Below are 57,671 nucleotides of genomic sequence, written 5' to 3'. Positions count from 1 at the left end.
GAACAGCGTTAATGGTCTGTTCTCTGCTTTTTGCTTTTCTGGTTGCTCGGATGTAACCGGGTGGGGTAGAAACCGTGAACCGAAGCTGGATATCTTCGTTGCAGGAAGTTGACGCGATTCGAGTGGATTCAGAACGGAAATTTTTTTCTGCTACTCACGAGGAGATCCTGAAGGGATATACCACCGATATCTATTTTGTGAGCGCTCAGGAAGTTTTGCGTCATCTCAAATTAGAGGATACGGTGGTGGTGGCAGAAATATTTCCTCGGCAAGCTGGTATTCTCTGTGGAGTGGAGGAGGTACTGCATCTACTTTCCGAAAACGCAGTGGAGGTGTGGAGCTTAGAAGAAGGGGAAAAATTTGAGCCAAAGGAGGTGGTCATGAGGATTAAAGGTCCGTATTCCCAGTTTGGGATTTTTGAAACCCCCCTGCTGGGGATTCTTGCTCACAGTTCAGGATGGGCAACTGCAGCGTGGGAGTGTAAACAAGCTGCTCAAAACAAAACGGTGATTTCTTTTGGGGCGCGACACGTTCATCCTGCGGTGGCTCCGGTGATGGAAAGAGCCGCCATGGTTGGAGGTGCCGATGGTGCAGCCTGCATCCTTGGGGCCAAACTCGCCGGCAAAGAGCCCGGAGGGACCATGCCCCATGCGGTGATTCTGATTGTCGGAGACACCGTAGTGACGGGTAAAGCCTTTGTGGAGGTAATTCCCAAGAAATTTTCCCGTGTCGTACTGGTCGATACCTTCAAGGACGAAGCCGAGGAAGCTCTTCGGGTAGCACAGTTTTTGAAAAACGACCTCGACGGCGTGCGGTTGGATACACCTGACGAACGTGGAGGCGTGACGCCTGCTCTGGTTGAGGAAGTGAGGGAACGATTGAGACAAGCCGGTTTTGAAGGAGTAAAAATTGTGGTTTCAGGAGGGCTCAATCCCGAAAGAATAGCCCTCATGCATGATAAGGTGGATATTTTTGGGGTGGGAAGCTATATTAGCGGTCATCCTCCTATTGACATGACCATGGATATCAAAGAAGTAGCAGGCCAGAAGGTAGCCAAAAGAGGGAGGATTCCGGGAATAATTTCCAACCCCAGGCTTAAAAGAATGAAATAGGGGTGGGAGGTGGAAATGATGAAAAGATTTGCTTTGTGGTTCATTGTGGTTTTTCTGTGCTTTATTATTGGAGGGGTTGCTTTTGCGGAAGTGAAAAATCCAGATACATATATCTATTTGAGTATCAGCGAGCCCGATACACTTGATCCTCATTTTGCCTATGACACCGCCAGTGGGGAAATCATTAACTTTGTCTACGAGAACCTCATTGCATATAAAGGGGAAAGCGTTTCAGAATTTGTGCCGCGTCTTGCTATGGAAGTACCTTCGGCTGAAAATGATCTCATCAAGGATGATGGCAAAACTTACGTGTTCCCCATTCGGAAGGGTATTAAGTTCCATAATGGTAACGATCTCACCCCCGAAGATGTGGAGTACAGTTTCGAAAGAGGAATCCTTTTTGACCCCTCTGCGGGGCCGATGTGGATGCTCATTGAAGCATTATTTAATTATGGAACCTTGGAAGATTTTGTGGCTGATAAACTGGGGATGAACTGGGAAGATATGTTTAACGAGGATGGAAGTTTGAAAAGCGAAGAATACGCGCAAAAACTGGTTGATTTCTATAACCAGTATGTGGATCCAGCCATCGAGGTCGAGGGAGATAGTGTAGTCTTTCGCCTTGTGCGCCCCTTTGCGCCGTTCCTGAGTATTCTTGCCCAGAACGCAAACTGGAGTGCTATCCTCGATAAAGAGACTTCAATCTCTATGGGACTCTGGGATGGGAAGGCGGAGGACTGGTGGAAGTATCACAATTTAAAGAAAGAAGAAAGCCCACTGTACCAGCAGGCGATTGGAACCGGTCCGTTCAGGTTTGTTGAGTGGGACAGGACACAACAAAAAATAACTCTGGTGCGAAATGAAGAGTATTGGGGTGAAAAATCAAAATTGGCCAAGGTGATTATCTGGGGAATCGATGAATGGAGTACCCGTCGAGCCATGCTTGAAGCTGGTGATGCAGACCAGATTTATGCACCCCTTCAGTACTATGACCAGATAAAGGAAATGCCTGGAGTTAAGGTCGAAAAAGGGTCTCGGCTTACGGTTACCACCATGCATTTTAACTGGACCGTGAGTAAAGACAGTAAATATCTGGGTAGTGGACAACTTGACGGTGAAGGGATTCCTCCTGATTTCTTCAGCGACATTCACATGAGAAAGGCATTTTGCTATGCTTTTGATTATGATACCTTCATCCAGGAGGTGTTGAAAGGTTTTGGTCGGCGGATTCCCTCGGTTATCCCGAAGGGGCTCCTGGGGTACAACGAAAGTCTCCCCATGTATTTCTTTGACCTGGAAAAGGCTAAGGAGGAGTTCCAGCAGGCCTGGGGAGGGCAGGTCTGGGAAAAGGGATTTAAGCTGACTTTACTCTATAATACCGGTAACGAAGCCCGACAAACTGCCTGTGAGATGCTTAAAGAGAACATCGAGTCGTTGAACCCCAAGTTTAAGATTGAGGTTCAGGGTGTGCAGTGGCCCACCTACCTCGATGCTTACAAGCAGGGGCAGCTTCCCGCTTTTGTCATCGGATGGTTAGCTGATTACCCTGACCCTCACAATTTCATCTTTACCTATTATCACAGTGGGGGTGTGTATGGTGGTTCTCAGGGACAGGCCTTTATTGATTTTGCTCAGGCCAACCTCAACAAGCTCATTGAAGAAGCTATTGCGGAAACCAATCCAGAAGAAAGAGCCAAAAAATATGAAGAAATTCAGAAGATCGCTTATGAAAATGCTCTGGGGATCCCCTTTTATCAGCCCGAGGAAATTTTTGTTATGCGTACCTGGGTAAAGGGATGGTTTTTGAATCCCATGAGACCGGGAGAGGTTAATTACGATACCATCTGGAAGGAAGAATAAACTATTGAAAGCGGGAGGAAGGTTTTTCCTCCCGCTTTGGAGGTTCAAGGCGTTGTGATTTTTTACATCCTGAGGCGTCTTTTATTTTTGCCCCTGGCTTTGTTTGGTGTCTCGCTCCTTGTTTTTATCATGATCGGGTTTTTGAGTCCCTATCAGCGTCTGGCAACGTTTATCAACAATCCTGAGCGACTGAAAGGTGAAAACGTTGATAAGTTAATCAGCCAGTATGGCTTAGATGACCCTATCTTTGTCCAGTATTTAAGATGGCTAAAAAACGTTTTTCAAGGGAACCTGGGCTGGTCCTACGTCGGTAAGGGGCCAGTTTTTGAGGTTATTCTGGAACGTTTTCCGTACACTTTGGAGCTAACCATTTTTTCTGTGATCCCTATAATTTTTTTAGGAATTTCCTTAGGTGTAATCTCTGCACTGCACCATAATAAAGTTCTTGACCATGCTTTACGGATTTTTGCCGTGGTGGGGTGGTCATTTCCTGATTTTGTCTTTGGATTGATGGTTCTCATGGTTTTTTACGGTACCTTGGGGTGGTTTCCCCCTGGTAACCTGAGTATATGGGCAGAGACGGTGGTCAAATCTTCGGCTTTTCGACACCTTACCGGGATGCTCACCTTCGATGCACTTTTGAATGGGCGGTTGGATGTTTTGTGGGATGCCTTACGCCATCTCCTGGGGCCAATTCTCACACTAACCTATGTGGAACTTGCGTTTATTCTCCGGATTACTCGTTCCTCGATGTTGGAAGTGCTTCAGAGAGATTATGTTCGCACCGCGAGAGCTAAGGGCTTGAGCGAAGGGGTTGTGATTCGTAAACACGCGCGGAGGAATGCTTTGATTCCCGTGGCCACAGTGAGTGGTCAAACTGTGGTGGGTCTTCTGGCTGGTACCGTGATTGTGGAGACGATTTTCAATCGGACTGGTCTTGGAAGTTTTATGGCCCTGGCCGCGCAGCAACTGGATTATGCTTCCATCATGGGAGGGACGTTATTCTTTGGGCTCGTTTTGATTTTGGGGAATCTCTGTGTTGACCTCTCTTACGCTTTCATCGATCCCAGGGTGAGGTTGGAGTAGGTGAAAAAAGAAACAAAGCGCCTGCTCAAAAAGTTTTTTTCCAACTTTTCTGCCTGTTTGGGTTTTGTGTTGCTGATTTTTTTCTTTATTGTGGCGATGGGAGCACCGTATATTGCTCCGCCAAAATCGACTCGAGATCCCTATATGATGCCCATAGTTACCTGGAGTTCTAATCCTCTTCCTCCTTCCCCGGAGCATCCTTTTGGGGTAGCAGGGAAAAGAGACATTTTTTATGGGGTGGTGTGGGGAACCCGAACTGCCTTTCGCATTGGAATTGTGGTGACGGTGATTTCGACGTTGATTGGCCTTGCAGTGGGTTCGGTAGCAGGGTACTTTGGGAAGATGGTTGATGAAATATTAATGCGTATTACTGATATCTTTATGGCCATTCCTTTTCTGGTTGCGGCTATTGTCCTGGCCACGATCCTGGGAGCTGGCCTTGATAAGGTAATCATTGCCCTCGTTGTGTTTAGCTGGATGTACCCAGCACGTTTGGTGCGAGGAAACATCCTTCAGGTAAAAGAAGAACAGTTTGTCATGGCAGCAAAAGCCTTGGGTGTGAGTGATTTCATGATTATTCTTCGTCATGTTCTTCCTAATAGCATTTTTCCGGTTCTCATCCAGGCATCCATGCGCATGGGGTCTCTGGTGATCACCGCTGCAGCGTTGAGCTTTCTGGGTATCGGGGCGCCACAGGGATATGCTGATTGGGGAGCACTGTTGAATTATGCTCGTAACTGGATGATGGGGAGTCAAGGGGAGGCGTTGCGTTACTGGTATATGACGGTTTTCCCGGGGCTGGCGATGGTTTTGTTTGTTTTGGCCTGGAACCTGGTGGGAGACGCCTTGCGTGATGTTTTTGACCCCCGGCTTAGAATGTAGTGGAGGAGAAAAGGTGTTCCAGGAAAAATTGCTTGAGGTCAGAGATTTACGGGTTTATTTCTACGATGACGAGAAAAGAGAATTAAAAGCGGTTGATGGAGTGAGTTTCAGTGTGGGAAAAGGCGAGACGCTTGCTCTGGTCGGTGAGTCTGGCTGTGGGAAAAGTGTGACTTCTTTAGCTATTTTGCGACTAGTCGATCCCAAGGGAAAGATTAGCGGAGGAGAGATTATTTTCAAAGGTCAAAATCTCTTGCTTTTGCCTGAACCAAAGATGAGGGAAATTCGGGGGAAAGACATCGCCATGATTTTTCAGGAACCCGCATCGGCTTTGAATCCTGTTTACACCGTAGGAGACCAAATTCTGGAAGCCATTATGCTGCACCAGAAACTTTCTCCTGCAAAAGCGAGGGAGGTGGCTTTGGAGATGCTTCGTCTGGTGGGAATCCCAGAACCGGAGAAGAGGCTGGACGAATACCCCCATGAACTGTCTGGGGGTATGAAGCAGAGAGCCATGATTGCCATGGCTCTTTCCTGCCACCCACAGCTTTTGATTGCTGATGAACCCACCACTTCGCTTGATGTCACAATTCAGGCTCAGATTCTGGAATTGATGCGAGAATTACAGAAAAGGCTGGGTATGGCGTTGATTTTGATTACCCATGACCTTGGTATTGTGGCTGACATGGCTGAAAGAGTAGTTGTGATGTATGCAGGAAAGGTGGTTGAAGAAGGAAATCGTTTTGAAATTTTTAAGAATCCGCTTCATCCTTATACGGTGGGTCTCTTGAAATCGATCCCCCGTCTGGATGTGGAACAAAAAAAGCTTGACACCATTCCTGGAGTGGTTCCGGAACCGTCTTCGTTTCCCCTAGGTTGTCGTTTTCGGGGGCGATGTACCTTTGAAACCGGAGCGTGTATCCAGGAACCTCCAAAAGCATCACTCAGTAACACGCATGCCGTCTATTGCCACCACTGGGAAAAGGTTCGAAATGCGATGCCTGAGGTTTTGAAGGAATGTCAGACTCGGTGATTCTTAAGATTGAGAACCTTAAAAAATATTTTCCTATCCGTGCAGGTGTATTTAGGAAGATAATAGCCTGGGTCAAAGCTGTGGATGGGGTAAGTTTTGAAGTCTTAGGTGGTGAGAGCTTGGGGATTGTAGGAGAATCTGGGTGTGGCAAAAGTACCCTAGGTATGACTATCATACGCCTTTATGAGCCGACTGAGGGAAAGATTTTCTTTAATGGGCAGGAGATCTCGTGTCTTCCATCTTCTCGTCTCCGCCCTATCCGAAAAGAGATACAGATGATCTTTCAGGACCCTTTTAGTTCACTGAACCCCCGGATGACTATTGGTGCCATCATCGAAGAAGGAATGGCGGTACACGGGATCAGTTCATCCCAGGAAAGGGCATTGAGGGTGCGGGACATTCTGGAAAGGGTAGGCCTTTCGGGAAATTACCTTCGAAGATACCCTCACGAGTTTTCTGGAGGACAGAGACAACGCATTGGTATCGCTCGGGCTATTATTCTTCATCCTCGCCTTATTATTGCTGATGAGGCCGTTTCTTCGCTGGATGTTTCGATTCGTTCGCAAATTCTTAACCTGATGAGTGAGTTGAAAGAAGAGTATCACCTGACGTATCTTTTCATCTCTCATGATCTGGCGGTGGTTAAGCAAATCTGTGACCGGGTACTGGTCATGTATCTGGGAAAGGTGGTGGAAATTGCTGGAAAAAACGACCTCTTTTCCCGACCGTTACATCCTTACACGGTGGCGCTGGTTTCCGCGGTCCCTGTTCCTGACCCGGATTATAAAGTGGATCGGGTCATCCTGAAGGGAGATGTTCCGAGCCCCATTAAGCCTCCTTCGGGATGTCGTTTTCACCCTCGCTGTCCGGTCGTTCAGGACATTTGCCATGTGGTGGAACCACCCCTGCGAGAGGTTGAGGCAGGGTGCTGGGTTGCCTGTCACTTTCCTGGAAGTCTTCAATTAAAAAGAGTACAATCAGCCAGGGTGAAGTGTTGACGAAAAGCGAGAGAATGTGGTATTTTTTTCTACCGTCTACGGTAAGATAAGGGGGCGATACAGATCGAGGTAAAATACCGCGTTAACCACGAGATCGGAGCGCGGGAGGTGCGGTTGATTTCTCCTGAGGGAAGCCAGATTGGAATTGTTCCATTGAAAAAGGCCTTGCAGATGGCTGAGGAGCTGGGTCTTGATTTAGTTGAGGTTGGTCCAGATGCGAATCCTCCGGTTTGCAAGATTATGGATTATGGGAAGTTCCGTTATGAGAAGGAGAAAAAGGCAAAACTTTCCCGCAAAAAGCAAAAAATTTCGGAGTTAAAAGAATTGAATATTCGACCAAAGATCGATGAACACGATTACCAGGTTAAAATCAAGAATGCACTCCGTTTTTTGAACGACGGTGATCGGGTCAAGATTATCGTCAGGTTCCGGGGACGCGAAGAAGCGTTCAAAGAGAGAGGAAGGGACCTTTTGGGCCGTATCATCGAAGATCTCAAAGAAATCAGTAAGGTGGAGCAAGATATAAAGAGCGAGGGGTCCAGCTTGACAATTACCCTAGCACCCAAAAAATGAGGAGGAATTACCGATGCCAAAAATGAAGACCCATCGGGGAGCTGCGAAGCGCTTTAAAGTTACTGGTTCAGGAAAAGTAAAAAGAGCGCAGGCAGGAAAGAGCCATCTCCTTTCTTCGAAGAAAAGGGATCGGAAAAGGAGATTGCGTCACACAGTCATTGTGCATTCTGCAGAAGAGAAGAGAATCTCAACTCTTCTTCCTTATGCGTAGGGGAAGGTGAATGAGCCATGACCAGAGTAAAAATGAATGTGGCTTCCAGAGAGAGAAGGAAAAAGATTATGAAAATGGCCAAGGGTTATCGTGGTGCCCGTTCTCGCTCTTACAAGAGAGCCAAAGAACAGGTTATGAAATCCCTGGCCTATGCGTACCGGGATCGGAGAAACCGGAAAAGAGATTTTCGCCGGTTGTGGATCGTCAGGATTAACGCGTTCGTGCGGAGTCAAGGAATGACATATAGCCAGTTCATGGGAGCTCTGAAGAAAGCAGGTATTCAGTTAAACCGGAAAGTTTTGGCAAATTTATCCGTTGAGCATCCTGAAGCCCTTTCTGAGCTCCTGAAGGTGGCTGCGGAACAGCGTTAGGATTTTCTGCTTTGGGAAGCGATGCCTCCGGGCATCGCTTTTTTGTTGGGAAAGGTGGTTTGCACGTTGAGTGACAACAAAATGGAGATGCTGGAAAAGTATTTTTCTGATTTTCAGGAAAACTTGGCGAGAGCGGAAACGCTTGATGCGTTGAATCGGATCAAGGGTCAATATCTAGGACGGAAAAGTATGATGGGGGATTTTTTGGCGCAACTCCGAGGTCTTTCGCCGGAAGAAAAAAGAGTATGGGGACAAAAGCTGAACGAGATCAAAAACCGGATGGAAGAAGATTGGAAGAAAAAATACGAGTGGCTGGCCTTTGCAAAAGGGAAATCGTCATCATGTATTGATATTACATTACCTGGAAAAAGGCAATGGGTGGGTTCTTTTCATCCTGTTCTTATTGTCCGAGATCAGATTTTATCGATTTTTCAAAGTCTGGGTTTTCGAATTGAAAGTGGACCGGAGGTTGAGAGTGATTTCTATAATTTTGAAGCACTGAACATTCCTCCAGATCACCCTACCCGTGATGATCAGGATTCTTTTTATCTCTCTCCCGGTTGGCTTTTACGCACTCATACCTCTCCTGGGCAGATACGAGCCATGAAAAAACTGATTCCTCCTTTTAAAGTGGTGGTTCCGGGAAGGTGTTATCGTCGAGATGCTTTTGATGCTACTCATAGTCCCATGTTTCATCAGATCGAAGGGCTGGTGGTGGCTCCTTCTGTGAGCATGGGGGATCTCAAGGGTACGGTGGAAATATTCGTGCGACGCTTTTTTGGTCTTCAGCGGAAAGTTCGTTTTCGGCCCAGTTATTTCCCTTTTACGGAGCCCAGCGCTGAGGTGGATGTCTCATGTGGAGTCTGTCAGGGGAAAGGATGTCGGTCCTGTGGATACAGCGGGTGGTTGGAAATCATGGGGGCAGGTTTGGTGCATCCCCAGGTTTTTGAAAAAGTGGGCTATGACCCTGAAAGGGTTAGGGGTTTTGCTTTTGGTATGGGAGTGGAAAGAATCACCATGTTGAGTTTTGGTATAACTGACATCCGTTGGTTTCTGGAGAACGATGTCAATTTTTTGGAACAATTTAAAGCGTTGCGATAGGAGACAACCATGCGAATTGCCTACTCCATTTTGAAACGGTTTCTCAAAGGGCTTGATCTCCCTCCCCAGGAACTTGCCGCACTCCTCATTGAACAGGGACTGGTGGTGGAAAAAATTCTTCGTGCCGAGGACGTTTTCATCTTTCCCCTCTATGTAGGGACCCTGGAAGAAGCGAGAAAGGGTATGCTCCATTCAGAATGCCTGATAAAGGTGAAGGAAAAGATCGTTCCTGTGAAGGTCAAAAACTGGGGAGTACCTCAAATTGGAAAGAAGGTTCTGGTCTCTGTCCGGGAAGGAACTCCTTCTTTTTCTTTGGTAGCGGGGGAAGAGAAAGAAATCCTTGAATTTCTCATTGTACTTCCTGATGCGTTTCCGGAAGGAGTAGATATTTCCCGTTTTCTCTTTGAGCACGAGGTGATAATGGACCTCGAAATTACACCCAATCGCGGTGATTGCCTCTCGATAGCGGGAATCGCTCGGGATCTCTCGGCAAAACTCGATCTCGACTGGGAGGTACCAGAGATAGAATATCGAGAGACCGAAATTTCCTCTCCGTTGACCTTGCGGGACGAGGATTTTGACCTTTGTCCCTATTATACTGGAAAGTTTATTGCGAACGTTACGGTAAAACCTTCTTCCTGGGATATTGTAAGAGACCTTTACCTTTTGGGGCTTCGGCCTATCAACAATGTGGTTGACATTACCAATCTCGTTATGATGGAAACCGGTCAGCCTCTTCACGCTTTTGATGCTTCTTGTATTACCGATAACTTGGTAGTGGTCCGCCGGGCAAAAGCGGGAGAAAAAATTGTTACCATCGATGGTATCCAGAGATTGCTTTCTGATGGGATGCTGGTTATTGCTGATGGTCGTTCTCCGATAGGCATTGCGGGAATCATGGGGGGACGAAGTACCGAGGTTTCTCCTGCGACAAACGAGGTGTTCTTGGAATCAGCGCTTTTTAATCGGATTTCCGTTCGAAGGACTTCCAGGGCACTCGGCCTACGAACGGAGGCTTCAGCCCGTTTTGAACGCGGGGTTGATCCTCGAGGGGTGCAGTATGCTTCAAAAAGGGTTCTTTCGCTTCTTTCGAAAGAACGAGACGTCCAGATTGCCAGAGAATGGGCCATAGCTGGAGAACCACCCTGTTTTGAAAAAACGGTCCAGGTTTTTCCGGAAAAAATCAACCAGATTTTAAGCTGTCAGGTAGAGACTGAGAGAATGATTCGGATTCTGGAGCGGTTGGGTTTTGTGGTGATAGAACGTACCGACGAGGAATTTACGGTGAGGGTTCCCAGTTTCCGGGCCGATGTGGCCACTATGGTTGACATTGCCGAGGAAATCGGGAGAATCAATGGATATGAGCAGATTCAACTTTCTTCTCCAAGTTTTCCTTTTGACCCTGGAGATCCAGAAAGAAATTATGCGCTCGAACAGAAATTGAGAACCTTTCTGGTTTCTCGAGGTTTAAAGGAGGCTGTGACCCTCTCTTTGGTAGACCCCAAGACGGTGCAGACTTTGGGAATCGTGATTGAACAGCTTGTGGCGGTTAAAAATCCTCTTTCTCAGGACCAGTCTTTTCTCCGTTCACAGATTTTACTTTCTCTTCTGGAAGTTCTTCGCTTAAATTTTGGGAGAGGGCGCAATCACTTCGGTCTTTTCGAAGTGGGAAAAGTTTTTTACCCTTCGGGAAAAGCAGAAAATCCCTGGGGAGAGGAACTCAGGTTAGGAGTAGCGCTCTGCGGAAATCTTTTGCCTCTTCTTTGGTGGAAAGGTGCTCAGGTCGACTTTTTTGTCCTCAAAGGCCTTACGGAAGAGATCCTTGAGGTAATGGGAGTGGACTTGGGAATAGTTCGATTTCTTCCCTGGAATGACATCGTACCTGGCTTTGAAGAAAACGAGGCTTTTGTTCTTAAGTCTTCCCAGGGGAATCTCCTGGGGTGGGGTGGGAAACTGTCTGAAAGAATGCTCTGGGAATTCGATGTCCGGGGAATGTTGTATTATCTGGAACTCAGGTTAGAGGAGGTTTTCGGCCTGGTTGAGGGTGCGATTTCAGCTGTAAGAGGGGCGATCCTCTTTCCTGCCATTGTCAGGGATATTTCGGTTGTAGTGGACAAAGATCTTTCCTGGAATGCGATTGAAGAAAAAGTTCGTGAAGTGATGGCAAAGGAAGCGATGGCGATAGAGGGTGTGGAAATCTTTGATATTTTTGAAGGGAAACCTCTTCCTCAGGATAAAAAGGGATTGTCCTTCCGCTGTGTCTTTCGTTCCTGGGAAAAGACGCTGAATGATGAGGCAGTGGAAGTCTGGATTCAAAAAATCAAAGAGGAGATCAAGAAAATGAGGGGTGTTCATCTCCGGGAGGAATTTGTGCGCTCTTGACCGCGGATTGGTACACCGTTTTTTGTGTGTTTCTGGTTCTCGTGAATGTGGTGCGCAGTGCTATCCGTGGATTCAGCAAAGAATTTTTAAGCTTTGCTGGACTTTTGGTCGGCTTTATCTTGGGATTGAGCTATTATCTTTTGGTGGGCGATTTTATTGGGCGGTTTTTGGGTTGGAATACCTCCTGGATTCTGCATCTGGTTGGTTTTTTAATCATTTTTATTCCCGTCATGGTGCTTTTTTCCTGGGTGGGAATTTTATTCCGTAGGGTTTTCGAGAAACTTGATATTGTATGGGTTGATGCCGTGCTGGGCTTCTTGATGGGAATTGTGAAGGGAATGTTCTGGATTTTAGTCATTACTCTTCTTCTCCTTAATTTTTCTTATCTTCAGTTTCTCAATGGTTATGTGTACCAATCCCGTTTTTATCAGGACCTGACTCTTCCAGTGATTGCCTATTTGCATGACTGGACCATCAGGTTCCCTCAGGCCGGTTTTCTGCGTGCCATTCTGGAAAAGGGTATGGTCAGAGATGATGTTGGCTTGGGAAACCTTGAAGAGTTTTGAGTTTGATAAAGTTCAAGAACGTTTGTCTTCTCTTTTTTCCTGCTTGGCGACCAAAGAGGAACTTTCAGTGTACCCTTCGTTTATTCCTTCGGAAATTACTCGCCTTTTGCGTCATGCTGCAGAATTTCAAGAAATGACCAAATTCGATGGAGACCTCGATTTACGAGGATTACCAGATCTCCGTTCCATTCTGAGAATTCTAAGGATTCCTGGCTCTACGCTCAACGCAGAAAACCTTGTCCAGTTGTGGAGATTTTTTGTGCTCTGTGGAGAGGCTGTGTGTTTTTTTAGGGAAAGGAAAATTGCTGAAAAATACGTTTCTCTGTGGAACGATTATCTGGAAAAGATCAACGATTTTAGTTCTCTTCGTAGGAAAGTAGAAAAAATCATTTCCCCTGAGGGATATATTCTGGATACCGCCAGTGATACGCTCTATCAGTTGCGTCGTAAGATAAAAACTATTGACGAGCGTATTGAAGAAACGTTGAGTGCATTTCTGCAGAGTTCTAAAGTGGGTGCGTTGCTTCAGGAAAAGATGTACACCGTCCGGAAAGATCGTTACGTGGTTCCAGTGAAGATTCAACACCGGCATGCTGTGGACGGCATCGTGGTTGACTACTCTTCCAGTGGTTCTACGGTTTTCATCGAACCGAAAGTGGTTTCTCGCCTTAATAATGAATTGGAGTTGTTGAGGCATCTTGAGCAAGAAGAGATTGCCAAAATTCTCTATCGGATTACTTCGGAACTTAGACCTTTTATTCCCGACATGGATCGTACTTTTTCAAGTTTCATTCATCTTGACCTTTTGCGAGCAAAGGTGAAACTGGGGGAAACCTGGGAGGGGATTGTTCCCCAGGTGGGAGGAGAGGAGCTCATCATTCAGGGAGGGAGGCATCCTCTCTTAGGGGAAAAGGCGGTTCCATTTGATTTGAACCTTTCTCCCACCAAAAAGATTCTCGTGGTCAGTGGTCCCAATGCTGGTGGGAAAACAGTCCTTCTGAAAAGTCTGGCTCTAATTGTTTCGCTCACTTTCTGTGGTATTCCGGCTCCCCTCCAGACTGGTTCTATCATTCCCTTTTATGACGATTTATTTGTGGATATTGGTGACCACCAGGATATCGAGAATGAGCTCAGCACGTTTACGTCCCGGACCCGGAATCTTGCCAAAGCACTTCAGGGAAACTGTTCCAGCGTTCTTTTTCTCATTGATGAACTGGGTGCAGGCACTGATCCGAACGAAGGTACGGCTCTGGCCATCGCCACCTTGAAGTACTTGCAAAAAAAGGGAGCGATGGGTGTGGTCACCACCCATTTGCCGGTCTTGAAGTATCGAGCTTCTCAAGAAGAAGGTATGTCTGTCGCTTCTCTGGCTATCAATCCCGATACCTTTGAACCAACCTACCGACTGGTATTGGGAGAAATAGGGGCGAGTTACGGTATTAAAATTGCCGAGCGGGTGGGTCTTCCGAAAGAAATCATCGATGGCGCGATGCAACTTTTGAGTGCTGAGGAAGTTCGATTAAATGACTTAATTGTTGCTTTGACCCGGGACAAAAGTGTTCTCGCTAAAATGATGGAAGAAAACGTTTTCAAAGCGAAGGAGCTGGAGCAAAGGGAACGAAAAATAAAGGAAAAAATGGAAGACCTTCAGAAAAGAGAAAGGGCGCTCCTCAAAGAGTTTAAGAAGGAACTCGAAGGGTATTTAAACAAAACGAAAGATGAAGTATCTCAAATTGTAGGAAGGTTGAAAAGAGAAAAGCAACTGGACCAGGAAGAATATGAACGGTGGAAGAAGCGAATAGAAGAAGAAAAAGAAAAAGTTCGGGCGATAGAAGAAGCCGTGGCAGAGATACCTTCAAATGTGATGGTGCGTTTTCAAAAAGGAGATGCGGTGCTCGTTGATTTCCTGAATCAAACCGGAACCGTTATTTCGCTGGATGAGCGAAGAAAGAGTGCCTGGGTTAATGTGGCGGGAAGAAAAATAAAAGTCCCTTGGGAATCACTGCATAAAGGAGAAGTTGAGGATGCTGTTTCTCGATCCCCCAATTTTCCTCGCTTTACGACCCCTTCAATCAGGAATGAAATTGAGATACGAGCCCTCACCCGAGACGAAGCCTTGCGAAAGCTTGATCAGTACTTTGACCAGGTGATCCTGGCTGGTTTTACTACTGTGTATGTGATTCACGGTAAAGGAGAAGGGGTTTTGCGGGAACTGACCCACGATTTTTTGAAGAAGCACCCGTGTGTCGAGAGTTTTCGCCTGGGTTATCCCGAAGAAGGGGGACTGGGGGTCACAGTGGTCACCATGAAATCGTGAAAGTATTCCTACTGACAAAGAGTACACGTTTCTTGAGGGGTTCTGCCCTGCTTGAAGGGAAGCTTAACGGTTTTGCAGGCTTTCCCAGGGAGTAAACCGCTTTTGAGACAGACCTCGAGTTCGACGATACCGTTGGGTTTAACGAAATCATGTATCGGAAGATCCCGGTGGGCCTCTTTCATCACCTTGGCAAACATAGGAGCAGCGATAATACCTCCGGTCTTCTGGGGTCCTAAAGGAGTACGATCATCATTTCCAAGGTAAATCCCGCACGTCAGATCCGGAGTAAACCCCACGAACCAGGCATCGATGAAATCTTCTGTGGTTCCCGTTTTTCCTCCGGCTGGTCTTTCGATATTGGCCCTTCGACCGGTACCTCGTTTGATCACTCCTTCAAGGAGTCTGGCCATAATGTAGGCAGTATCTTCTGATAGGGCTTGGTGGAGGACGGGCTTATTTTCGTAGAGGATCTGCCCCTTGGCGTTTTCCACTCTGAGGATGGCGATCGGTTCTGGTACCATGCCTTTATTGGCAAAAGCACAATACGCGGTGACAAGTTCTATCAGGGTTACTTCGGAAGTACCCAAAGCAAGAGAAAGGTCTCTTCGTAGTTGACTCTTTATTCCCATTTTTCGAGCGTAACTAATGACCTTGTCGATTCCAGTTTCTTGAAGGAGTTTGATCCCTATAATGTTTATCGAACCTTCTAAGGCTTCTCGAAGGGTTATAGCTCCCCGAAACTTCTTTTCGTAATTTTGGGGTTTCCAGCCATTGGGGAAAGTAAGTGGTTCATCCACTAAAACGCTACTTGGAGTGAATCCACTATCCATACTGACTGCATAAATGAAAGGCTTGAAAGTAGAACCTGGTTGACGGTAAGCCTGTGTGGCGCGGTTGAATTTACTCTCCTGGTAATTTCTTCCCCCAACCATCGCTTTAATATATCCATTCTGGGGATCCATGCAAAGAATAGCGCCTTCATATTCACTTTCCTGCAGGACTTGATTGGCTACTTTTTGCAAATCGATGTCTAGCGTGGTATACACTTTCAAGCCACCGCTAAAAATAGTTCTTTCGTCAAAGGTTTTTCCCAGTTCTTTAAGGATATGGTCAACGAAATGAGGTGCGAGAGAACGGTTGGGTTCCAGGCCTGAGAGTACAATAGGAGCAGAGAGGGCAGTTTGGAAATCTTCTTCGGTGATAAATCTAAGGGATCGCATTCGTTGCAGCACTCTTCTCTGTTGCTTCTGTGCGGTTTTGAAATTCACGTAAGGAGAAAAATTACCCGGTGAGCGCGCTATGCCTGCAAGCATGGCCACTTCGGCCAGGTTTAAATCCTGGAGTTCCTTACCGAAGTAGGTTTTCGCTGCGGCTTTGATGCCGTATACGCCGTGTCCGAGGTAGATCTGGTTCAGATAGGCTTCAAAAATCTGGTCCTTGGTGTACTTTTTTTCGATCATCAGAGCGAGAAATACTTCTTTAATTTTTCGATCGAGTACCTGTTTCTGGGTTAAAAATCGGCTCCGGGAAAGTTGTTGGGTGATGGTGCTTCCTCCTTCCACGATGTTGAGGTTCACTAGATCCTGCCAGAGAGCCCGCACGATACCCTGGAGGTCAATGCCTGGATGGGAATAAAAGCGCTGGTCCTCGCTAGCTAAAAAGGCTTTCTTAATGATTTCGGGGATTTCGTTGAGCTCGACATAATCTCGCTTTTCGGTAAATAACTCTCCGATCAGTTTCCCTTTCGTATCGTAGATTCGAGTGGTTAAAGAAGGAGTGAGGTCTTCCAGTTTACTGGAAGTTTCTTTGAGGTCTTGGAGGAAGAAGATGAACAGGAGAGTAAAGAAAAGGATGCCTGACAGGATGCCTGCCATGAATGCATGGGGATAAAATTTTTTTTCAGTATTTTTGGTTTTCTGCCGATTGGTTCTTTTCATCTTTTCAATATTCTTTATAATGATTTCGATATGGAATATTATCATAAAACTCGAACGAATAAAACTCAAGAGCTCACTCGAACGGCACTGGTAGGAGGATGTTATTTCCTTTTTACCGTTCTCCCCCCTTTTTCCTCTATTGCTTATGGACCCATCCAGGTGAGGGTTTCAGAGGCGTTGACCGTTCTTCCCTTTTTCTTTCCCGAAACTATGTGGGGACTTACCGTAGGATGTTTCCTGGCTAATATTTTTGGTGGTGTGGGCGTGGTTGACTTTCTTCTGGGTCCACTTTTCACCCTCTTTGCTGGGTATCTTACTTCTCGTGTTCCTCGTCCGTTCTGGGCTCCTCTCCCGCCAGTTCTGATCAATGGGTTTGGGGTACCGATTTATCTATCGGTGCTCTTTCGGGTTCCTTACTTTTACGCGGTATTTTATGTTATTGTAGGGGAAATTATTGCCTGTTACGGATTAGGTTGGCTCCTTATACTGTTTTTGCGGAGAGGGAATTTTCAGAAAGGAGTGAAGAAGCTTGGTTTACGAAAATGAAGTAGAAAGAGATATAGCCATAATCCAGCGAGGTGCTGAAGAACTTATTGGTATCGAAGATTTACGGAAAAAGCTCGAGCGTTTTTATCGCCGAGGAAAAAGACTGGTGGTTAAAGAAGGTTTCGACCCCAGTGCTCCTGATATCCATTTAGGTCATACGGTAACGCTAAGAAAGTTGCGTCAGTTTCAGGACCTGGGGCATGAAGTGGTTTTTCTCATCGGAGATTTCACCGGGAGGATCGGTGACCCCACGGGAAAGAAAGAAACTCGTCCTCAGCTTACTGAGGAAGAAGTCAAAAAAAATGCTGAAACCTACACTGAACAGGTCTTTAAAATTCTGGATCCTCAGAAAACCAGAGTGGAATTTAATAGCAAGTGGTTAGGGAAACTTACCTTAAGTGATCTGGTTTTCATTACTGCTCGGCTCACGGTGGCTCGGATGTTGGAAAGGGAAGATTTTGCGAAACGCTTGAAAGCAGGAAAACCCGTGGGTTTGCATGAGTTCCTTTACCCGGTCATGCAGGGATATGACTCAGTAGCGCTCGAAGCGGATGTGGAGTTAGGGGGAAATGATCAGCTCTTTAATCTCCTGGTGGGACGGGATCTTCAGAGAGAGTTTGGTCAGGAGCCACAGGTGGTGCTCACCATGCCACTTTTGGAGGGTATCGATGGAGTCGAAAAGATGAGTAAAAGCTTGGGAAATTACATCGGTATCCAGGAATCAGCTTTTTCCATGTTTGGAAAGATCATGTCTATCCCGGACTTTTTGATTGAAAAATATTTTGTTCTTCTCACCAATATTCCTCTGGAGGAAATTACCAGGATGAAAGAGGAGTACGAAAAAGGGATATTGCATCCTAAAAAGTGGAAGGAGCAACTCGCTCTGGAAATTGTCAGCGCCTATCATGGTTGGGCGAAGGCTCAGGAAGCCCTGGCAGATTTTGAGCGAGCTTTTTCTCAAAAAAGCATCCCCGAAAATGCCCAGGAAATTCTTCTCTCGACTTTGGAGCTGAAAGAGGGGAAAATATGGGTCATGAAGCTTTTGCAAAAAACTGGGGTACCGAAATCAAATAGTGAAGCAAGGAGATTAATTGAACAGGGTAGTGTGTATCTAAATGGAGAACGAGTTGAGGATACCAATATGGATGTAACGGTGCAGGATGGAAGTTTCCTAAAAGTGGGGAAAAAGGCGTTCTTTAAGGTCAGGGTTGTATCGTAACGATCCGTTTGTATTTGCAATCCTTTGATATTTGGGTTAAAATAATGAGGTGTCGAGTTTTCTTGCCAACAAAGAGTGGGTTTTGCCCACTCTTTGTTGTTTATGGGTTTTTACCAGGGGGTATTTATGAGCAAAGAAATCTTTGCTGCGATTGAGCAGATAGAAAGAGCAAAGGGAATTCCAAAAGATGCTTTGCAAAGAGCTATTGAGGCAGCTTTGCTCTCTGCCTACCGCAAGAATTTTAAAAGTTCTCATAAAGGGATATCAGTAGTTCTGGATGCCGAAAGTGGGGCTATTAAGGTTCTGGCGAGAAAGGTCGTGGTTGAGAAGTTAAAGGACTCTACGGTGGAGATTTTAAAGGAGGAGGCCCAGCGATTGGGATTCAGTGCAGAGGTTGGTCAGTGCGTTGACATTGAGGTCACTCCCAAGGATTTCGGTCGTATTGCGGCGCAAACCGCCAAACAGGTTATCCTTCAGCGAATTCGGGAGGCAGAACGGGATAGAATTTATGAGGAATTTGTGGAAAGGGCCGGAGAGATCATCACTGGTATCGTCAACCGGAGGGAAGGGCGGACCGTAATGGTTGAACTTGGTAAGACTGAAGGAGTGCTTCCACCCTCAGAACAGGTTGCTCATGAGGAGTATAAGACTGGCGACCGGATGAAGTTTTTTATCGTGGAAGTTAAAAAGACCACCAAAGGTCCAAGGATCACCCTTTCCCGTACGCACCCAGGCTTGGTGAAGAGACTTTTTGAGCTGGAAGTTCCGGAGGTGCACGAGGGTTGGGTGGATGTGGTGATGATTGCTCGGGAACCTGGGGTACGAAGTAAAGTGGCGGTGGAAAGTAGAAACGAGCGGATTGACCCGGTGGGGTCGTGTATAGGGAATCGTGGTTCCAGGGTTAAGAGTATCATTGATGAGCTGAGGGGAGAAAAAATAGATATAATAAGGTGGAGTAATGATCCAGAGGTTTTGATCACTGAAGCATTGAAACCGGCAGAGGTGATCAGCGTGAAGCTTGACGAAGAAACCAAGACGGCACAGGTGCTCGTGCCCTTAGATCAACTTTCTCTGGCTATTGGTAAAGATGGTCAGAATGCCCGTCTTACTGCGCGAATCAGCGGGTGGCGTATCGACATCAAGGGCGTCAATCGTGAGGAGGAGAGATGAAGTCTAAAAAGATTCCCATTCGTATGTGTATAGGGTGTCGTCAGAGAAAGGAGAAAAAAGGGTTGATTCGGATTGTGAGAACCCTTCAGGGAAACGTAGAGGTGGATCCGACCGGCAAAAAGTCGGGGAGAGGGGCTTATGTGTGTCCTCAGGTGGAGTGTGTGACAGCTTTTTCCCGCAAGGACCTTTCTTCGGCTTTTCGATTTGAGCTTGAGGAGGAGGAGTTTCTCGCCCTAAAGGATATGTTGCTCGGGTATTTGAAAAACCCGCGGGAAGGAGGCTCGTAATGACCAAGGTAAGGATATATAAGATTGCCGAAGTACTCGGGATACATGCTCACGAGGTTATAGAGATGCTTCGAGAGTTGGGCGTCGAAGCCAAGAATCACATGAGCAGTATCGATGAGGATCTGGTTGATCTTCTCAAAGAGGAGATCATCTACCGCCGGCAGAAAGAAGAAGAAATACGGAAAAAAAGAGAAAAAACGCTTCTTTTTGAAAACCTTCCCACTCTCAAGGAGATTGCCAAGCTCCTCGATGAAGGGCCTGAAGATATTATCTTGCGCCTGGCTGATTTGAATATCGTCCCTGATTTTCGGAGACCTTTGCCACCTCTTGTGGTGGAGAAATTGGCTCGAGAAAAGGGATGGGAAGTGGAGTGGAAAGAAGGCCTAAAAAAAGAGACCGTTGAAGCTTTGGGAGGAGAACAATTTTTAAGACCTCCAGTGGTGACGATTCTTGGACATGTCGATCACGGAAAAACCACCTTGCTTGATGCAATCCGGCATTCCCAGGTTGCTGAGTCAGAGTTCGGAGGAATCACGCAGCGTATCGGCGCGTATCAGGTGGAAGTGAATGGAAGGAAAATCACCTTCATCGATACTCCAGGGCATGAAGCCTTTACCGCAATGCGAGCTCGTGGGGCTCAGGTTACGGATATAGCGGTGCTTGTGGTTGCCGCAGATGATGGGGTGATGCCTCAGACTATAGAGGCGATTCAACATGCCAGAGCGGCTGACGTACCCATCATTGTTGCTGTGAATAAAGTGGATAAGCCTGCAGCGAATCCTGAGCGAGTAAAACAGCAGCTTTCGGATTACGGGTTGATTCCTGAGGAGTGGGGGGGAGAAACCATTTTCGTTAATGTTTCGGCGTTGCAGCGGAAGGGCGTTAACGAACTTCTGGAGATGATTATCTTACAGGCTGATCTTCTAGAGCTCAAGGCCAGACATAGTGGTTACGCTACTGGTCTTGTCATTGAGTCGCGCCTGGATCGGGGGAAGGGTCCTGTGGCAACGGTGATCGTCCAGGAGGGAATATTGAGGGTAGGAGATTATTTTGTGGCCGGGACGAGCTGGGGCAAAGTGCGAACTTTATCTGACGACCTTGGTCGATCGTTGAGGGAAGCATACCCTGCTATGCCTGTTGAGGTGGTCGGATTTTCTGAGCTTCCACCAGCTGGAACAAAGTTTATGGTGGTGGGAGAGGAGCGGATTGCATACCTCATCGCCGAGCGAAGAAAAGAACGGGAGAAAGAAGTTGCCCTTAAAGGGGGATCTAAGCGTGCTCTTTCTCTGGAAGAACTCCTTTCACCCGAAGCTGGGAAAGTCAGGGAGCTTAATCTCCTTTTAAAGGCTGATTTCCAAGGTTCCCTGGAAGCGATTGAGAAAGCGATTTCCCAGCTGGAGAATGAGAACGTCAAAATTAATTTTCTCTTCAGGGGAGTGGGAAATATCAGTGAAGCTGATGTGATGTTGGCTTCGGCGTCTTCGGGAGTTGTAGTAGGGTTTAATGTAAAGTTGCCCAACGAGATTGCAAAAATTGCCAAAAGGGAAGGTGTTGATGTTCGACTGTACCGGGTTATTTATGACCTGATTGACGATATGGATAAGGCTATTAAGGGTATGTTAGAGCCCAGGAAAATTGAGGAAACCCTGGGTAAACTCGAAGTACGGGCCCTTTTTAAAGTAGCTCGAGCCGGTGTAATCGCGGGGTGTTATGTAACCCAGGGTAAGATCGAAAGAGGAGCGCTGGTGAGAGTATGGCGAGGACGGGAGATGCTTGGAGAAGGAATCCGAATAGCCTCCCTAAAGCATTTTAAAGAGGATGTGCGAGAGGTGACTCAGGGATACGAGTGTGGAGTTAGTTTAGAAGGATTCGATGACTTTCGTGAGGGTGATATCTTAGAGGTTTACGTCATCCGAGAGGAACGATGAGAGTCGGAGTTTGTCAGGTTGAACTTTTTATCAATGGTAGCCTTTCCCTTAAAGATAAAAGAAGAGTCATGAATTCTATGAAGCAGAAGCTCCGGAACCGTTTCAATATATCCATTGTGGAAATTCCGGTTGATACGCAGTGGAAAAGAGGAGGTTTGGGAATTTCTTGCATCGGACTCGATGAGAGAAGCGTACGGTCCATAATTGACCAGATTGTACGGTTTATTGAAGATGATGATCGTGTTGAGGTGAGTAACCTCACTGTAGATATCTTGTGAAAGTGTGGTGAAAGAGCGTGAAAGAACAAAGACCCAAAAGGGTTGCTGAGTTGATAAAAAGGGAAGTTTCTCAAATACTCCTTTCGCGGGTTGAGGATCCTCGTATCAAGCGATTCACCATCACGAGGGTTGAGGTCTCACCAGATATCCGACAGGCAAAAATTTTTGTCAGTTTCGAAGAGGGAGAGGAAAGAGAAGAAAAAATAAAAATTCTCCAGAAAGCTACTGGTTTTGTGAAAGCAGAGCTGGCCCAGCGAATCCGGATAAGGTTTATGCCCGAAATCCTTTTTGTAGCTGACAATATTTTTGAAAAAGCTTTTCAGGTTGTAGCACTTCTTAATCGGATGGAACAAGAAGAAAGAAATGAATAAATCCATTATCGAGGTTATCGAAGCCATTCAATCGCACCACCATTTTGTGGTGGTCTCACACCAGAATGTCGATGGTGATGGAATTGGAGCACTCCTGTCTTTCTATGCGTTGCTTTCCTCTTTGGGTAAACATGTTATCATGGTGAATAATGGGAGTGTGCCTTACTTTTGCAGGTTTCTCCCTGAGACAGAGAAAATCCTTTCCTATAATGATTTCTGTCAAGCGTACCTTGGAAAAGAGCATGTCTTTGAAGCGTTAATTGTCGTGGACTGTTCCAATCTATCCCGCTTAGGGGAGATGAGCGAGATGGTCAAAAAATTTTCCTTCGTTATTAACGTTGACCATCATCCTGATAATTCTTTCTTCGGCAACGTGAACTGGGTAGCCCCGGAAGCATCCTCAACCATGTTGGTATATGCGTTGTTCAAGGAGATGAACATTTCACTCAATAAATTCGTTGCTTCAAGTATTCTGAACGGACTTATTTCTGATACCGGTGGTTTTAGCTTTGTGGAAATTGATTCTAGAATGCTTACTATTCTCGAAGACCTTATTGTGCATGGAGCTTCGGTTTCCGAAGTCATGCGTTACAACTTCCGTTTTCGGCGTTCCGAGGCCTTGAAACTTTTGGGGCGTGCTCTGGAACGCCTGGTTTATGATGGTGATTCTGGTATTTCCTACACGTATCTTGTAAGGCGGGATTTCGCCGAGTTCCATGCCGGGGTAGAAGATACGGAAGGAATTGTGGATTATGGTCTGTACATTCCCGGGGTGGAGATTTCCATTCTTTTCAGAGAAACTGAGGAGAAGGTTTTCAAAGTTAGTCTAAGGGCGCAGGGAGAACGTGAGGTCCTTTCAATTGCCCACCATTTCGGAGGAGGGGGACATTTAAAAGCGGCTGGTTTTAAGATTACCGGAGAACTGGAAACGGTCATCCAGAAAGTGCTGAAATTTGTGCAAAGTGTCCCCTATGGGTCGAAAACCGCCATACGATGAAATGGGATTTGGAGCGGAGATTTCGGGAGGAATTCTGAACGTCTATAAACCGGTAGGTTTTACCTCCAGACAGGTTGTGGAAAGAGTTGGTGCCGTTCTTGGGAGTAAAGCCGGACACGCGGGAACTTTGGATCCGTTTGCAAGAGGAGTCCTCGTAGTTTGCTGGGGGAAAGCTACTCGTTTTTCCTCTCTTTTTCAGAGTCTTTCTAAAGTGTACCGGGCGTGGATTCGCTTTGGCATAAGTACCGATACCTATGATGTTCATGGCCGGATTACGGAATGGAGTCAGGGTGAGTTGCAGATGGAACAACTGGTTCAGGTTCTCGAGGAATATCAAGGAACGATTGTACAGAGGGTCCCGGCATTTTCTGCTTCCAAGTATAAAGGGAAATCACTCCACAAATATGCCCGAAAGGGTCTTACTGTTCCAGAGTTGAGAAAAACGGTTCAAATCTATTCCCTAACCCTGGTGAGGTGTCAGGAAGGGCGGTTTGGAGAGGCAGAGATTCTGGTAGAGTGTTCCAGTGGAACCTATGTGCGGAGCCTATCTTTCGAATTGGGAAAGAGATTAGGATTGGGAGCATACCTCTTTGCGTTGCGACGGGAAAGCGTAGGGAAATTCAATTTTGAGGGGAGTATTGATGTTTTTGATGGTTGTATGACCAGGAGTGTTCTTTGGGAAAAGTCATTTTCCATTGATGAAGGGTTGTACTGGATACCTTCGATTACGGTAAACGAAGAGACAGCAAGACACTTCAGGAATGGGAATATGGTGAGAGGTGTCCCTGTGGAAGAAGGGAACTGGTTCAAAGTGTACCGAGATGGTCAATTTTTAGGGTTGGGCAAAAAAACGGGACCCTGGCAATTGCAGCCCAAAATCGTTCTTCCGGAGTAAAAGCAATGCACGTAATTCGGGGATGGAAAAGCCTCTTGGGAAAGCGGGTTGTGGCTTTGGGTTTTTTTGATGGTCTGCATCGAGGACACCAGGAAGTACTGAAAACAGCGTACCGTTTCAAAGTCCATGGTGAAGATAATGTGGAAGTTATTACATTTTACCCTCATCCTCAGAATTTCCTGGCTGGGCGAGGAAGGTATGTGTTACAGTACCTTACGACATATGGAGAGAAGTGTCGTCTTATTCAGCAGTTTTTTCCGGGAATGCTGGTGCGTTTTCTTCGGTTTGATGCAGCCATGCGCTTTACTTCCCCTCAAGAGTTTTTACATGGCATTTACTCTCGGCTTTCTCCAGAAAAGGTTTTTGTGGGAGAAAATTTCCGTTTTGGGTATCAGGCGGCTGGGGACGTACCGTTAATTCGACGATACTTCGGGGCAAAGGGAGTGGAAGTGGTATGTATTCCCTCTCTTGAGGATAACGGAGTATGCATATCGAGTTCTGGCATTCGAACATTGCTCACTCGAGGTGAACTGAACGAGGTGAATCGCCTTTTGGGTTACAATTTCACCATTATTGGAACGGTACGAAAAGGGAGAAAGCTGGGGAGCAAGCTGGGTTTTCCAACGGCGAATCTCTATCCCCCAGCGGTTAAAATTCTTCCTCCTCATGGAGTGTACGTTTCGTATGTGTTCTGGAAAGGTCTAAAGGATTGGATGCCTGCTCTCACCCATGTGGGATATCGGCCTACCTTGAAGGATTACCACCGTAGAGTCGTTGAAACTTTTATTCCTTCCTTTCAGTCTCCTGGTCTTTATGGAAAAAGGATGGTTGTCCAGTTAGTTGCTTTTATCCGCGGGGAGAGAGCCTTTTCTTCTATCCAGAAGCTGAAGAACCAGATGGACCTCGATTTGGAAGCGTTTTACCGATATTTACAGGGGCGAAGCAGTGTGATAAACTACCCTTTGAATGCTATAGTGGAGGTGTAGAAAAAGTTGACGCTCACAAAAGAAAGGAAAAAGGAAATTATAGAACAGTTTAAAATTCACGGTGAAGATACTGGTTCTCCTGAGGTGCAAATCGCACTTTTGACGGTGAGAATCAAAGAATTAACGGACCATTTAAAGCAGCATCCAAAGGATTTTCATTCTCGGAGAGGTCTCTTTATGATGGTTGGCCAAAGAAGGAGGCTTTTGAATTATTTGAAAAAATACCACCTGGATCGATACTACGCAATCTTGGAAAAATTAGGTTTGAGGAAGTAAGAGGAGGTTGTTTACAATAGAAAAGAAATGGGAAATTGGTTTTGGAAATGAGTCGCTGATTATCGAGACAGGGAAACTGGCACAACAGGCAGGAGGAGCGGTTACCGTTCGGTATGGCGATACAGTAGTTCTGGTTACCGCTACGACGAACGAAGAAAGTAAGGAGGATGTCGATTTTACGCCTCTTTCGGTGGAGTTTGAAGAACGTTTTTATGCTGCGGGAAAGATTCCAGGGGGATTTATCAAAAGAGAAGGAAAGCCCCGGGTAGCAGCGATTCTGAGTGCTCGGCTTATTGACCGTTCCATCAGGCCCTTGTTTTCTGAATTCTGCCGCAACGAAATTCAGGTTGTGGTAACCGTTCTTTCTGTGGATGAGATCCATCCCCCTGATGTTATTTCGATTATTGGTGCTTCCTTGGCTCTGGGTATTTCGGAAATCCCCTTTGAGGGGCCAGTAGGAGCCTGTCGAGTGGGGTTAATTGGCAATGAAATTCTGATTAATCCGACTCTGGATAAATTGACCTCAAGCGGGATGGATATGGTGATTGCCGGAACCAGGGAAGGAATCACCATGATTGAAGCAGGTGCCAGGGAAGTCGATGAAGAAAGGGTAAAAGAGGCTTTACGGATCGGGTATCAGGAAATCCAAAGAAGTATTGACCAGCAAGAGGAGATCATCCGTCAGATTGGGAAGCCGAAATTAGAATTGAAGATACCTGAATTTTGGGAAAGTTTATGGGACTGGTTGCTCGAAAATTATCAGGATGAGGTGCGTAAAAGAATCACCATTCCTGATAAAAAAGTACGGGAGGGGGAAATGCGGGTCCTTTTCCGAAAGTTCGTCGAAGAAGGAGAAACTCGATTCGGGACGCCAAATTTCTTCACCGTAGCCTGGGAAAGATTAATGAAAGAAGAAGTTCGGAGGCTCATTTTTACCACTGGATACCGCCAGGACGGAAGAACTCCACAGGACATAAGGCCGATAAGTTGTGAAGTGGGTTTCCTGCCACGTACCCATGGTTCTTCCCTTTTCACCAGGGGTCAGACCCAGGCTCTGGTTATTACCACTTTGGGGGCAAAAAGTGAGGAGCAAAAAGTAGACGGTTTGCAAGAGGAAGAAGCAAAGCGGTTCATGCTCCATTATAATTTTCCTCCTTATAGCACTGGAGAAGTGCGACCCCTCAGAGGGCCTGGACGACGGGAGATTGGTCATGGGGCTCTGGCAGAAAGGGCGCTTGAATGCTTTATTCCCCCGGAGGAGGAGTTTCCATACACCATCAGAGTGGTTTCTGAAATTCTGGAATCAAATGGATCTTCTTCCATGGCCACGGTATGCGGAGGCAGTCTTTCCCTCATGGATGCCGGTGTTCCCATCAAGGCGGCTTGTGCTGGATTATCAATTGGTCTTATTCGTTCTCAGGACCGATGGATGTTGCTGAGAGATATCCTTGGCTCTGAGGACCATTATGGAGAAATGGACTTTAAAGTGGCCGGAAGCCGCAGTGGTATTACGGCAATTCAGCTTGATGTAAAAAACAGGGGCTTGAGCCATGAACTTTTGGGGCAAGCACTCCTGGAAGCAAAAGAGGGAAGATGGCGTATTCTTGACATTATGGATGCAGTGCTCAGTCGTCCTCGAGAGTATATTTCACCATATGCCCCAAGAATTGGTATCGTAGAAGTCAACCCGGATCGGATTGGAGCCTTGATTGGTCCTGGGGGAAAAATTATCAAACGAATTGTCGAGGAAACGGGTGTCACGATTGATATTAAAGATGATGGAAAGGTGATGGTGTTTTCGCGGAACGAAGAGGGGAAAGCCAGGGCCATTGAAATGATTCGGAATGTAACCCAGGACGTCGAGGTGGGTAAAATCTACCTTGGTAAGGTGACTCGTGTTGCCGATTTTGGAGCATTTGTGGAAATATTTCCTGGTCGGGAAGGATTGTGCCACATTTCACAATTGTCTAGTGAACGGGTGCGCCGGGTGGAGGATGTGGCCAAAGTAGGAGATGATTTGCTGGTCAAGGTCACAGGAATTGATTCTCTGGGGAGAATTACCCTTAGCCACAAAGAAGCAGCATCAACTGTATCCCCTATCAAAGAGACGAAAACTTACCCCCGTCGAAAGTGATGACGGCAGGGGTAAGGAGAGCGATTGACAAACGATGCCAGAGCAGGGAAGGAAAATTGTAATTGTCTCCTTTCTGGGTGTTTTTGCCCTTTATATTTTGTTGTCTTTTTTCTCCACTAGCGTTGGTGTAATCGGGGAAAAGATCAAAGTGAGTTTTCTTTTTACCCTGGGGATAGGGGCTTATGCGCTACCATTTTTTTTGGCGTACCTTGCCTACGAAATTGCCATCTTGAACCTGGTGAGACGATATAGATTTATCGGTCGAATCATTGGTCTCTTGCTCTGGTTGTTTATCTTTCTGACATTGGTGGAAAGAAGGGCAGTGAAAAGCCAGGTTATTCTTGTAGACTACAATCTTGGTGGTAGGGTTGGAAGTGCTCTGTATTCCCTACTGAATCGTTATCTGGGGGAGAGTGGGACCCTTCTTTTCCTGTTCCTCTTTGCATTTCTGGGTACGTACCTTCTTGGTGAAGGAAAGCTGATTCGACAACTTGTGCACTTTGCAAAATCCTTGGGTAAGAAGCCTGGTTCTATAAAGCCTGAAAAGATTCCTTCCGACTCCACTTCTTCTGAGGCTTGGAAATCTCCTGTTTCTTCTCCTGTTTTTCCTGCTTCTTCAATTGAGGAAGTCTTTGAAGTTACTTCTCTGGTTTCCAAGACATCGAGCCCCAAGAGAATAAAAAAATCTGTTCCTCCCCAGGAAGTGGAGGAATGGATTTTGCCTTCCTCAAGAATTCTTTCCTCTCATTCTGCTAAAGGAGAGGAAAAAACCCGAAAAGAGATTGCCGAAGAAATAGCCAAACTGGAAAAAACCCTGGCAGAGTTTAATGTGGCTGGAAGAGTGACTAATTTTCAGGTTGGTCCCACCGTGACCAGGTACGAATTCCAGCCTGCCCCGGGAGTTAAGGTGAACAAAATAGTCAATTTGTCTAACGACATTGCTTTAGCCTTTGCGGTGGCGGCGGTGAGGATCGAAGCTCCTATTCCTGGTCGTTCTGCAGTCGGTATTGAGATTCCAAACCGGCGTAAAGAAATTGTTTCTCTGCGGGAATTGGTGGAAGAGGAAGGGTTTTACCAGGACCCATCTCCTCTTAAGATTGCGCTGGGGAAAGATGTTGCTGGAAAGCCACTGATCTGGGACCTGCGTGAAGCCCCACATTTGCTCATCGCTGGGGCAACGGGTTCAGGGAAGAGTGTCTGTATTAACACAATTCTGGCGAGCCTACTGTTTCGATCTGACCCAAATGTTCTGCGTATTGCCCTTATCGATCCCAAAAAGGTTGAGCTTTCTCTCTATGCTGGACTTCCTCATCTTTGTGGCCCGGTCATTTCTGAGGTCCGTCTGGTCATCAAATTCTTAAAATGGTTGTGCCGGGAGATGGATTCGAGATATGAACTCCTTTCGGAACTTTCCTGTCGGAACGTTGACGAATACAACCGTTTGGTGGAAAAGAAAGAGCAGTTACCGTATGTGGTGGTCGTTATTGATGAACTTGCCGATTTGATGATGACGGCTGCTTCGGATGTGGAGGGATATATCTGCCGACTGGCTCAAATGGCCAGGGCTGTAGGCATTCACCTTGTCGTTGCTACCCAGAGACCTTCGGTGGATGTGATTACCGGCCTCATTAAGGCTAATTTTCCTTCCCGGTTGGCTTTTGCAGTCTATTCTCAGGTTGATTCTCGGACCATCCTGGATATGCCGGGAGCCGAGAAGCTCCTGGGGAACGGTGATTTGTTGTTTGCCCCCATCGGGGTCGGTAAACCCATTCGAGGGCAGGGGGCTTTTATTAGCACTGAGGAAACGAAAAAAGTGGTGGAACACTGGTCGAGGCAGAAAGGGAGCATCCATTATTCCATGGAGTTCGTATTTCGGGACGAAGAAGTAGAAATTTCTGAAGACGAGGACGACGTGTACGGAGAGGCGGTAAAAATCGTTATGGAGAGTGGCCGGGCCTCCACTTCGCTTCTGCAAAGGAGGTTGCGTATTGGGTTTAACCGTGCTGCCCGGCTTATTGAAAGAATGGAAAGAGAGGGAATCGTTGGCCCATATGAGGGGAGTAAGCCGAGAAAAGTTATCATGAGGAGAGGGGAACAGTAATGGTCAATTTTAATATTGAAGTTGCTGTTCAACTGGGGGAGTTTCTAAGAAAGAAACGGGAAGAACGGAAGGTGGATCTAGCAAAAGCGAGCGAAGCTACCTTGATTTCTCCACTTTATTTAGAAGCATTGGAAAATGGCGAATGGCATAGGCTTCCAGGAAGGACATATGCTTCTGGATATCTGAAAATCTATAGCCGTTTCTTAGGGGTTGATTCCCAAGAAGTGCTTGCTTTGTTCAAGCAAGCGTATGGGGGGATAGAGGAAAAAGTATCGCTTGTGCCAGAGAAAATATCTGGGAGACGAAAGAAAAACAAGAATATCCTGCGTTTCCTCATGGTAACCTTTACCATACTACTGGTGGCATTCGTTTTCATTCTGATTTCTTACCGTTTGCCCATTTTCTCAAAGCTCAACCAGGAAGATCGTACTGTGCCTGCTGCCGAAGAAGCGGTATCTCCGGAAGTGGTGCTTCCTACTCCTCAGCCTATTCCTGAATTCTCAGTTGTGGTGGTGCTTGAGCCGGAGCGATTGTCTTGGAGCGAAGTTCGTTCTGGGGACCGGATCGTGTTTTCAGGGATACTGGTTCCCGGGAAGCGTTACATTTTTAAAAGTAATGAGCCAATTGAGATTTCAGGAAAAGACGGTGATAGGATTAAGGTAAACCATAACGGGAACGACCTGGGTTATCTCGCTTCAGAGGGTGGCGATTTCGAACAAACCTTTGGACCGTGAAACGTATTGCCTTTGTAAGTTTGGGTTGCGATAAAAACCTGGTTGATTCAGAAATCGCTTTAGGTAAGCTGGTTTCTGCAGGGTATAATTTTTTTTCCTCTTTGGAAGAAGCGCAGGTTCTTGTTTTAAACACCTGTGCTTTTATCGATGATGCTCGCCGTGAAACAGAGGAATGGATCAGAAAATTTGTATCGCTCAAAAAGAAAGACCCTCGTAAGGTTCTGGTAGTCATGGGCTGTTATGTGGAAAGAATCAAAGAAAAGGCGCTCTCTCTGTATCCCGAAGTCGATTACTGGATTGGAGTGAACGATTTTCCACACATTGTAGAAATTCTAAAAAACGGTGAACACAGTGCTGCATCTCGGCTTTTTATCGATGGACCTCCTTTTCTCTACGACCACGGGACCGAGAGATTGCTTGCCACTCCCTCTCATTATGCCTATATTAAAATTGCCGAGGGTTGCAATAACCACTGTAGTTTTTGCGTCATTCCGCTTATACGTGGTCCGTTGCGGAGCCGACCTTGGGAGGATATTATCCAGGAAGCTTTGAACTTAGTGGAGATGGGTGTTCGGGAAATCATTCTTGTGGCACAGGATTTATCTTCCTACGGCTTAGACTTGTATCATCGGAGGAGCTTACCTTTTCTCCTGAAAAAGTTGGGAGAAAACCTGCCGTCTTCGGTGTGGCTACGACTCTTGTATGTATCACCTTACGGGATTGATGACCAGCTTCTGGAGGTGGTGGCTTCCACAAGGCAGGTTGTGAAATATCTTGATGTTCCCCTGCAGCACATTAATGCTCGTATTTTACAAGGTATGAATCGTCCCTTTTCGCGAGCCCAGCTTGAGGAACAACTTCTTCGAATCAGGACGTTCATTCCTGGGGTTTTCCTGAGGACCACCCTTATGGTTGGTTTTCCTGGTGAAGATGAAGAAATTTTCGAAGAACTCCTGAATTTTGTGTACCACGTTCGCTTTGAAAGAATGGGGGTATTTTGCTATTCGTCGGAACCAGGGACTCCTGCTTTCACTCTGAACCAGATGGTGGAAGAAACGGTCAAAAGAGAACGCTATCAAATACTCATGCATCTTCAGGAAGGGGTTATGGAAGAGATTCATCGGGGTCTTGTAGGTCAAACGGTGGAGGTGATTCTGGAGGAAGGTCCTCAAAGTGGAGGAAAACGCTACCTTTGGGGTCGAACGTATGGGGATGCGCCTCAGGTTGATTGTCGAATCAAGGTGTGGGTAACCGGGAAAAAGCGGTTTGTTCCAGGAACGATATTGCAGGTAAGGGTTAAAAAAGGTTCTGCATATGAGCTAGAGGGGGAGATAGTTTGAAAGCTGGTATTCTCTGTGTGGGGACAGAACTGGTGACCGGGCTGATTCGTGATACTAATGCGTACTTCTTTTCCCAGAAGTTGGCAGAGAACGGAGTATTTCCAAAGTTTGTGATGTTTGTTCCAGATGAGAAGAACGATATTACCAATGGTCTCAGTTTTTTTCTTCATGACCCCGAGATTGAAGTGATCATTGTGTCGGGGGGATTGGGACCAACGGAAGACGATTTTACAAAAGAGGTTATTGCTGAACTATTGGGGTTAGAGCTGGTCTTCGATGAGTCCGTATGGAAAAAAATTTGTCAGTTTTACTGGAATTTGAGAAAAACTGAACCACCTGAAAACAATAAAAAACAGGCTTTGGTACCAAGAGGCGCTACAGTGCTTTCCAACCAGCTGGGAACCGCTCCGGGATTTAAGATAAAAACGCTGGGGAAGACGATTTTCGTAGTTCCTGGAGTCCCCAGAGAGGCTGAGTTTCTCTGGGGTACGATTGCCAAGGAAATCCATGCCACTGGTTTCTCTTTTTATCGTACGAAGATATTGAAGTTCTGTGGAATTGGGGAGTCACAGCTGGCTACTTTGATGAAACCCTTTTTGGCTTCTCTCCCTGAGGGAATCCATTTCGCTTTTCTCCCCAATTATGGGGAGGTCTGGTTCTATCTTTACGTTCGTGAAGCTGGAAGCGAAAGACGAGAGGAATTAGACAAAATCGCTGCGGAATTAGCGAGCACTTATGGGGACTTTCTTTTTTCCTCCTATGGTGATACTCTGGAAGAAGCGATCGGGAAAATGCTGCGGGAGAAAAAATTCAAGATAGCCATAGCGGAATCCTGCACGGGAGGATTGCTCGGTGACCGAATCACAAATATTCCTGGAAGTTCGGAGTACTTCGAAAGGGGGTATATTGTCTATAGTAATAGAGCTAAGATGGAAGAACTTGGGGTGCCAGAAGAGGTGCTCGAGACGAAGGGTGCAGTCAGTGAAGAGGTAGCCTGTTTGATGGCTCAGAGGGTAAAGGAAAAGGCGTCCGCTGATATTGGTATAGGAATAACCGGCATTGCTGGGCCAACGGGGGCAACAGAGGCAAAGCCGGTGGGGTTGACGTATATGGCATTGGCCGATCGAAAGGGCGTAGAAGTCAAGAAATACCAATTTGGTGGAGACCGATTGATGAACAAAAGATTTGCTTCACAGTTCGCACTCAGCATGCTTTTTTTATTTTTGCGGAGGAGAGGATGATAAGTGGAAGAAGAACGTATAAGGAGTTTTATCGCTCTTGATTTGGATGCGGCGACCAAGGATTTTCTGGAAGAGATGATAATGAGATGGAAAGAGTGTTATCCCCAGGCCAAATGGGTGCGGAAGGACCAGCTTCATGTTACCCTTGCTTTTTTCCCGGCTCTTCCAGTAAGGTGCACAAAGGATATAAAAAGTATTTTGGAAGATTTGGGTGCTCATTTTTCTTCTTTTTATTCTGATTTGAGAAGAATAGGAGTTTTTCCTTCCTGGAATAGAGTTCGAGTGCTCTGGGTGGGCTTTGATGAGGATGGAGAAGAGAGAACGAAACGAATTGGTGCAGTGCTCCTCCAGAACTTGAAGGCAGCAAAGATGGCAACTGAAGACAAAAAAGAGCTAATACCACATGTTACCCTGGCGAGATTGCACCATCCAGTATGTTTTTCTCCCTCAGATTGGAAAATCGAAAACCCTCTGGTTGCTGCGATTCAAAGGATCGTCTTGTTCCAAAGCACGCTCACTCCGCAGGGGCCAATTTATCGGGAACTTTTTGCTTTTGATTTAAAGGGGTGAATGGGATGGGTGAAGAAAAAAACGTTCGAACGGAGCGAGAGGCCACTTTACAACAGGCAATTGGCCTTATAGAGAGGAAGTACGGCCGAGGAGCAATCATGTTTCTTTCCCAGAACGTGTTGGTGACGGATGTGGAAGTAATCAAGACTGGATCCATTCTCCTGAATATTGCCTTAGGGGTGGGAGGGCTTCCCCGGGGTCGGATTGTGGAAATCTTCGGTCCTGAAGCATCGGGGAAGACAACCATTGCTCTGCACGTCATCGCGGAAGCGCAGAAAAAAGGAGGAGTTGCCGTCTTTATTGACGCTGAACATGCCCTTGATCCAACCTATGCTGGCAAAATTGGAGTCCAGATCGACAAACTCCTTATCTCCCAGCCTGGTACCGCTGAGGAAGCTCTGGACATCATTGATGCCCTGGTGCGCAGTGGTAGTATTGATGTGGTGGTACTCGATTCGGTTGCTGCACTGGTTCCGAGCGCTGAACTTGATGGAAACATTGGTGAGCCATCGGTTGGTTTGCAGGCCCGCTTGATGTCTCAGGCTTTGAGAAGATTGACCGGGTATATCAGTAAGACCAAAACTGTGGTGATCTTTGTGAACCAGTTACGAGAGAAAATTGGTAACATGTACGGGCCTTCAGAGACCACTCCCGGAGGCAGGGCGCTTAAGTTTTACGCTACAGTGCGGCTGGACGTAAGAAAAAAGGATTTTATCAAGATAGGAAGCAGTGATGAAATCATCGGAGCGAAAACCAAGGTACGAGTGGTAAAGAATAAATTGGCTTCACCCTTTAAGGAGGCGGAACTGGAAGTAATTTATGGTGAAGGTGTATCGAGGGAGGGAGAAATCCTGACTCTTGGAGAAATGGCTGGGATATTGAAGAAGTCGGGAAGCTGGTTTTCCTTCGGAGAGTACCGCTTAGGTCAGGGAAGGGATGCGGTGCGGCAATTTTTGAAAGAAAACCCTGAAGTGAGTGAAAAAATGGTATTTGCGGCTCTGGAAAAGCTGAATATTGACCCCAAGGTTGCTCTGGGTTGAGATGGACAAAATACTCCAAAAATGCTGGCGATATCTCAATAGAAAGATGTATACGGTGCAGGAACTTTCCACAAAGTTACGTCAGGATGGTTTTGAGGAGAGGGAGATAGAAGAGGCGATTGCATTTCTTCAAGAGAAGGGTTATCTCAACGACGCAGAATACGTGAAGGTGTATCTGGAAGGTCGAAGGAGCCGGCCCAAAGGATATTTAGCCATCGCTGATGAGTTGCAACGGAAGGGTGTGGGGTGGCCGTATTTGCACTCCCTGCGGGAAGATTTTTATCCTCTTGAGGCGGAAATCGAGGATGCTCTGCGATTACTCCAGGCGGGTAAAGAGCGTGGAGAGGACGAGGTGAAAATCAAGAGAAAGTTATTGCGAAAAGGCTTTACCTGGGAGGCCATTGAAAGGGCTTGGAGCCGGTTAGAAGGCTCTTCGTATTCTTGACTTGGGTTGGGGGTACGATTAGAATATTCTTTAGCTTTGTAGTAAGAGTGAACATTGAAAAGTGAATAAGGGGTGAATCCAGACATGGAGTTTATATATATCCTGTTAGGAGTTGCGGTAGGGTTTGGGGTAGGTGTAGTATGGATCACGCTACAGAATCGGCAAAAAAAAGAGGATGCGCAAGATAAGGCGCGGGAGATTGTTGAAGAAGCATGTCGACAGGCAGAGAATCTAAAAAAAGAAGCGCTCCTGGTAGCAAAAGAAGAGATTCTGAGAGAGAAACAAAACCTTGAAGAAGAAATTCAGCATAAACGAAAAGAGTTGCAAAATCTTGAGTCTCGCTTATTGCGCAGAGAAGAAATGCTGGAACGGAGATTGGATCAGCTGGAACGTTCCGAAAACGCTCTACGTCGTACTCAGGAGGAAGTAGAAAGAGTCCGTAAGGAAGTTGAAACCATGAAAGCTCGAGAAATACAGGAGCTGTCAAGGATTGCTGGTCTTTCTCTGGAAGAAGCTCGGGAAGAGCTCTTGCAAAGGATTGAGAAAACTCTGGAGTACGAAGTGGGCTTGAAGATTAAAGAAGCCGAAGAACGAGCCAAAAAAGAATCGGAAAAAGTGGCACGGGAGATTGTGGTGCAGAGTATTCAGCGTTATGCTGCGGATTTTACAGTAGAAAATACTGTTTCGGTGATTGGTTTGCCAAATGACGAAATGAAAGGAAGAATCATCGGAAGAGAAGGACGGAACATTAGAACCTTCGAAATGATTACTGGAGTAGATTTGATCATTGATGATACTCCTGAGGCGGTCATCATCTCATGTTTTGACCCGATCCGGCGAGAAATTGCACGCATTGCTCTGGAGAAGCTTATTGTTGATGGTCGTATTCATCCGGCTCGGATTGAGGAATTGATTGAGAAAGCCAAAGCCCAGGTGGAAGAGAAAATCCTTCAAGAGGGAGAGCAAGCCCTCTTTGATACTGGAATTAAGGGGATTAACTCTGAACTGGTACATTTACTGGGAAAGCTGTACTTCCGTACCAGTTATGGACAAAACGTATTGCAACATTCGAAGGAGGTAGCCCATTTTGCTGGATTAATGGCCTGGGAGTTGGGGCTAAATGCGACTGTTGCCAAAAGAGCGGGGTTACTGCACGATATTGGTAAAGCTTTGGATCACGAGGTTGAAGGACCTCATGCGGAAATTGGAGCGAAGCTGGTTGGCAAGTACGGCGAAAAATGGGAAATTGTCCATGCCATTGAGGCGCATCATGGTGATGTAGAACCAGCGACCATTGAAGCCGTCCTGGTCCAAGCTGCTGATGCCATCTCCGCTTCTCGACCGGGAGCCAGGAGAGAAAGTCTTGAGGCATACATCAAGAGGTTGGAAAGGTTGGAAAAAATTGCTGACTCTTTCGATGGAGTAGAGAAATCCTACGCCATTCAGGCTGGAAGAGAAGTTCGAATTATTGTTAAGCCTGACAAAATTGATGACGCCGGCGCCGCGAAGCTGGCCCGAGAGATTTCCAAGAGAATCGAGGATGAGTTGGAATATCCTGGCCAAATTAAAGTTACAGTAGTCCGAGAAACCAGAGCTGTGGGATATGCGAAATAAGGGTAGGAGGAGAGTTGCTTGAAATTTTTGCTCGTCGGTGACGTGGTTGGTAAACCTGGAAGAAGGGTTCTACGTGCGCAACTATCGAAGGTAAAACAGATGTTTAACGTGGATGCTATTGTGGTCAACGGAGAGAATGCAGCCGGAGGTCTGGGGATTACTCCGGAGGTCTGTAACGAGATCCTTGCTTTGGGTGTCGATGTGGTGACTACTGGAAACCACGTCTGGGATAAAAAAGAAATTCTGGGGTATATTGGTGAACAACCTCGCCTGTTGCGACCGCTTAACTACCCTGAGGGGGTTCCAGGAAGAGGGTCGGCAATTTTTGAATCAAAGGGCCAAAAATGGGCAGTGATTAACCTCAGCGGCAGAGTTTTTATGTCACCCTTAGATTGTCCTTTTCAGAGAGCGTGCAAGGAAGTTGAACACCTGAAGCAATTTACCACGATCATTCTCGTTGATTTTCATGCCGAGGCTTCTTCAGAGAAGGTGGCTATGGGATGGTTTCTGGATGGGAAAGTTTCTTGCGTTTTTGGTACTCATACTCATGTAGTTACGGCTGACGAAAGAGTTCTTCCTCAGGGAACCGCTTATATTACCGATATTGGAATGACCGGGGCGCAGGACTCGGTGATTGGGATAGAAACAGGTGAGATCATAGGCAGGTTCCTCACTCAAATGCCTTTCCGGTATAAGGTGGCGAAACACAATCTGAGACTCAATGGCGTTGTGGTGGATGTTGACGATGATACAGGGAAAGCTCGGGATATATTCCGTATTTCTATTCCATTCGAAGATGAGATTTGAGTACAAGGAGGAATAAAGCATGGATATTTTAAAAGTATCTTCGAAATCGAATCCGAACGCTGTCGCTGGTGCTCTGGCAGGAGCAATTAGGGAAAAGGGTGTAGCAGAAATACAGGCAGTAGGGGCAGGAGCAGTGAATCAGGCGATCAAAGCAATAGCCATTGCCAGAGGATATGTGGCGCCAAGTGGCATTGACCTCGTATGTATTCCTGCCTTTACTGACATCACCATTGATGGGGAAGAGAGAACTGCCATAAAATTGATTGTTAAGCCTCGTAACGATTAGAGTTTTGGCCTATTGAGAAAGCCTGCTTTGAAAGCAGGCTTTTTTGCTTTTTGAGTGAACTGGAATAAAGGTAAAAGTGCGTCGTTTTTGAAATATGATGGATAGAAATGTTTCTTTTCGGGTTATTACTTTTGGTTGTCAGATGAATAAGAGTCGTTCTGAGCATCTCTCTTATCTCTTTTCCCAGAGTGGTTTTGTTGCTGCTTCCCGTCCCGAGGAAGCAGACATCCTTATTTTTAACACTTGCGCTGTTCGGGAACACGCCGTAGAACGAGCGGTAAATGCCATGAATCAGATGGTTACAAACATTGTCTCTCGAAAAGGGAAAGCACCGGTAGTGGTAGTCTGTGGATGCATGAGTGAACTCCTTCGGGAAAAGCTTATGCAGAAAATACCTCTGGCAAAGCTTTTGGCTGGAACTCAGAGATGGGATGTGATTCCTTCCTTGCTTCGAGAAAACCTTGATAAGGAGGGACAGATTTGCTTTTTTGATAGCGAAGAACCTGCTCCGTTTTTGGAGAGTGGATATATCCGGGAATCTCGGACGTTTGCTTATCTTCCCATTACCTATGGATGTGATAACTTTTGTAGTTACTGTGTCGTACCCTATGTAACGGGGAGGCAAAGAAGTAAGCCTGGAAATCTGGTATTGGAAGAATTGGGGAATATTCTTCAAGAAGGTTTCCCAGAGGTCATTCTTCTGGGCCAAAACGTGAATAGTTACGGGAAAGACTTAAGGGTGCCACATACCTTCGAGCATCTGCTGGATGATATTGAACGACTTTTTGGGAAAGAGGAAATCTGGGTTCGATTTATCACTTCACACCCTAAGGATATGCGGAAAAGCATTATCGAAAGAGTCCAGGGAAGTGCTATCTTTTGCCCTTATTTTCATTTGCCTCTTCAGGCCGGTTCGGATCGGATTCTATCTTTGATGAATAGAGGCTACACCCAGCGTGATTACCTTAAAATGGCCGATTTGATTCGAAATAGTTTCCCTGACGTTGGTATTGGTACCGATATCATCGTTGGTTTTCCGGGAGAGACCGAAAAGGACTTTCGGGAAACGTTAAAGGTAGTGGAGGCGATTCAGTTTGACATTGCTTATACCTATATCTATTCGCCGCGGCCTCTCACCGCTTCTGCCCGCCTTTGGGACGACGTTCCCCAAAGGACCAAAGAGGAGCGGCTAAGAACGCTAAATGCTCTTTTGCGTGAAATCTATCTTCGTAAAATTGAGAAAAGACTTGGTACCACTGTCGAAGTGCTGGTGGAAAAAGAAGAGGATGTGTACTATGTGGCTCATACTCGAAGCAACCTGCGAGTACACTTGAAAAAGAACGGAGGAGTGCGACCAGGTAGGCAGATGGTGGTGCGACTCCAGTCGTTACAAGGAACAAAGGTAGAGGGGGAGGTTACCACTCCAGCTCTATGATGGGAGGTAAGCTGGTTTGCCTTGTTGGTCCAACCGGAAGTGGGAAGACGAGCTTATCTCTGGTTTTAGCTGAGAAACTCAAAAACGTTGAATTGATTTATGCTGATTCTTTGGCGGTCTATAAGTACCTCGATGTCGGTACCGATAAGCCTTCTCTGGAGTCCCGTAGGGCCGTTCACCACCATTTGGTTGATTTCCTTGATCCCAGAGAACGGTGGAGCGCTTTTGACTTTAAAAGAGAGGTTATCTGGCTTTTTCATGAGATGATAGGGAGGAAAGTTTTCCCTATTGTTACTGGGGGTACTGCTTTTTATCTTCGTACCCTTTGGCAGACGCCTTTCCGTGAAGGAGCGTCTCCAGACTGGAGGGTACGTGCTTGGCTTTCCCGGCTGCGTAGTGAACAAATTTTTGCTTTGTTGAACGATGTTGATCCGGTTCGGGCCCGGAAGGTGGGAAAAAGTGATCGTCAGCGACTCATTCGCGCCTGGGAAATCATCTACCAAACCGGTCATCTCCCTTCTGAGAAAAAGAAGAACTCTTCTCCCATTTTTGTCCCACTTCTCTTTGGTATCGCTTGGGAAAAGGAGACCTTAAGGAGAAGGATTGCTGAACGGGTGGAAACGATGTTTCGAAAAGGAATTGTTGAAGAAGTGAAAAAACTCTTTGATATGGGATATACTTTCCCCATACCGGCACTCGATAATTTTACCTATTTTCCCGTGGTTCAACTCATTCACGGTGTAATTTCGCTCGAAGAGGCTAAGGAACGAATTAAAAAAGGGACCTTCCTTTTAGCCAAAAGACAGATGAATTGGTTCAAAAAGTGGCCAGTGGTGTGGTTTTCTGGAGACAATATGTCTTGGGAACAAATGGCAAGGAACATTTATCAATTTTTGAAAAAAGAGGGGGTGGTAGAGTGAATGAAAAGGAAAATCAAAAACAGGAACCGGGAAAAATACGGGATTTAGGTTTCTATTTTTTGAACCTTCTTTCGGCAAAAGCTTGGCAGTACCTGGGGTTGATGGTCCATCCTGAGAATGGAAAAATACAGGTTGATTTGGAAGAAGCTCGTAAGGCGATTGACCTCTATTCGGTGGTGCTCGAAAGCATTAAAAAGGATCTGGTGAAAGATGAACTGCGAGAGCTGGAGCTACATCTTTCCAACCTGCAACTGAATTTCGTGGAGAAGATGAAAGAACTGGCTCGGGGTTAATAAAAGATGACTCGTTTTCGAGTGGGGATCATCGGTATCGGGAGTATGGGGCTTTTGCACCAGCAGGCACTCTCTAAGCTGGGTATCGATGTAATGGCAGTGATGAGCCGTCAGCAAGAGAAAGGACGAGCCATCGCACAACGGATAGGGGCTACCTACTGCCGGAGTATTCATGAACTGGTGCAAACCGGGGTGGATGTGGTTCTTGTGGCCACTCCCACGGTAAGTCACGCTCAAATTTTGCTTGAGCTTATTGAGGAAGGCGTAAGGAATATTTTCTGCGAAAAACCTCTGGTCAGAACACTCGAAGAAACAGAAAAAATACAGGAAATCTGCAAAAAAGAGCGGATCCGATTGGGAATTGGCTATAAAATGCGGTTTGAATCGGGTTTTCGAATGGCAAAAGAGATGGTTGCGAGGGGAATAATCGGTCCTCTACAGTTTTTGGCTTTCGACTATTTTCAGACGACCCCTCCTCAGCCGTGGTACTTAGAAAGTGGTGTTGTCCATGAAATTCTCTCTCATGTGATAGACCTAGGTAACTGGCTTGTCGCGGGGAGTCCCTTAGAGGTATTCTGCAAGACACAGAATTTTCAGAAAGGAACCATGGAGGACCGGGCATATCTTGTCCTCCATTACTCCAGTGGGGTGGTGGCAACCATCCACGGGGGGTGGCTGGGTGGATATCCAGAGTTCCCGGGAAAACAGAGGCGCAATATTTGTTTTCAGCTGGTTGGAGAGGGAGGGTATATCGCGGGTATCAGAGGATTGAAGCTGTTTGTGTGTCGGGATGGAGAAGAAAAAATCCTCGAAGTCCATCTCGCCGATGCTGTAGTTGAGGAACTCCGGGGTTTTTTTGACGCCCTTGACCAGGGTCAACCTCCTCCGGTAGGACTTCGAGAGGGTGTTTTCGTACAGGCCATAATCGAAGCAGCACTCCGATCAGCGGCAAGTGGCAAAATGGAGAGGGTTTTACCTCTTTGGGAGTATGGAGATTGAATCAAAAACCATGATTTCTTCGGAAATAGACTTTCTTCCTTCTACTGGGTTTCTTCCAAGAGCTGCCATTCGGCATACCCCTCTTTTCGCATCAGTACCCTTTGTCCCACCAGAACTACTTTTGTAATGGAGGGATGCGTCTTCACCGTAGTATAGGCTCGAAGGAGATTGGCGATGGTTGCTTCCTGGAAAACGAGTTCCGTCCCATCGTTGAGGAGAATTGCGGTACGTATGTGGTGATGATTTTCAGGTATGGTGACGATGATTTTTTGAACTTCTTCATTACGGATTGTTCGGCTGGACATGGGCATATTTGCTCCTTTTTCACTGTTTTTATTATTGATTATTTAATCATATCTGAACGAGAGTAAAAAGTGTATACCAAACTTCTTCAGTGGTTTCATAAAGAAGGACGGGCACTTCCCTGGAGGGAAGATTACTCCCCCTACAGCGTGTGGGTTGCTGAGACTATGCTCTGCCAGACTCAGGTTGAACGGGTCATCCCCCGTTACCTTCTCTGGATGCAGTATTTTCCAGATGTTTTCACTCTTTCCAAGGTTCCTCTGGAAGAACTATTAAGGGTCTGGGAAGGCTTGGGATACTATACTCGACCTCGGTACATGCACGAGACGGCTAAAGAGTTGGTGAAAAAATTCGAGGGAAAATTTCCTGAAGAGTACAATGCGCTCTGCAAACTTCCAGGAGTTGGACGCTATACCGCCTGCGCGATTTTAAGTATTGCTTACAATCAACCATATCCAGCAATCGATGGGAATGCAATACGGGTTTTTGCCCGTATCTTAGACCTTTCTCTTCCTGTAGAAACCAAAAAAGCTCAAACGGCGATTTTCGATTTTGGGGCTTCTCTGGTTCAAAAAGGAGAGGCGCGTCTTGTGAATCAGGCAATTATGGATTTGGGGGCTATGGTCTGTGTTCCCCGTAAGCCTCGCTGTGTGCTCTGTCCGGTGAAGGAAGAGTGTTTCGCTTTTCAGCGGAACACTCAATGTATAAGACCGGTTCGTCGAGCACGCACTCGTGAAACTGTGGAAGCCGTGATTGTTTTCTACCATCGAGATGGTCAGGTACTTGTTCGAAAACGTCCTGAAAAAGGGTTTTTTGGTGGTTTATGGGAGTTTCCCTGGCAGGAGAACGCCTCCTTGGATGAATTGATTTTCAAGCATGGTTTAAGTTCTGGTTCTGTTCCAGAATGGGTAGGAGAGATTGACCATGGGTACTGTAATCGCCAGGTGAAGGCCCGGATATTTTTCATCGATGTGAACGGGTGGCCTCTTTCTTTGGGGGGTTATGTTTGGAAACACATCGACCACCTTGAGCAATACCCTTTTTCATCATTCCATCGCAAGGCGTTCAGGCTTTTTCAAAAATTTATTATGGGAAAGCGGGGGATGAATACGTGATGCGGATTGAGCGATGGTTTACTTTTTTCTGTCTTTTGGTTTTTTCTCTGATGGTGATCCAGGAAGGGCGGGCTCAGGAGCAAGTGTCACCTTTTGAAAATGGTCGATTTTGGAGGAGTGACAGCGGTTCTTTACATTATCAGATATGGTTTCCACCCTTACCGAGGGGGAAAGTGCTCCTTATCCATGGCCTGGGCGGCTCAACATTTTCCTGGCGATTTGCTCCTTCTTTTCTGACGCAGGCAGGGTATGTGGTAGTGGCCATTGACCTTCCTGGTTTTGGCTACAGTGAAAGGGTGGTAGGGAAGGTTCATGAGTCCGAAAATCGGGCGCGTTTGCTTTTAGACTTTCTGCACGCTCTGGATCGTGAAGTCATTCCCAAGTCGGTTGCAAATGAAAAGTGGCATCTTGTTGGTCATTCCATGGGAGGCAGTACGGCTTTTCTAATGGCTATGGAAACACCGGAAAGATTTTATAGTGCGGTGCTCATTGATGCCGCCCTGGGAGCTCGTTCATTCCACCTTCTAAAAATCTTTACTTCCTTTCCCCTGACAAAGCAATGCTGGATTACCTTCATTCGCAATGTTTTTCTCTCTCGTTCGAACATTCGACGTAGTCTTTCTTCGGCGTATGGCCGAAAACCAACTGCTGAGGAGGTAGAAGGGTACTTCCGTCCACTACAGCGTAAAGGCACTGCTCGAAGCCTTCTGAGCTTAACGAATCAAGCATCTTTTTTAAGACTTTCCCCATTTCGCGGGAAACCTCATCCTCCTTTTTTACTCATATGGGGCGAAAAAGACCGCGTCATTCCCAGCAAGCAAGCAAAGAGATTTCAAAAGTTCTTTCCTGAAACCCCCCTTTATATTATTAAAGGTGCCTCGCATTGCCCCATGGAAACGCATCCCGAGGAGGTCTACTCTTTAATGGTTCAATTCTTTAGCACTCAGTGAGGGGGAGATGTTCGAAAATGGCTCGAATTGTAGCCAGTGATTCAGGAATTGGCTCTTTCACAATGCAGGTTATGACTTGACGGCCACGGTTCTGGAGGGCCTCGCGGTCTCCAAAAGCCTGGGCTTTTTTCAAAAAGTCGAAATCGAAAGGTTCCCCTGGAATGGGAAGTGGTGAAGGGTTTTCGCTCAGGAACTGAATGAAAATTCCTTTTCCGTCATCACCTTTATGGAGTTGCCCGGTTGAGTGGAGGAAACGGGGGCCGAACCCTACGGTCACTGCACGGCGTATACGGTCTCTGAGGGTAGAAGCAATTTTCCAGAGTTCATCTTCAATCTGTTTTCGGTAGGGGAGGAAGGCTTGAAGGGCAATATAGCCATTTTGAGGAAGCTGCAGGAAAAGGTTAAAAAAAGCTTCCTGAGGTGACGAGGCGGAATGATCAGGAATGACCGTAATCGCTTCGTTGAGGAGAAGCGCACCCCTATCAGGTAGTGTCTGGGTGTTATGAATTCTCTTCTTGGTGAGTATTTTTGTTTCTTCCACGTTGGGCTGATCAAAGGGGTTGATTCCTAAAAAGTAACCGGCAACGGCTGTGGCAAATTCCCACAGAAACATCTGTTCTCCCAGGGTGTGCGGATCAGGTAATTCGGCATGGAAAAAAGGACAATTTGCCTTACGCATTTCTTGTGAAAGTTGTTCCATAAAAGGATTCTGAGTATCGCCAATCATTACAAACCATCGGTCTTCCCCATACTGGTGTATCGGGCAAGGAGCGTGTTCAATAACTGGGAGGATACCTTTTCCCTCTTTTCCAGTACTTTCGGCAATGAGTTGCTCAAGCCAATCTCCAAAACTTTTCCACTGCTGTGGGGAAAAGAAAAACGTAGGTTTGTTCTGGCCTTTTTCAGCCAGCACACCCATCATGCTTCCCAGAAGGGCTCCGTAGTTTTCTTCTAAAGAGAGATTTGGCAAACATTGTTGCATTCCTTCTTTCGCTGAATTGAGAAGGCGATGGAGATTAACTCCAGTTAGACTTGCTGGAACAAGACCAAAAAGAGAAAAGGCCGAGTAGCGTCCACCGATATTCGGGTTGTTGAGAAAAACTTTGCGGAAACGGTGCTGTTGTGCCAGGTCAACCAAGGGACTTCCAGGATCGGTGATAGCCACGAAGTATTGCCCGGCGCTTTCCCCACCTTTCCTTTGCACCAGAGCAAAAAAGTGGCGGAAAAGCATGAGCGTTTCTAAAGTGTTTCCCGACTTTGTGGAAACGATGTACAGGGTTTTTTTCTGGTTAGCAATCTGGGTGTAGCGGGAAATCGTTTCGGCATCGGTGGTATCAAGCACCAAAAGTTCGAGGGCATTACTCCTCCGTGGCAATACCCGGGCAAAGAGTTCCGGAGCGAGACTTGACCCTCCCATGCCCAGCAAAAAAGCCTGTTGAAATCCTTCCTGATGGAGTTCAAGAGCAAATTCCTGTAATGTTCCTATTTGGGGTTCGATTTCCTCCACAATTGTAAGCCAGTCAAGACGATTGTGGATTTCCTGAGGGTCTTTTTTCCACACAGTGTGATCTTTTTGCCAGATGCGTTCGATGATTTTTCCCTTGGCAAGATTTTCAAGTGCTGTTTTGATACTCTCTTCCGCAGTTCCCAAAAAAACATTGATATTGCTTTTCACCGTTGTTCCTCCTGTTTTATATGTTGAGGTATAAAAATATTATCACAGAGGGGCAGCAAGAGTGAATGATATATGGACATCTCTTGAAGGAGAGAAGGTGTTTTGAGTAGGTGGACACGATTCTTTTTGGAAATCTTCGTTGACACTCGGGTAAAAACAATATATTATTCCCAAAAAAAGGGGGATTTGTGACATGAAAAAGTGGCTTATCTTCATTCTAGTCTTTTCCCTTGCATGTGTTTTTGGAAGTGGGTCTGTTTTCGCTTCCACGCTTGATGATATTAAGGTCCGGGGAAAATTGATCATCGGTACCGATGCAACCTATCCTCCCATGGAATTTCATGATGAAAAGGGGGACATTGTGGGGTTTGACATTGATCTGGGAAGGGCTATTGCTCGAGAGCTGGGGGTGGAGGCGGAATTCATCGACACCGCCTGGGATGGAATTTTCCCTGCACTCGATGCTAAAAAGTTTGATATTATCATGTCTTCGACTTCCATTACTGAGGAACGATTGAAATCGAAAGCCATGAGCGATCCCTATTACGTAACTTCCCAGGCTATCGCCGTCAAGAAGGGTAAAGAATCCATTAAAGGGCCGGAAGACCTGGTGGGGAAAGTGGTGGCAGTCCAAATTGGAACCACAGGAGACCTGGCAGTGAGTGAAATCGAAGGAGTAGAAGTAAAGCGGTTTGATACCATTGACAAGGCTTACATGGAAGTTATGAATGGAAGGGCGGACGCTGTGGTTAACGACCTATCCGAAGTTTCCTACCGGATGAAGATTCTCCCGGATATGGAAATTGTAGCCACTTTTCGAGAAGGAGAAGAAAAATATGGGGTAACGTTGCGCAAAGATGATACCGAACTTTTAGCAGCTATTAATCAGGCATTACAGAAAATTAGAGAGTCCGGTGAGTACGACGAAATCTACAGGAAATGGTTTGGAGAAGTTAAAAGGTAAAGGAGAGGTTCCATTTGAATTTTGACGCATTAGCTCTCTATAGAGCGCTTCCTTCCTTATTTTGGGGGGCAACGGTTACGCTTCGGGTTACTGTGCTTTCCATCGTAATAGGACTCGTTATTGGTGTCTTGGCTGGTTTGGCGAGAGTGTGGCCCAATGCGTTTTTGAGAGCCATTTCTTCGGTATATATTGAGCTGGTAAGGGGAACACCGCTTCTGGTGCAGATTTTCCTGGTTTATTTTGGTTTACCGGCTCTTGGGTTAAATCTTGACCCCTTTGTGGCCGGCATTATTGCTATGGGTATCAACAGTGGTGCCTATGTGGGTGAGATTGTACGAGGTGGAATTGAGTCGATTGCCCAGGGACAGATGGAAGCAGCGCTGTCCCTAGGGATGACCTGGTGGCAGGCAATGTACCATGTGATACTCCCTCAGGCTTTTGTACGCATTCTTCCCCCCCTGGGGAACGAGTTTATTGCCCTGCTTAAGGATTCATCCCTCGTTTCGACCATCGCGATTGCTGAGCTCACCAGAACTGGTCAGATTATCATTACCAGAACTTTTAAGTCCTTTGAGATCTGGAGTGGTGTGGCTTTATTTTATTTTGTCATGACGTATGCGATCTCCCGGGTAGTCAAGTATTCAGAAGGAAGGTTACGTTATAGTGAGTGAGTGGATTATTGATGTAAGGGATCTCAATAAATATTTTGGAAAACATCACGTGCTCAAGGACATTAATCTCAAGGTTCGTTTTGGTGAAGTGGTGGCGATCATAGGAGCTTCAGGTTCGGGAAAAAGCACCTTTTTGCGATGCCTGAATGGGTTGGAATCGATTCAGGGTGGAGAAATTATCGTTGATGGGGTAACCGTCAACGGTAAAAATACCAACCTTCATAAATTACGGCAATCAATTGGCATGATTTTTCAGAATTTTAATCTTTTTCCTCATATGACGGTCATGGAAAATATTGTACTGGCTCCTCAAAAGGTGAAAAGAGTACCTCGAAAAGAAGCTGAAGCCATTGCATTGAATTTCCTGAGTAAGGTGGGACTCGAAGACAAAGCGTATGCGTATCCCTCTCAATTGTCCGGTGGACAGAAGCAAAGAGTTGCTATTGCCCGGTCTTTGGCGATGAATCCTAAGGTGATGATGTTTGACGAACCCACTTCTGCCTTAGACCCCGAAACGGTCAACGATGTACTGGATGTCATGAAAGAACTGGCTAAGGAGGGTATGACCATGATCGTTGTGACGCACGAGATGGGGTTTGCAAAAGAGGTTTCTCACCGGGTGATTTACCTTGATGAGGGGAAAATCGTGGAAGAAGGTACCCCCGAGGAGATTTTTTACCGTCCAAAAAGTCCCAGAACGAGGGCTTTTTTGGGTAAAGTTATCAATATTTGAGGTCAAGCATAATGAACGAGAAAAAAACGGTCCACATTGGCGTCATTGGTTTCGGTACGGTGGGAGCGGGGACCCTAAAAGTTCTGTGGGAGCGCAAACCAGAAATTGAGCAAGAGTTAGGGGTAACCATTCAGGTAAAGCGAGTGGTTGATAAAGACTGGATTCGAGAGCGGAATATGGTTCTTCCACCGGAGATGAAGGGAAACGATCCCTTGGAAGTGATTACGGATCCGGAAATTGAGATCGTTGTTGAAGCCATTGGTGGTGTTTCACCGGCGTTTGAAATTGTTGCTCAGGCTTTACAGCATGGGAAAAGTGTGGTGACACCGAACAAAGAGCTTATTGCTAAAAAGGGTAGAGAGCTTCTGGAAATCGCCGGGGAGATGGAAACAGACCTTTTTTTTGAGGGAGCTGTGGGTGGGGGTATTCCCATTATTCACGCGCTCAAGGAACAGTTGGTTGGAGATGAAATTGAGGAAGTAATTGGTATTGTTAACGGAACCACGAATTTTATCCTTTCGGAAATGTCTCTTTATAAATCTTCGTACCAAAATGCTCTTTATGAAGCTCAAAAAAGAGGGTACGCCGAGCCTGTGCCAACCATGGATGTGGAAGCTTTCGATGCCGCGTATAAAATTGCCATTCTGGCCTCCCTTTGCTTTCACACTAAGGTGGATGTGGAAAAGGTGTTTCGGGAAGGCATTACTCGGTTGATTCCGGAGGATATCGATTTTGCTAATGAGCTCGGTTTTGCAGTCAAGCTCCTTGCCATTTCCAAGAAAATAGATGGACAGCTTGAGCTTCGAGTTCATCCGGTACTTTTACCACTTGAGCACCCCCTGGCTACCGTGAATGGTGTGGAAAATGCCATCTACATCAAGTCAAAGACTCGGGCACTGACGTTTCGTGGACCCGGGGCTGGAGGGGAAGCAACAGGGAGTGCTTTGGTGGGAGATATCATTGAGGCTATTCGGAATATCCAGTTCCGGTGCAAAGGCAGAGTTGGATGTACCTGTACCTGTGAGCTAGAAGTTCGGTCCATCAATGAGCTTGTTACTCGATACTGCGTCCGAGTTTTGGCTCTGGATGTTCCCGGTGTTCTGGGTAAAATTGCGACGCAGTTTGGTGAAGCTGGGGTCAGTTTGCAGGCCGTGAAGCAACCGGTAAGTACTCCAGGAAGGTTGACCAATATCTATTTCCTGACTCATGATGTGGTTGAGGAAAAACTCCGTAATTCTCTGGAGAAGATTAAAAAGCTGGAAGTTGTACAGGATGTCTATGCAATTCGCGTGGAGCAGGGGAGTTAAACCTGAGGAAAGGGGTGATGGTTTGGAAAAAGAAAAAATGAAGACCTCTTTGACCTGTTTACGCTGTCAAAAGGATACACTCCATAGCGTGGTGTATCAGGGGGAAGTAATCCGTATCATACGATGTGAGGAGTGCGGTCTTGAGGTGAGTTTTGACCAAAAAAAGCTTCTTACGCTCTATGGAGAAGATTTACTCAAGAGAGTACTCACCAAACCTCGACGCCTTACTGAAGAATATGAAAAAGACCTCTTCTCCTTTTTCAGCAGTATTCCATTTCGGATTGTAACCAAGCCCTACCGAATTTTAAAAGAACTGGAATCGCTTCAGGATGATTAAATTACCGAACACAACCCTGGCAAAAAATACTTTCATTACCGCTGGCTTGTAATGTTTCTCCAGGTTTGAGAACGACGAATCGTTCCGTATCCCAGTTTCCCGAAAGAAGATCCCACAGAAGACGTGAATCTCCGTCGATACTCTCGTAATTCCATCCTAAAGCCTGGGCGCACTCTCTGGTGAAATCCTGATATTTTTGGTCGACAGGGAAGCCCCATTTGATGTATACTGCCCAGGAATATTCCCGCTGCCAGTTATTCTCTAACTGCATGAGATATTCGGCATTTTCTGGTCCATATTTATTGGCATAGGCTTGATAAATGAGTTTCCAGCGTTCTGGTCCTGGCTGGATGGAGTGTTCAATCCAGCCCGAGGAGTACCAGTAAACACCCCGGTGGATTTGGATGTACTGTTCGTACTTTTCCTTGGAGCCCAGAAGGAGCGTAATGCAATCATGGGCGCGAGGGATAACCAGGGGATATGATGGGGAATAAATGCCGTCCGTGCCGTTGCTGCACAATCCGTATACCAGGATAATGCCCTCATAGTCGTATCCATATTCAGTGCCAATTTCGGGATAAAAAAAAGTTTGCTTTTGAACCTGGTTTATTTTCTTTTGAAGGAATTCTCTAAGTTTTTGCGGGGTATTGTGAAGTCCAAAGGAAATAAACTCGACTTCGCAAAAGTTTTCTATTTGGGAACTCAAAAAGGAAAGCTCGCGACGAAACACTTGGCAGGCCAGGACCTTAAATCTTTTTTTCACCACACTGTGCATGGTTCATTCCTTTCTTAAGGTTTTTGTGGTTATTCTATGCTTTCGGTCATCCTTTGTAAAGTTTTCTCAGTACTTTCGGAATTATGGTCTTTCGATAATTCTTCTTGCGGCTCCTTTTTTTCTCTGCTACTCTAAGATGCGGCTGATATCTCGAAATGGAGGTGTGGATATGTTTCTCTGTGATTACCATGTGCATACTCCTCGCTGTGGTGATGCGGAGGGAGATTACGAAGAATACATAAAGGAAGCCCTTCAGAAGGGAATTACGGAAATTGGTTTTTCGGGTCACTCTCCTCAATATTTTCTGCCGAAGGAGGAGAGGAAAAGGGAGTCAGCGATTCCGGAAGAAGAATTGTCGCTGTACATTCAAGAGGTGGAAGAGCTCAAGGCAAAATACTGGGGAGCAATCACCATTCGTATCGGGTTAGAAGTAGATTTTGTTCCAGACAAAGAAAAGGAACTGGATGCTGTGGTTCATTTCTATTCCTGGGACTACTTACTCCTTTCTGTTCATTACCTGGATGGCTGGCCTTTTGATCATCCCAAATATATTGGACGTTATCAGGAAGAAAATATCAACGAAGTGTATCGGAGGTATTATCGAACCCTAAAAATGGGTGTTGAAACTGGTATTTTCGATGTGGTAGCTCATTTTGATCTTCCCAAAAAGTTTGGTTTTCTGGCAACGGAGGCCATTACGGAAGTTGAGGAAGTTTTACAATCCTGCCAAGAACATGACATGGTACTCGAAATAAACACCGCTGGTTTTTATAAACCTGTTGGTGAAATGTATCCTTCTTTTGCGATTCTAAAAAGAGCTAATGAAATTGGCTTGCAACTTTGCCTCGGTTCTGATGCGCACCGGCCCCATGAGGTAGGAAGGAGTTTTCATACTGCTTTGTCGTTGGCTCGAGATGCTGGTTTCCGAAACCTGGTTTCTTTTACAAAGCAAAAAAGGACCCTCTACCCCCTGTAGGTGAAGTATGCGTATGATCACCGCCATGGCGGTGTTGGTTGTTTTCGCACCTTTTATTTATCTCTTTCTTTTAAGAAGCAATCCTCAATCCTTTTGGGTGAGCAACTTTATCTGGATTCTCCTTTTGGCGATACTCGGTATTTTTTTGAGCAATACGTTTCAGCGAAGAGGGAGATGACAAGGAATTCAGAATATGGTATACTGAGTATGGCTTGGAGAAGAGGAGAAAGCCTTCCAGAATATATTCTGGAAGGCTTTTATTTTTGGAGGGAATGTATGGAAGGATTTTTGAAGACCTTGCGTCAATATCCCATCATTGGAGCTCTTCGGACCTCTTCACTTCCTACCGTGGGTGAGGCTGATCGTGCTCTCTGTCAGGTTTTTTTTCTTCTGGAAAGTAACGTTCTGGAAATAAGAGATGTCCTGTTACAGTTTGCCGAAGTACCTTATTTCCTTTTGCATATTGACCTTTTTGGGGGTATTGCTTCGGACGAGAGTGGCTTAATTTTTATTCGGGAAACGTTTCCTCTGGTAAAAGGCATTATTTCCACACGAACTCGGACCTTGACGCTAGCAAAAAAAGCTGGATTTATTTCCATTTTCCGATTGTTTTGTATCGACAGCGAGTCACTGAAAACTGGTTTCAAGATTGTCAAGGATGTGGCTCCTGATGCGGTGGAATTGTTGCCTGGGGTGATATTTCCCAAAATTAAGTCTTTCGTTCCTAAGGATACTTTTCCTCCCATTATTTGTGGAGGGTTTATACGAGAAATGAACGAAGCCAGGGAAATTTTACAGAATGGCGCAGTGGGAATTTCAACGAGTGCGAAAAATCTTTGGCGAATGAACCATATACAGTGGTGAGGAGTTCCCTTTGATGGAAAAGGTGTTTGATGTGATCATCATTGGTGGAGGTATTGTGGGATGTGCCGTGGCCTGGTATTTGTCGCATTTCGATTTGGAAGTTTTACTTTTAGAAAGAGAAAGTGATGTTTGTTGCGGAGTGAGTAAGGCAAACACTGGAATCATCCACTCTCAAAGTTACTGGACCCCTTACACCTTGAAGGGAGAACTCCATCTTCGGTCTCTGGCGCTTTTTCCTCAGGTAGAAGCAGAGCTCAGTCTTCATTTCCTCAAGACTGGTGCCTTGACTGTGGCGTTCACCAGAGAAGAGGCGGCTTTTCTGAGGATTCTCAAGGAAAGAGGTGCTATTCCGGGTGCCGAAATCATAGGACCTATGGAATCAAATGAGATCGAACCATCATTGAGTCCTCGCGTCTTTGCCTGTTACTACGACCCGGAAACAAGGGTTGTTTCTCCGTTCGCTATGACTCTAGCTCTGGCTGAGTTTGCTGCACTCAACGGGGTGTCCTTTGTCTTTGACGAAGAGGTTATGGAGTTTGAGGGTGGGGACAAATTCATTAAAGTTCTGGGAAGAAACGATTGTTATTTGGGGAGAAGAGTAGTCAATTGCACTGGTTTATCCGCAACGAAACTTGCCCAGAAAAGTCACGATGCTGTACCCTCTCATCGACTCTTCCGGGGGCAGTATTTCGTGCTCGATAGAGAGTGCGATTCGTTGGTCCGGCATGTTCTCTATCCTGTTCCTACGGTTGAGAGTAAAGGGATACTGGTTTCTCCGACTCCTGAGGGAAATATCTTGGTTGGTCCCAATTTTGAGCCTGTGGATGAAGAGGATACTGCGACCACATTTCAGGGGCTTAAAGAGGTTGAAGAGGGTGCTCGCAGATTGGTTCCCTCTTTGCCACTTGAGCAAACGATTACCACATTTTCAGGTTTGCGACCTACACTTCCAGAAAGAGATTTCCGTATTTTCTTCTCTTCCTCTTTTCCAGGTCTTTTACACCTTTGTGGTATTGAATCTCCTGGTATTACGGCTTCTTTAGGAATTGCCGAATACGTGGGGGAGAAATTGAAGGATTCTGGAATCACGTTGTGGGAGAAAAGGGTTTCTCCCCGAACGGCTTTTCCAGTTTTCAGAAATTGCAGTTTCGAAGAAAGAGAACGCCTGATTGTGGAAAATCCTGACTGGGGAAAAATTATCTGTCGTTGTGAAGAAGTCACTCTAGCTGAAGTAAAGCACGCCTTTTTCGGTCCTATTCCTGCTTCCACCCTCGATGGCCTCAAAAGAAGGGTACGGGTGATGGCCGGGCGGTGTCAGGGGGGATTTTGCGGAATGTATCTTCCCATCATTATGATGCAGGAACTTCATCGCGGGGTAAAAGAAATTTTGAAATCAGGAAGGGGTTCTTTCTATTTTTTAGGAAAGATTGAGGACGTGGTACAAGACAATGCCCAGACGTGTTGAAGCTCAAGTGGTGGTAATCGGTGGCGGCCCAGCAGGCATGGCAGCCGCACTGTCTTCTTTTGAGAATGGTGCACGGCCTGTGTTTCTTTTGGAGCGGGGAAAATACTTAGGAGGAATCCTCAATCAATGTATCCATACCGGCTTCGGGCTTCACTATTTTGGAGAAGAGTTGACTGGACCAGAATATGCTGAACACTTCGTTGAACAGTTGGAAAAGACTCAGGTCGAAATTTTTCTCGATACCACGGTTCTGGAGATAACTGAAGATAGAATCGTCAGAGCCGTGAATCCTGCAGGGGTTTGGGAGTTCTATGCGGAGAATGTGGTGCTGGGTATGGGATGTCGGGAACGTACCAGAGGAATGCTCCGTATCCCGGGTCACCGACCAGCGGGTGTTTTTACAGCTGGATTGGCACAATATCTGGTTAATGTGGAAGGATATCTTCCGGGGAAGGAAATTGTCATTCTGGGTTCTGGGGATATTGGGCTTATCATGGCTCGGAGATTGGCGCTCGAAGGAGCGTGCGTAAAAGCCGTGGTGGAAATCAAGCATTCACTCAGTGGACTGTTGCGGAATTATGTCCAGTGTCTCTTAGACTTTGATATTCCGCTTCTTCTCTCCCACACGGTTACCAAAATTTTAGGGAGAGATCGGGTAGAAGGTGTACTCATTAGTAGAGTCGATGACCGGGGTCAAATCGTTTCAGGAAGTGAGCAATACGTTGAGTGTGATACGGTGCTTCTTTCCGTAGGTCTCATTCCAGAAAATGATTTAAGCAAGAAGGCTGGTATTCCTCTTTGTCCTTTTACCGGTGGTCCGTTCGTCGACGAATATTTTTCCTGTGATAAAGCGGGGTTTTTTGCCTGTGGCAATGTGGTTGCAGTGTTTGACCTGGTGGATTATGTGACTATGGTTTCCACGATGGTGGGGAGAGCGATTCGTATTAACCCTTGGGAGAGAAAACCGGTACGTCATATGCTCGTGCCGGCTTCAGGGGTTTCTCATGTGATTCCTCAGCGGATTCGAGAAGGACGGGAGGGGTTTCTGTTCATACGATCCCAGCATGCTTTTCGTGACGCAGTTCTTTCGTTTTCTTTTGAAGGTAGGGAATTTCAAGCAGTGTCAGTTCCGCTTTGTTACCCCAGTGAAATGGTTAAAATGAACATGTGGGATATTTCCTGGCCGTCGGAGGAGGGTGAAATTCAGGTCAGTATCAGGGGGAAAAGAGTCCATGGAATCGGTTAAACTGATTTGTGTGGTTTGCCCACAAAGTTGCCATTTGGAAGGAATAAGAGAAGGCGATTCGTTGACCATTAGAGGTGGGTGTAAACGGGGGAAAGAATATGCCTACAGGGAAATCACTGCTCCTTGCCGGCTGGTAACGACCACCATACCCATCCGTGGTGGAGTAATCCCAAGACTTCCGGTTCGAACTTCTGCACCTTTCCCCAAAGGGAAAATCAGAGAACTGATGATTTTTCTCAAGTCCCTTGAGGTCCAGGCACCGATAAAAAGGGGTACGGTGATTGTGGAAAATCTTTTAGGAGAAAAAGGGGTTCATCTTTTAGCAACGAGAACCGTAGTCTCTAATGGAAAAATCTTAAGGAAGAGTTAGTGGTAATTTCAATTGCAACATCCCGATTTTCATCTTAACCATGGGAATGAGGTTCAGTTCTTCCTTTTCCTCCGCTAGCGCTAGAAGTTTTTCGTAGACTTTTATCGCTTCCACAACTTTGTTTTCTGCTTCATAGAGAGAACCGAGAAGATTCAATGCCGAGAGATTTTCCGGATCTTCTTCTAATATTTCTGCAATGGTGGCTTTCGATCGGTCAAGAAGTGCCAGCCGGAAGTACCACATGGCTTTCTCAAGGAGGAAATCGGATTTTCTGGAGTACAAGGATTCAACCTGTGCAAAGATCGCTTTTGCGTTTTCTTCCTTACCGAGTTTTTCGTAGATACACCCCATAATAACGTATGGAGTGGAACGTTCGGGAAAAAGAGTAATGGCTTCTTGACAGGCCTGAATGGCTTCCTCCCATTGTGCTTTGTCGATCCCCTGTTCAGCTCGACTCATGGCATTTAAGTAGTTCTGTTCTGCAGGAGGAAGACGGAAAACCAGGAAATAAAGGGAAAGTATGATTGCCACAGTAACTCCCGAGAACATCAGTCTCTTGCGAGCTTGTGCTCTTCTTTTTTGTTTTACTGTTTCATCGATCCACCACCACCATCGCTCTTTTGGGGGATTGTGTTTTTTTCTTTCTTCTTCTAAAGTTCTTTTACCGAGCATCCTGATGAAGAGGAAACATTGTTTTTCAAAGAGCGCATCAAAGTTTCCTACTCGGGTCTCTTCAGGGTCGACGAACGCTCCCTGAGAACGATAAAACGAGAGCCATTCTTCAATTCTGTCTCGTAAGCAGAGGAGCTCAACCTCTTTCCCTTTCTGATCCTTGAGATTGGCAACCCTTTTTACGTACTCTTCGATCCAGGATCGAACTTCATCAAGTTCCGGTATACCCTTCGATTTTTGCTTTTCCATGTCTTCATCACCTTATTCTATTGTATTGTTTTTCATTTTCTTTGCCAATCGTATGGCATATTCCATTTCTATCTCTTGGACCTACTTTGTGGTTCCAACCGGAGAAGGGGTTGAGAAGACCATCACGAATCATAAAGCATTTATTGGTTACCCTTTGAACAGGAACTATCTGGGAAATTTTGTGTTTTCGGGGGTTTGTAAAGTTTTGTGGGAGGACAGACTCATGCAATTGATTCTTCCTGTGCGCTGGACAACGTTTTCTTTGATAGCGCATTGCACGAACCTTACTCTACTTTGAGGAGTTTTTCGGCAGTTAATTCGTCAGTTATGATTGTCGTGATGAGTTTCCCGCGTAAGGCTCCCAAAATGGCAGAAAATTTCTTTTCTCCTCCTGCAACACCCACCACCTGGGAAATTTTCTTTAGATCAGCAATGGTCACGCCAATTCGCCGTTCATCAGCTCTGGAAGCCACTGGCTCACCAAGCTGGTTGTAGAAATTTCCGCAAATGTTCCCCACAGCCCCATGGTGCAGAAGTTCCTCTTTTTCATCTTCCTGAATGTCTCCAGTGTCCATAAGGGTAGAGGTCGGTTCTAAACCACCGATACCAACAAGAGCGACGTCCGCACGCCTTGCAAGGTCTAGCACCCGCCGGATACGTTCTTCACCTTCTATGGCTTTTTTGGTTTTCTCATCTCGGCAAAAAGCCGGAGCAAGCAGAAAAACCACATCACCCTCAAATGCATCGGCAATGCGCTGAGCCAATTCAATGGACATGACTTCTCCCTTCAGTTTTCCATATCCACCCATAATCTGGATGACCCGGAGACCAGGAATCAATCTTCTGGTGAGGAAATTGGTCATTTCATAAAGGGTTTTCCCGTATGCTACACCCAGAGTGGTATAGGGCTCCAGTTTGTTGACTAGAAAGTAAGCTGCCTCCTGGGCGATTCTTCTTGTAGCAAGATATTCTTCTCGGGCAAAAAGGCGGGCAATTTTGATTTCTTTTAACCCAAACTTTTGACACAGTTCTCCTTCCATTTGAGAGAGAGGAGAAAGGGATTCAGCAATTCTAATCTGGACGATTCCCTCTTCATAGGCTCGGTTAAGAAGGCGTGATACTTTCTGACGAGAAATACCCAGAGCTTCTCCCACCTGTTCTTGGGTAAGGTGCTGATAATAATATAGTCGTGCAACTTCTATCAAAAGTTCTCGCTGATTGAACCTTTTCAAGGCTTATCCTCCCTTGGAAAGACCCTCTTTGCTACTGTACCACAAGGCTGGACAGACGAAAAGCATAGGATAGAGATATATTTTAGGTCACCATTTCTTGAACGCCCCGAATAATGTCTTCCACCTGAGGCACCAGTTTTTTCTCCAGATTGGGATTGTACGGAGGTGGCATTTCTTCTCCGCCCAGTCGAATTACAGGAGCATCAAGGTAATCAAAGGCTTTTTCCATGATGAGTGCTGCGATTTCGGCACCAAAGGCACCGAACTTTGATGGTTCATAGATTATGATGGCTCTATTGGTTTTCCTAACTGATTGTAAAATGAGCTCTTCATCCAAAGGTCTCAGACTGCGCAAATCCAGAACTTCGGCTTCAATTCCCTGCTGAGCAAGAATCGTCGCTGCTTCTAAACTCCGTGAGACCATGATAG

Annotated in this window: 59 protein-coding genes (1 of these 59 running past the window's edge); 52 read left to right on the top strand and 7 right to left on the bottom strand. The window is 46.1% G+C overall.

Annotation, left to right across the window (positions count from 1 at the left end):
• The 14 genes from secG to ABDK92_02515 all read left to right on the top strand — a co-directional run.
• Positions 1-56: the end of a preprotein translocase subunit SecG gene (secG, locus tag ABDK92_02580; GenBank protein ID MEN3185509.1), read on the top strand. It extends 175 nt beyond the left edge of the window; 56 of the gene's 231 nt are visible here — the last part of the coding sequence; the start codon falls outside the window, past its left edge; its stop codon occupies positions 54-56.
• A gap of 18 nt (positions 57-74) precedes the next feature.
• Positions 75-1,112, top strand: coding sequence for a nicotinate phosphoribosyltransferase (locus ABDK92_02575; GenBank protein MEN3185508.1), 1,038 nt, complete (start codon positions 75-77; stop codon positions 1,110-1,112).
• 18 nt (positions 1,113-1,130) lie between these two features.
• Positions 1,131-2,972, top strand: a complete 1,842-nt coding sequence (locus tag ABDK92_02570; GenBank protein MEN3185507.1) for an ABC transporter substrate-binding protein — start codon at positions 1,131-1,133, stop codon at positions 2,970-2,972.
• Positions 2,973-3,026: 54 nt separating this feature from the next.
• Complete coding sequence (locus ABDK92_02565; protein MEN3185506.1) at positions 3,027-4,058, top strand: ABC transporter permease; 1,032 nt, start codon at positions 3,027-3,029, stop codon at positions 4,056-4,058.
• Positions 4,059-4,940, top strand: a complete 882-nt coding sequence (locus ABDK92_02560) for an ABC transporter permease (GenBank protein MEN3185505.1) — start codon at positions 4,059-4,061, stop codon at positions 4,938-4,940.
• Complete coding sequence (locus ABDK92_02555) at positions 4,912-5,970, top strand: ABC transporter ATP-binding protein (GenBank protein ID MEN3185504.1); 1,059 nt, start codon at positions 4,912-4,914, stop codon at positions 5,968-5,970. Before ABDK92_02560 ends, ABDK92_02555 begins: the two co-directional genes overlap by 29 nt.
• Complete coding sequence (locus ABDK92_02550; GenBank protein MEN3185503.1) at positions 5,955-6,968, top strand: oligopeptide/dipeptide ABC transporter ATP-binding protein; 1,014 nt, start codon at positions 5,955-5,957, stop codon at positions 6,966-6,968. The genes ABDK92_02555 and ABDK92_02550 overlap by 16 nt, the downstream gene beginning before the upstream one ends.
• A 63-nt stretch (positions 6,969-7,031) precedes the next feature.
• Positions 7,032-7,541 carry a translation initiation factor IF-3 gene (gene infC, locus ABDK92_02545; GenBank protein MEN3185502.1) on the top strand — a complete coding sequence of 170 codons (510 nt, stop codon included), beginning with the start codon at positions 7,032-7,034 and terminating at the stop codon, positions 7,539-7,541.
• Positions 7,542-7,554: 13 nt separating this feature from the next.
• Positions 7,555-7,752 carry a 50S ribosomal protein L35 gene (gene rpmI, locus ABDK92_02540; GenBank protein ID MEN3185501.1) on the top strand — a complete coding sequence of 66 codons (198 nt, stop codon included), beginning with the start codon at positions 7,555-7,557 and terminating at the stop codon, positions 7,750-7,752.
• Between the two features lie 17 nt (positions 7,753-7,769).
• A complete protein-coding gene (rplT, locus tag ABDK92_02535; GenBank protein MEN3185500.1) occupies positions 7,770-8,123 on the top strand; it encodes a 50S ribosomal protein L20 in 354 nt (117 codons plus the stop codon).
• Between the two features lie 87 nt (positions 8,124-8,210).
• On the top strand, positions 8,211-9,224 hold the full coding sequence (locus ABDK92_02530; GenBank protein ID MEN3185499.1) for a phenylalanine--tRNA ligase subunit alpha: 1,014 nt from the start codon (positions 8,211-8,213) through the stop codon (positions 9,222-9,224).
• Between the two features lie 9 nt (positions 9,225-9,233).
• Entirely contained in the window at positions 9,234-11,606 is a 2,373-nt protein-coding gene (gene pheT / locus ABDK92_02525; GenBank protein ID MEN3185498.1) for a phenylalanine--tRNA ligase subunit beta, read from the top strand.
• Complete coding sequence (locus ABDK92_02520) at positions 11,603-12,172, top strand: CvpA family protein (GenBank protein MEN3185497.1); 570 nt, start codon at positions 11,603-11,605, stop codon at positions 12,170-12,172. Before pheT ends, ABDK92_02520 begins: the two co-directional genes overlap by 4 nt.
• Positions 12,138-14,489 (top strand): endonuclease MutS2, encoded by a 2,352-nt coding sequence (locus ABDK92_02515; GenBank protein MEN3185496.1) that lies wholly within the window; start codon positions 12,138-12,140, stop codon positions 14,487-14,489. Before ABDK92_02520 ends, ABDK92_02515 begins: the two co-directional genes overlap by 35 nt.
• 8 nt (positions 14,490-14,497) lie before the next feature.
• Here the strand turns inward: ABDK92_02515 and ABDK92_02510 are convergent, their stop codons facing one another.
• Entirely contained in the window at positions 14,498-16,426 is a 1,929-nt protein-coding gene (locus tag ABDK92_02510; protein MEN3185495.1) for a penicillin-binding protein 1A, read from the bottom strand.
• Positions 16,427-16,456: 30 nt separating this feature from the next.
• Between ABDK92_02510 and ABDK92_02505 the strand changes: the two genes are divergently transcribed.
• The 26 genes from ABDK92_02505 to ABDK92_02380 all read left to right on the top strand — a co-directional run bounded on the left by ABDK92_02505 (position 16,457) and on the right by ABDK92_02380 (position 41,338).
• The gene (locus tag ABDK92_02505; GenBank protein MEN3185494.1) at positions 16,457-16,972 is read left to right on the top strand and encodes a QueT transporter family protein; all 516 of its coding nucleotides are present in this window, start codon (positions 16,457-16,459) and stop codon (positions 16,970-16,972) included.
• Positions 16,956-18,191: a tyrosine--tRNA ligase gene (gene tyrS, locus ABDK92_02500; protein ID MEN3185493.1), complete on the top strand. Its 1,236-nt coding sequence runs from the start codon at positions 16,956-16,958 to the stop codon at positions 18,189-18,191. Before ABDK92_02505 ends, tyrS begins: the two co-directional genes overlap by 17 nt.
• 126 nt (positions 18,192-18,317) lie before the next feature.
• The gene (gene nusA / locus ABDK92_02495; protein ID MEN3185492.1) at positions 18,318-19,361 is read left to right on the top strand and encodes a transcription termination factor NusA; all 1,044 of its coding nucleotides are present in this window, start codon (positions 18,318-18,320) and stop codon (positions 19,359-19,361) included.
• Positions 19,358-19,648, top strand: a complete 291-nt coding sequence (locus ABDK92_02490) for a YlxR family protein (protein ID MEN3185491.1) — start codon at positions 19,358-19,360, stop codon at positions 19,646-19,648. The genes nusA and ABDK92_02490 overlap by 4 nt, the downstream gene beginning before the upstream one ends.
• Entirely contained in the window at positions 19,648-21,576 is a 1,929-nt protein-coding gene (gene infB, locus ABDK92_02485; GenBank protein ID MEN3185490.1) for a translation initiation factor IF-2, read from the top strand. Before ABDK92_02490 ends, infB begins: the two co-directional genes overlap by 1 nt.
• A complete protein-coding gene (locus tag ABDK92_02480; GenBank protein ID MEN3185489.1) occupies positions 21,573-21,854 on the top strand; it encodes a DUF503 domain-containing protein in 282 nt (93 codons plus the stop codon). Before infB ends, ABDK92_02480 begins: the two co-directional genes overlap by 4 nt.
• A 17-nt stretch (positions 21,855-21,871) precedes the next feature.
• Positions 21,872-22,225 carry a 30S ribosome-binding factor RbfA gene (gene rbfA / locus ABDK92_02475; protein ID MEN3185488.1) on the top strand — a complete coding sequence of 118 codons (354 nt, stop codon included), beginning with the start codon at positions 21,872-21,874 and terminating at the stop codon, positions 22,223-22,225.
• Positions 22,218-23,222, top strand: coding sequence for a bifunctional oligoribonuclease/PAP phosphatase NrnA (locus ABDK92_02470; GenBank protein ID MEN3185487.1), 1,005 nt, complete (start codon positions 22,218-22,220; stop codon positions 23,220-23,222). Before rbfA ends, ABDK92_02470 begins: the two co-directional genes overlap by 8 nt.
• Positions 23,197-24,117 (top strand): tRNA pseudouridine(55) synthase TruB, encoded by a 921-nt coding sequence (truB, locus tag ABDK92_02465; GenBank protein ID MEN3185486.1) that lies wholly within the window; start codon positions 23,197-23,199, stop codon positions 24,115-24,117. The genes ABDK92_02470 and truB overlap by 26 nt, the downstream gene beginning before the upstream one ends.
• 5 nt (positions 24,118-24,122) lie before the next feature.
• Complete coding sequence (locus ABDK92_02460) at positions 24,123-25,103, top strand: riboflavin kinase (GenBank protein ID MEN3185485.1); 981 nt, start codon at positions 24,123-24,125, stop codon at positions 25,101-25,103.
• A gap of 6 nt (positions 25,104-25,109) precedes the next feature.
• On the top strand, positions 25,110-25,379 hold the full coding sequence (gene rpsO, locus ABDK92_02455; protein ID MEN3185484.1) for a 30S ribosomal protein S15: 270 nt from the start codon (positions 25,110-25,112) through the stop codon (positions 25,377-25,379).
• A gap of 16 nt (positions 25,380-25,395) precedes the next feature.
• The gene (locus ABDK92_02450; protein ID MEN3185483.1) at positions 25,396-27,513 is read left to right on the top strand and encodes a polyribonucleotide nucleotidyltransferase; all 2,118 of its coding nucleotides are present in this window, start codon (positions 25,396-25,398) and stop codon (positions 27,511-27,513) included.
• Positions 27,514-27,547: 34 nt separating this feature from the next.
• Entirely contained in the window at positions 27,548-29,614 is a 2,067-nt protein-coding gene (locus ABDK92_02445; protein MEN3185482.1) for a DNA translocase FtsK 4TM domain-containing protein, read from the top strand.
• Positions 29,614-30,348 carry a helix-turn-helix domain-containing protein gene (locus ABDK92_02440; protein MEN3185481.1) on the top strand — a complete coding sequence of 245 codons (735 nt, stop codon included), beginning with the start codon at positions 29,614-29,616 and terminating at the stop codon, positions 30,346-30,348. The genes ABDK92_02445 and ABDK92_02440 overlap by 1 nt, the downstream gene beginning before the upstream one ends.
• On the top strand, positions 30,345-31,688 hold the full coding sequence (gene rimO / locus ABDK92_02435; protein ID MEN3185480.1) for a 30S ribosomal protein S12 methylthiotransferase RimO: 1,344 nt from the start codon (positions 30,345-30,347) through the stop codon (positions 31,686-31,688). The genes ABDK92_02440 and rimO overlap by 4 nt, the downstream gene beginning before the upstream one ends.
• Positions 31,685-32,929, top strand: coding sequence for a competence/damage-inducible protein A (locus ABDK92_02430; GenBank protein ID MEN3185479.1), 1,245 nt, complete (start codon positions 31,685-31,687; stop codon positions 32,927-32,929). The genes rimO and ABDK92_02430 overlap by 4 nt, the downstream gene beginning before the upstream one ends.
• 3 nt (positions 32,930-32,932) lie before the next feature.
• Complete coding sequence (gene thpR, locus ABDK92_02425) at positions 32,933-33,499, top strand: RNA 2',3'-cyclic phosphodiesterase (protein ID MEN3185478.1); 567 nt, start codon at positions 32,933-32,935, stop codon at positions 33,497-33,499.
• Positions 33,500-33,504: 5 nt separating this feature from the next.
• Positions 33,505-34,539: a recombinase RecA gene (gene recA / locus ABDK92_02420; protein MEN3185477.1), complete on the top strand. Its 1,035-nt coding sequence runs from the start codon at positions 33,505-33,507 to the stop codon at positions 34,537-34,539.
• Position 34,540: 1 nt separating this feature from the next.
• Entirely contained in the window at positions 34,541-34,984 is a 444-nt protein-coding gene (locus ABDK92_02415; GenBank protein ID MEN3185476.1) for a RecX family transcriptional regulator, read from the top strand.
• An 84-nt stretch (positions 34,985-35,068) separates the two neighbouring features.
• A complete protein-coding gene (gene rny, locus ABDK92_02410; protein ID MEN3185475.1) occupies positions 35,069-36,598 on the top strand; it encodes a ribonuclease Y in 1,530 nt (509 codons plus the stop codon).
• 18 nt (positions 36,599-36,616) lie between these two features.
• Positions 36,617-37,405, top strand: a complete 789-nt coding sequence (locus ABDK92_02405) for a TIGR00282 family metallophosphoesterase (GenBank protein MEN3185474.1) — start codon at positions 36,617-36,619, stop codon at positions 37,403-37,405.
• A 19-nt stretch (positions 37,406-37,424) separates the two neighbouring features.
• Positions 37,425-37,691: a stage V sporulation protein S gene (locus tag ABDK92_02400; GenBank protein MEN3185473.1), complete on the top strand. Its 267-nt coding sequence runs from the start codon at positions 37,425-37,427 to the stop codon at positions 37,689-37,691.
• Positions 37,692-37,785: 94 nt separating this feature from the next.
• Positions 37,786-39,126 (top strand): tRNA (N6-isopentenyl adenosine(37)-C2)-methylthiotransferase MiaB, encoded by a 1,341-nt coding sequence (miaB, locus tag ABDK92_02395; protein MEN3185472.1) that lies wholly within the window; start codon positions 37,786-37,788, stop codon positions 39,124-39,126.
• On the top strand, positions 39,123-40,046 hold the full coding sequence (gene miaA, locus ABDK92_02390; GenBank protein MEN3185471.1) for a tRNA (adenosine(37)-N6)-dimethylallyltransferase MiaA: 924 nt from the start codon (positions 39,123-39,125) through the stop codon (positions 40,044-40,046). Before miaB ends, miaA begins: the two co-directional genes overlap by 4 nt.
• Positions 40,043-40,339 (top strand): DUF1844 domain-containing protein, encoded by a 297-nt coding sequence (locus tag ABDK92_02385; protein MEN3185470.1) that lies wholly within the window; start codon positions 40,043-40,045, stop codon positions 40,337-40,339. Before miaA ends, ABDK92_02385 begins: the two co-directional genes overlap by 4 nt.
• 6 nt (positions 40,340-40,345) lie before the next feature.
• Complete coding sequence (locus tag ABDK92_02380; protein ID MEN3185469.1) at positions 40,346-41,338, top strand: Gfo/Idh/MocA family oxidoreductase; 993 nt, start codon at positions 40,346-40,348, stop codon at positions 41,336-41,338.
• A gap of 41 nt (positions 41,339-41,379) precedes the next feature.
• Here ABDK92_02380 and ABDK92_02375 read toward each other — a convergent pair whose 3' ends face one another.
• Positions 41,380-41,643, bottom strand: coding sequence for a hypothetical protein (locus ABDK92_02375; protein ID MEN3185468.1), 264 nt, complete (start codon positions 41,641-41,643; stop codon positions 41,380-41,382).
• Positions 41,644-41,712: 69 nt separating this feature from the next.
• Here ABDK92_02375 and mutY point away from each other — a divergent pair, with 69 nt between their 5' ends.
• Together mutY and ABDK92_02365 are read left to right on the top strand one after the other, a co-directional pair.
• A complete protein-coding gene (gene mutY / locus ABDK92_02370) occupies positions 41,713-42,756 on the top strand; it encodes an A/G-specific adenine glycosylase (protein ID MEN3185467.1) in 1,044 nt (347 codons plus the stop codon).
• Positions 42,756-43,706 carry an alpha/beta hydrolase gene (locus ABDK92_02365; protein ID MEN3185466.1) on the top strand — a complete coding sequence of 317 codons (951 nt, stop codon included), beginning with the start codon at positions 42,756-42,758 and terminating at the stop codon, positions 43,704-43,706. Before mutY ends, ABDK92_02365 begins: the two co-directional genes overlap by 1 nt.
• Here ABDK92_02365 and ABDK92_02360 read toward each other — a convergent pair.
• Positions 43,693-45,381 carry a hypothetical protein gene (locus ABDK92_02360; protein ID MEN3185465.1) on the bottom strand — a complete coding sequence of 563 codons (1,689 nt, stop codon included), beginning with the start codon at positions 45,379-45,381 and terminating at the stop codon, positions 43,693-43,695. The genes ABDK92_02365 and ABDK92_02360 overlap by 14 nt on opposite strands.
• A gap of 193 nt (positions 45,382-45,574) precedes the next feature.
• On the opposite strand from ABDK92_02360, the gene ABDK92_02355 reads away from it, so the two are divergent.
• The 5 genes from ABDK92_02355 to ABDK92_02335 are packed head-to-tail and all read left to right on the top strand — an operon-like array spanning position 45,575 to position 49,393.
• Positions 45,575-46,345 (top strand): basic amino acid ABC transporter substrate-binding protein, encoded by a 771-nt coding sequence (locus ABDK92_02355; GenBank protein MEN3185464.1) that lies wholly within the window; start codon positions 45,575-45,577, stop codon positions 46,343-46,345.
• Positions 46,346-46,359: 14 nt separating this feature from the next.
• Positions 46,360-47,016, top strand: a complete 657-nt coding sequence (ehuC, locus tag ABDK92_02350; protein MEN3185463.1) for an ectoine/hydroxyectoine ABC transporter permease subunit EhuC — start codon at positions 46,360-46,362, stop codon at positions 47,014-47,016.
• 4 nt (positions 47,017-47,020) lie between these two features.
• Positions 47,021-47,749 (top strand): amino acid ABC transporter ATP-binding protein, encoded by a 729-nt coding sequence (locus tag ABDK92_02345; GenBank protein ID MEN3185462.1) that lies wholly within the window; start codon positions 47,021-47,023, stop codon positions 47,747-47,749.
• Between the two features lie 11 nt (positions 47,750-47,760).
• Positions 47,761-49,056 carry a homoserine dehydrogenase gene (locus tag ABDK92_02340; protein MEN3185461.1) on the top strand — a complete coding sequence of 432 codons (1,296 nt, stop codon included), beginning with the start codon at positions 47,761-47,763 and terminating at the stop codon, positions 49,054-49,056.
• 22 nt (positions 49,057-49,078) lie between these two features.
• Positions 49,079-49,393 (top strand): bh protein, encoded by a 315-nt coding sequence (locus ABDK92_02335; GenBank protein MEN3185460.1) that lies wholly within the window; start codon positions 49,079-49,081, stop codon positions 49,391-49,393.
• Between the two features lies 1 nt (position 49,394).
• Here the strand turns inward: ABDK92_02335 and ABDK92_02330 are convergent, their stop codons facing one another.
• Positions 49,395-50,168 (bottom strand): DUF1638 domain-containing protein, encoded by a 774-nt coding sequence (locus ABDK92_02330; protein ID MEN3185459.1) that lies wholly within the window; start codon positions 50,166-50,168, stop codon positions 49,395-49,397.
• Between the two features lie 169 nt (positions 50,169-50,337).
• Between ABDK92_02330 and hisJ the strand changes: the two genes are divergently transcribed.
• The 5 genes from hisJ to ABDK92_02305 all read left to right on the top strand — a co-directional run bounded on the left by hisJ (position 50,338) and on the right by ABDK92_02305 (position 55,089).
• The gene (hisJ, locus tag ABDK92_02325) at positions 50,338-51,144 is read left to right on the top strand and encodes a histidinol-phosphatase HisJ (GenBank protein ID MEN3185458.1); all 807 of its coding nucleotides are present in this window, start codon (positions 50,338-50,340) and stop codon (positions 51,142-51,144) included.
• Positions 51,145-51,420: 276 nt separating this feature from the next.
• Complete coding sequence (locus ABDK92_02320) at positions 51,421-52,008, top strand: glycerol-3-phosphate responsive antiterminator (protein ID MEN3185457.1); 588 nt, start codon at positions 51,421-51,423, stop codon at positions 52,006-52,008.
• 13 nt (positions 52,009-52,021) lie between these two features.
• The gene (locus tag ABDK92_02315) at positions 52,022-53,473 is read left to right on the top strand and encodes an NAD(P)/FAD-dependent oxidoreductase (GenBank protein MEN3185456.1); all 1,452 of its coding nucleotides are present in this window, start codon (positions 52,022-52,024) and stop codon (positions 53,471-53,473) included.
• Complete coding sequence (locus ABDK92_02310) at positions 53,457-54,719, top strand: FAD-dependent oxidoreductase (GenBank protein MEN3185455.1); 1,263 nt, start codon at positions 53,457-53,459, stop codon at positions 54,717-54,719. Before ABDK92_02315 ends, ABDK92_02310 begins: the two co-directional genes overlap by 17 nt.
• Positions 54,720-54,780: 61 nt before the next feature.
• The gene (locus tag ABDK92_02305) at positions 54,781-55,089 is read left to right on the top strand and encodes a DUF1667 domain-containing protein (GenBank protein MEN3185454.1); all 309 of its coding nucleotides are present in this window, start codon (positions 54,781-54,783) and stop codon (positions 55,087-55,089) included.
• Here the strand turns inward: ABDK92_02305 and ABDK92_02300 are convergent.
• From ABDK92_02300 to ABDK92_02290, 3 genes are all read right to left on the bottom strand, one after another.
• On the bottom strand, positions 55,075-56,010 hold the full coding sequence (locus ABDK92_02300; protein ID MEN3185453.1) for a tetratricopeptide repeat protein: 936 nt from the start codon (positions 56,008-56,010) through the stop codon (positions 55,075-55,077). The two genes, ABDK92_02305 and ABDK92_02300, sit on opposite strands and share 15 nt — an antisense overlap.
• Before the next feature lie 284 nt (positions 56,011-56,294).
• On the bottom strand, positions 56,295-57,242 hold the full coding sequence (locus tag ABDK92_02295) for a sugar-binding transcriptional regulator (GenBank protein ID MEN3185452.1): 948 nt from the start codon (positions 57,240-57,242) through the stop codon (positions 56,295-56,297).
• An 82-nt stretch (positions 57,243-57,324) separates the two neighbouring features.
• Positions 57,325-57,671 (bottom strand): transketolase C-terminal domain-containing protein (locus tag ABDK92_02290; GenBank protein ID MEN3185451.1); only part of this gene is annotated, 347 nt, incomplete at its 5' end.

The organism is Atribacterota bacterium (genome assembly GCA_039638595.1).
GTDB classification, from domain to species: domain Bacteria; phylum Atribacterota; class Atribacteria; order Atribacterales; family Caldatribacteriaceae; genus Profundicultor; species Profundicultor thermophilus.
Note: the sequence above shows the minus strand (reverse complement) of the source record. Positions and strands in the feature narration are given on the sequence as shown.

Coding starts and splice junctions, on each gene's coding strand:
- recA (MEN3185477.1), top strand. CDS start 33,505: ATGGGTGAAGAAAAAAACGTTCGAACGGAGCGAGAGGCCACTTTACAA.
- ABDK92_02320 (MEN3185457.1), top strand. CDS start 51,421: ATGGAAGGATTTTTGAAGACCTTGCGTCAATATCCCATCATTGGAGCT.
- ABDK92_02505 (MEN3185494.1), top strand. CDS start 16,457: ATGGAATATTATCATAAAACTCGAACGAATAAAACTCAAGAGCTCACT.
- ABDK92_02300 (MEN3185453.1), bottom strand. CDS start 56,010: ATGGAAAAGCAAAAATCGAAGGGTATACCGGAACTTGATGAAGTTCGA.
- ABDK92_02530 (MEN3185499.1), top strand. CDS start 8,211: ATGCTGGAAAAGTATTTTTCTGATTTTCAGGAAAACTTGGCGAGAGCG.
- ABDK92_02480 (MEN3185489.1), top strand. CDS start 21,573: ATGAGAGTCGGAGTTTGTCAGGTTGAACTTTTTATCAATGGTAGCCTT.
- ABDK92_02470 (MEN3185487.1), top strand. CDS start 22,218: ATGAATAAATCCATTATCGAGGTTATCGAAGCCATTCAATCGCACCAC.
- ABDK92_02330 (MEN3185459.1), bottom strand. CDS start 50,168: ATGCACAGTGTGGTGAAAAAAAGATTTAAGGTCCTGGCCTGCCAAGTG.
- rplT (MEN3185500.1), top strand. CDS start 7,770: ATGACCAGAGTAAAAATGAATGTGGCTTCCAGAGAGAGAAGGAAAAAG.
- ABDK92_02440 (MEN3185481.1), top strand. CDS start 29,614: ATGGTCAATTTTAATATTGAAGTTGCTGTTCAACTGGGGGAGTTTCTA.
- ABDK92_02380 (MEN3185469.1), top strand. CDS start 40,346: ATGACTCGTTTTCGAGTGGGGATCATCGGTATCGGGAGTATGGGGCTT.
- ABDK92_02340 (MEN3185461.1), top strand. CDS start 47,761: ATGAACGAGAAAAAAACGGTCCACATTGGCGTCATTGGTTTCGGTACG.
- truB (MEN3185486.1), top strand. CDS start 23,197: ATGGGTCGAAAACCGCCATACGATGAAATGGGATTTGGAGCGGAGATT.
- ABDK92_02555 (MEN3185504.1), top strand. CDS start 4,912: ATGTTTTTGACCCCCGGCTTAGAATGTAGTGGAGGAGAAAAGGTGTTC.
- infB (MEN3185490.1), top strand. CDS start 19,648: ATGACCAAGGTAAGGATATATAAGATTGCCGAAGTACTCGGGATACAT.
- ABDK92_02445 (MEN3185482.1), top strand. CDS start 27,548: ATGCCAGAGCAGGGAAGGAAAATTGTAATTGTCTCCTTTCTGGGTGTT.
- hisJ (MEN3185458.1), top strand. CDS start 50,338: ATGTTTCTCTGTGATTACCATGTGCATACTCCTCGCTGTGGTGATGCG.
- ABDK92_02310 (MEN3185455.1), top strand. CDS start 53,457: ATGCCCAGACGTGTTGAAGCTCAAGTGGTGGTAATCGGTGGCGGCCCA.
- ABDK92_02355 (MEN3185464.1), top strand. CDS start 45,575: ATGAAAAAGTGGCTTATCTTCATTCTAGTCTTTTCCCTTGCATGTGTT.
- ABDK92_02490 (MEN3185491.1), top strand. CDS start 19,358: ATGAAGTCTAAAAAGATTCCCATTCGTATGTGTATAGGGTGTCGTCAG.
- ABDK92_02315 (MEN3185456.1), top strand. CDS start 52,022: ATGGAAAAGGTGTTTGATGTGATCATCATTGGTGGAGGTATTGTGGGA.
- ABDK92_02415 (MEN3185476.1), top strand. CDS start 34,541: ATGGACAAAATACTCCAAAAATGCTGGCGATATCTCAATAGAAAGATG.
- ABDK92_02515 (MEN3185496.1), top strand. CDS start 12,138: ATGATGTTGGCTTGGGAAACCTTGAAGAGTTTTGAGTTTGATAAAGTT.
- pheT (MEN3185498.1), top strand. CDS start 9,234: ATGCGAATTGCCTACTCCATTTTGAAACGGTTTCTCAAAGGGCTTGAT.
- ABDK92_02550 (MEN3185503.1), top strand. CDS start 5,955: ATGTCAGACTCGGTGATTCTTAAGATTGAGAACCTTAAAAAATATTTT.
- rpmI (MEN3185501.1), top strand. CDS start 7,555: ATGCCAAAAATGAAGACCCATCGGGGAGCTGCGAAGCGCTTTAAAGTT.
- ABDK92_02570 (MEN3185507.1), top strand. CDS start 1,131: ATGAAAAGATTTGCTTTGTGGTTCATTGTGGTTTTTCTGTGCTTTATT.
- ABDK92_02365 (MEN3185466.1), top strand. CDS start 42,756: ATGCGGATTGAGCGATGGTTTACTTTTTTCTGTCTTTTGGTTTTTTCT.
- ABDK92_02460 (MEN3185485.1), top strand. CDS start 24,123: ATGCACGTAATTCGGGGATGGAAAAGCCTCTTGGGAAAGCGGGTTGTG.
- nusA (MEN3185492.1), top strand. CDS start 18,318: ATGAGCAAAGAAATCTTTGCTGCGATTGAGCAGATAGAAAGAGCAAAG.
- rny (MEN3185475.1), top strand. CDS start 35,069: ATGGAGTTTATATATATCCTGTTAGGAGTTGCGGTAGGGTTTGGGGTA.
- ABDK92_02375 (MEN3185468.1), bottom strand. CDS start 41,643: ATGTCCAGCCGAACAATCCGTAATGAAGAAGTTCAAAAAATCATCGTC.
- ABDK92_02510 (MEN3185495.1), bottom strand. CDS start 16,426: ATGAAAAGAACCAATCGGCAGAAAACCAAAAATACTGAAAAAAAATTT.
- miaB (MEN3185472.1), top strand. CDS start 37,786: ATGATGGATAGAAATGTTTCTTTTCGGGTTATTACTTTTGGTTGTCAG.
- ABDK92_02400 (MEN3185473.1), top strand. CDS start 37,425: ATGGATATTTTAAAAGTATCTTCGAAATCGAATCCGAACGCTGTCGCT.
- miaA (MEN3185471.1), top strand. CDS start 39,123: ATGATGGGAGGTAAGCTGGTTTGCCTTGTTGGTCCAACCGGAAGTGGG.